55 protein-coding genes (1 of these 55 only partly in view) are annotated in these 54576 nt (G+C 68.6%); 14 read left to right on the forward strand and 41 right to left on the reverse strand.

The features are described 5' to 3' along the window. Window positions 1–189 precede the first annotated feature (189 nt). Together ACU0DV_RS23750 and ACU0DV_RS23755 are read left to right on the forward strand one after the other, a co-directional pair. Complete coding sequence (locus ACU0DV_RS23750; protein ID WP_446240687.1) at window positions 190–2376, forward strand: AAA family ATPase; 2187 nt, start codon at window positions 190–192, stop codon at window positions 2374–2376. 43 nt (window positions 2377–2419) lie between these two features. Further along, on the forward strand, window positions 2420–3196 hold the full coding sequence (locus ACU0DV_RS23755) for a hydroxypyruvate isomerase family protein (protein ID WP_446240686.1): 777 nt from the start codon (window positions 2420–2422) through the stop codon (window positions 3194–3196). A gap of 23 nt (window positions 3197–3219) precedes the next feature. Here ACU0DV_RS23755 and ACU0DV_RS23760 read toward each other — a convergent pair whose 3' ends face one another. After that, complete coding sequence (locus tag ACU0DV_RS23760; protein ID WP_283980920.1) at window positions 3220–3891, reverse strand: response regulator; 672 nt, start codon at window positions 3889–3891, stop codon at window positions 3220–3222. A 191-nt stretch (window positions 3892–4082) separates the two neighbouring features. Here ACU0DV_RS23760 and ACU0DV_RS23765 point away from each other — a divergent pair, with 191 nt between their 5' ends. Continuing rightward, on the forward strand, window positions 4083–4802 hold the full coding sequence (locus ACU0DV_RS23765) for a sensor histidine kinase (protein ID WP_446240685.1): 720 nt from the start codon (window positions 4083–4085) through the stop codon (window positions 4800–4802). 54 nt (window positions 4803–4856) lie between these two features. Beyond that, window positions 4857–5864, forward strand: a complete 1008-nt coding sequence (locus tag ACU0DV_RS23770) for an Ldh family oxidoreductase (RefSeq protein ID WP_283980923.1) — start codon at window positions 4857–4859, stop codon at window positions 5862–5864. A 23-nt stretch (window positions 5865–5887) separates the two neighbouring features. On the opposite strand, the gene ACU0DV_RS23775 is transcribed toward ACU0DV_RS23770, so the two are convergent. The 5 genes from ACU0DV_RS23775 to ACU0DV_RS23795 form a co-directional block, all read right to left on the reverse strand. Next, window positions 5888–6274 carry a hypothetical protein gene (locus ACU0DV_RS23775; protein ID WP_446240684.1) on the reverse strand — a complete coding sequence of 129 codons (387 nt, stop codon included), beginning with the start codon at window positions 6272–6274 and terminating at the stop codon, window positions 5888–5890. A gap of 33 nt (window positions 6275–6307) precedes the next feature. Further along, on the reverse strand, window positions 6308–7534 hold the full coding sequence (locus ACU0DV_RS23780) for a S8 family peptidase (RefSeq protein ID WP_446240683.1): 1227 nt from the start codon (window positions 7532–7534) through the stop codon (window positions 6308–6310). A gap of 178 nt (window positions 7535–7712) precedes the next feature. Continuing rightward, a complete protein-coding gene (ggpS, locus tag ACU0DV_RS23785; protein WP_446240682.1) occupies window positions 7713–9218 on the reverse strand; it encodes a glucosylglycerol-phosphate synthase in 1506 nt (501 codons plus the stop codon). 3 nt (window positions 9219–9221) lie between these two features. Continuing rightward, on the reverse strand, window positions 9222–10004 hold the full coding sequence (locus tag ACU0DV_RS23790; RefSeq protein WP_446240681.1) for an HAD-IIB family hydrolase: 783 nt from the start codon (window positions 10002–10004) through the stop codon (window positions 9222–9224). Window position 10005: 1 nt separating this feature from the next. Further along, window positions 10006–11073 (reverse strand): NAD(P)H-dependent glycerol-3-phosphate dehydrogenase, encoded by a 1068-nt coding sequence (locus ACU0DV_RS23795; RefSeq protein ID WP_100929571.1) that lies wholly within the window; start codon window positions 11071–11073, stop codon window positions 10006–10008. 435 nt (window positions 11074–11508) lie between these two features. On the opposite strand from ACU0DV_RS23795, the gene ACU0DV_RS23800 reads away from it, so the two are divergent. The 3 genes from ACU0DV_RS23800 to ACU0DV_RS23810 are packed head-to-tail and all read left to right on the forward strand — an operon-like array spanning window position 11509 to window position 14755. After that, window positions 11509–11967, forward strand: a complete 459-nt coding sequence (locus ACU0DV_RS23800; RefSeq protein WP_283980928.1) for a (2Fe-2S)-binding protein — start codon at window positions 11509–11511, stop codon at window positions 11965–11967. Between the two features lie 4 nt (window positions 11968–11971). After that, on the forward strand, window positions 11972–14140 hold the full coding sequence (locus ACU0DV_RS23805; protein WP_446240680.1) for a molybdopterin cofactor-binding domain-containing protein: 2169 nt from the start codon (window positions 11972–11974) through the stop codon (window positions 14138–14140). Window positions 14141–14143: 3 nt separating this feature from the next. Then, entirely contained in the window at window positions 14144–14755 is a 612-nt protein-coding gene (locus ACU0DV_RS23810; protein WP_283980930.1) for an Isoquinoline 1-oxidoreductase subunit, read from the forward strand. A gap of 221 nt (window positions 14756–14976) precedes the next feature. On the opposite strand, the gene ACU0DV_RS23815 is transcribed toward ACU0DV_RS23810, so the two are convergent. Next, window positions 14977–16143 carry an alpha-D-ribose 1-methylphosphonate 5-triphosphate diphosphatase gene (locus ACU0DV_RS23815; protein WP_446240690.1) on the reverse strand — a complete coding sequence of 389 codons (1167 nt, stop codon included), beginning with the start codon at window positions 16141–16143 and terminating at the stop codon, window positions 14977–14979. Window positions 16144–16168: 25 nt separating this feature from the next. On the opposite strand from ACU0DV_RS23815, the gene ACU0DV_RS23820 reads away from it, so the two are divergent. Then, window positions 16169–16849 (forward strand): DUF1045 domain-containing protein, encoded by a 681-nt coding sequence (locus tag ACU0DV_RS23820; protein WP_446240679.1) that lies wholly within the window; start codon window positions 16169–16171, stop codon window positions 16847–16849. On the opposite strand, the gene phnN is transcribed toward ACU0DV_RS23820, so the two are convergent. The 9 genes from phnN to phnG form a co-directional block, all read right to left on the reverse strand. Further along, entirely contained in the window at window positions 16831–17373 is a 543-nt protein-coding gene (gene phnN, locus ACU0DV_RS23825; protein WP_446240678.1) for a phosphonate metabolism protein/1,5-bisphosphokinase (PRPP-forming) PhnN, read from the reverse strand. The two genes, ACU0DV_RS23820 and phnN, sit on opposite strands and share 19 nt — an antisense overlap. Before the next feature lie 115 nt (window positions 17374–17488). Next, complete coding sequence (gene phnL / locus ACU0DV_RS23830) at window positions 17489–18172, reverse strand: phosphonate C-P lyase system protein PhnL (protein ID WP_446240677.1); 684 nt, start codon at window positions 18170–18172, stop codon at window positions 17489–17491. Window positions 18173–18254: 82 nt separating this feature from the next. Further along, window positions 18255–19022: a phosphonate C-P lyase system protein PhnK gene (phnK, locus tag ACU0DV_RS23835; RefSeq protein WP_370323459.1), complete on the reverse strand. Its 768-nt coding sequence runs from the start codon at window positions 19020–19022 to the stop codon at window positions 18255–18257. A gap of 235 nt (window positions 19023–19257) precedes the next feature. Beyond that, window positions 19258–19833 carry a GNAT family N-acetyltransferase gene (locus tag ACU0DV_RS23840; protein ID WP_283980935.1) on the reverse strand — a complete coding sequence of 192 codons (576 nt, stop codon included), beginning with the start codon at window positions 19831–19833 and terminating at the stop codon, window positions 19258–19260. Further along, window positions 19830–20699, reverse strand: coding sequence for an alpha-D-ribose 1-methylphosphonate 5-phosphate C-P-lyase PhnJ (locus ACU0DV_RS23845; protein WP_446240676.1), 870 nt, complete (start codon window positions 20697–20699; stop codon window positions 19830–19832). The genes ACU0DV_RS23840 and ACU0DV_RS23845 overlap by 4 nt, the downstream gene beginning before the upstream one ends. After that, a complete protein-coding gene (locus tag ACU0DV_RS23850; protein ID WP_446240675.1) occupies window positions 20696–21025 on the reverse strand; it encodes an endonuclease domain-containing protein in 330 nt (109 codons plus the stop codon). Before ACU0DV_RS23850 ends, ACU0DV_RS23845 begins: the two co-directional genes overlap by 4 nt. Window positions 21026–21372: 347 nt before the next feature. After that, entirely contained in the window at window positions 21373–22485 is a 1113-nt protein-coding gene (locus ACU0DV_RS23855) for a carbon-phosphorus lyase complex subunit PhnI (protein ID WP_446240674.1), read from the reverse strand. Continuing rightward, window positions 22485–23066, reverse strand: a complete 582-nt coding sequence (gene phnH / locus ACU0DV_RS23860; RefSeq protein WP_446240673.1) for a phosphonate C-P lyase system protein PhnH — start codon at window positions 23064–23066, stop codon at window positions 22485–22487. The genes ACU0DV_RS23855 and phnH overlap by 1 nt, the downstream gene beginning before the upstream one ends. Beyond that, window positions 23066–23530, reverse strand: coding sequence for a phosphonate C-P lyase system protein PhnG (gene phnG / locus ACU0DV_RS23865; RefSeq protein WP_446240672.1), 465 nt, complete (start codon window positions 23528–23530; stop codon window positions 23066–23068). Before phnG ends, phnH begins: the two co-directional genes overlap by 1 nt. 82 nt (window positions 23531–23612) lie before the next feature. Between phnG and phnF the strand changes: the two genes are divergently transcribed. Further along, on the forward strand, window positions 23613–24347 hold the full coding sequence (gene phnF, locus ACU0DV_RS23870) for a phosphonate metabolism transcriptional regulator PhnF (RefSeq protein ID WP_446240671.1): 735 nt from the start codon (window positions 23613–23615) through the stop codon (window positions 24345–24347). A 197-nt stretch (window positions 24348–24544) separates the two neighbouring features. Here phnF and ACU0DV_RS23875 read toward each other — a convergent pair whose 3' ends face one another. The 12 genes from ACU0DV_RS23875 to ACU0DV_RS23930 form a co-directional block, all read right to left on the reverse strand. Further along, window positions 24545–25162 carry a chloramphenicol acetyltransferase gene (locus ACU0DV_RS23875; RefSeq protein ID WP_446240670.1) on the reverse strand — a complete coding sequence of 206 codons (618 nt, stop codon included), beginning with the start codon at window positions 25160–25162 and terminating at the stop codon, window positions 24545–24547. Window positions 25163–25197: 35 nt separating this feature from the next. Further along, complete coding sequence (locus tag ACU0DV_RS23880; protein ID WP_446240669.1) at window positions 25198–25839, reverse strand: SDR family NAD(P)-dependent oxidoreductase; 642 nt, start codon at window positions 25837–25839, stop codon at window positions 25198–25200. Then, window positions 25839–27158: a phosphonate ABC transporter, permease protein PhnE gene (phnE, locus tag ACU0DV_RS23885; protein WP_446240668.1), complete on the reverse strand. Its 1320-nt coding sequence runs from the start codon at window positions 27156–27158 to the stop codon at window positions 25839–25841. The genes ACU0DV_RS23880 and phnE (ACU0DV_RS23885) overlap by 1 nt, the downstream gene beginning before the upstream one ends. Beyond that, complete coding sequence (gene phnE, locus ACU0DV_RS23890; protein WP_446240667.1) at window positions 27155–28015, reverse strand: phosphonate ABC transporter, permease protein PhnE; 861 nt, start codon at window positions 28013–28015, stop codon at window positions 27155–27157. Before phnE (ACU0DV_RS23890) ends, phnE (ACU0DV_RS23885) begins: the two co-directional genes overlap by 4 nt. 120 nt (window positions 28016–28135) lie before the next feature. After that, window positions 28136–29041, reverse strand: a complete 906-nt coding sequence (gene phnD / locus ACU0DV_RS23895) for a phosphonate ABC transporter substrate-binding protein (protein ID WP_370316149.1) — start codon at window positions 29039–29041, stop codon at window positions 28136–28138. 33 nt (window positions 29042–29074) lie between these two features. Then, window positions 29075–29896: a phosphonate ABC transporter ATP-binding protein gene (phnC, locus tag ACU0DV_RS23900; RefSeq protein WP_446240666.1), complete on the reverse strand. Its 822-nt coding sequence runs from the start codon at window positions 29894–29896 to the stop codon at window positions 29075–29077. Between the two features lie 144 nt (window positions 29897–30040). Then, window positions 30041–30367: a hypothetical protein gene (locus ACU0DV_RS23905; RefSeq protein ID WP_254698151.1), complete on the reverse strand. Its 327-nt coding sequence runs from the start codon at window positions 30365–30367 to the stop codon at window positions 30041–30043. Between the two features lie 102 nt (window positions 30368–30469). Beyond that, window positions 30470–31498: an endonuclease/exonuclease/phosphatase family protein gene (locus ACU0DV_RS23910; protein ID WP_446240665.1), complete on the reverse strand. Its 1029-nt coding sequence runs from the start codon at window positions 31496–31498 to the stop codon at window positions 30470–30472. Continuing rightward, window positions 31495–32538 (reverse strand): sn-glycerol-3-phosphate ABC transporter ATP-binding protein UgpC, encoded by a 1044-nt coding sequence (gene ugpC, locus ACU0DV_RS23915; protein WP_100929549.1) that lies wholly within the window; start codon window positions 32536–32538, stop codon window positions 31495–31497. Before ugpC ends, ACU0DV_RS23910 begins: the two co-directional genes overlap by 4 nt. A gap of 102 nt (window positions 32539–32640) precedes the next feature. Next, complete coding sequence (locus ACU0DV_RS23920; RefSeq protein WP_446240664.1) at window positions 32641–33552, reverse strand: ABC transporter permease subunit; 912 nt, start codon at window positions 33550–33552, stop codon at window positions 32641–32643. Window positions 33553–33560: 8 nt separating this feature from the next. After that, the gene (locus ACU0DV_RS23925) at window positions 33561–34442 is read right to left on the reverse strand and encodes an ABC transporter permease subunit (protein WP_100929547.1); all 882 of its coding nucleotides are present in this window, start codon (window positions 34440–34442) and stop codon (window positions 33561–33563) included. A 66-nt stretch (window positions 34443–34508) separates the two neighbouring features. Then, a complete protein-coding gene (locus ACU0DV_RS23930) occupies window positions 34509–35813 on the reverse strand; it encodes an extracellular solute-binding protein (RefSeq protein WP_446240663.1) in 1305 nt (434 codons plus the stop codon). Window positions 35814–36159: 346 nt separating this feature from the next. Here ACU0DV_RS23930 and ACU0DV_RS23935 point away from each other — a divergent pair, with 346 nt between their 5' ends. From ACU0DV_RS23935 to ACU0DV_RS23945, 3 genes are read left to right on the forward strand one after another with little or no spacing between them, the layout of a single operon-like run. Beyond that, on the forward strand, window positions 36160–36996 hold the full coding sequence (locus tag ACU0DV_RS23935; protein WP_446240662.1) for a UDP-2,3-diacylglucosamine diphosphatase: 837 nt from the start codon (window positions 36160–36162) through the stop codon (window positions 36994–36996). Further along, window positions 36993–38216 (forward strand): DUF3419 family protein, encoded by a 1224-nt coding sequence (locus ACU0DV_RS23940; protein WP_446240661.1) that lies wholly within the window; start codon window positions 36993–36995, stop codon window positions 38214–38216. Before ACU0DV_RS23935 ends, ACU0DV_RS23940 begins: the two co-directional genes overlap by 4 nt. After that, entirely contained in the window at window positions 38213–38845 is a 633-nt protein-coding gene (locus tag ACU0DV_RS23945; RefSeq protein ID WP_446240660.1) for a class I SAM-dependent methyltransferase, read from the forward strand. Before ACU0DV_RS23940 ends, ACU0DV_RS23945 begins: the two co-directional genes overlap by 4 nt. Before the next feature lie 56 nt (window positions 38846–38901). On the opposite strand, the gene ACU0DV_RS23950 is transcribed toward ACU0DV_RS23945, so the two are convergent. From ACU0DV_RS23950 to ACU0DV_RS23985, 8 genes are read right to left on the reverse strand one after another with little or no spacing between them, the layout of a single operon-like run. After that, window positions 38902–40197 carry a TRAP transporter large permease gene (locus tag ACU0DV_RS23950; protein WP_283980958.1) on the reverse strand — a complete coding sequence of 432 codons (1296 nt, stop codon included), beginning with the start codon at window positions 40195–40197 and terminating at the stop codon, window positions 38902–38904. Continuing rightward, the gene (locus ACU0DV_RS23955) at window positions 40194–40682 is read right to left on the reverse strand and encodes a TRAP transporter small permease (protein WP_283980960.1); all 489 of its coding nucleotides are present in this window, start codon (window positions 40680–40682) and stop codon (window positions 40194–40196) included. The genes ACU0DV_RS23950 and ACU0DV_RS23955 overlap by 4 nt, the downstream gene beginning before the upstream one ends. A 51-nt stretch (window positions 40683–40733) precedes the next feature. Next, window positions 40734–41729: a TRAP transporter substrate-binding protein gene (locus ACU0DV_RS23960; protein ID WP_100929540.1), complete on the reverse strand. Its 996-nt coding sequence runs from the start codon at window positions 41727–41729 to the stop codon at window positions 40734–40736. Between the two features lie 21 nt (window positions 41730–41750). After that, window positions 41751–42944 (reverse strand): CaiB/BaiF CoA transferase family protein, encoded by a 1194-nt coding sequence (locus ACU0DV_RS23965; protein ID WP_446240659.1) that lies wholly within the window; start codon window positions 42942–42944, stop codon window positions 41751–41753. After that, complete coding sequence (locus ACU0DV_RS23970) at window positions 42941–43927, reverse strand: CoA transferase (RefSeq protein WP_446240658.1); 987 nt, start codon at window positions 43925–43927, stop codon at window positions 42941–42943. The genes ACU0DV_RS23965 and ACU0DV_RS23970 overlap by 4 nt, the downstream gene beginning before the upstream one ends. Continuing rightward, window positions 43924–45108, reverse strand: a complete 1185-nt coding sequence (locus tag ACU0DV_RS23975) for a CaiB/BaiF CoA transferase family protein (protein WP_446240657.1) — start codon at window positions 45106–45108, stop codon at window positions 43924–43926. The genes ACU0DV_RS23970 and ACU0DV_RS23975 overlap by 4 nt, the downstream gene beginning before the upstream one ends. After that, a complete protein-coding gene (locus ACU0DV_RS23980; RefSeq protein WP_446240656.1) occupies window positions 45105–46352 on the reverse strand; it encodes a 2-hydroxyacyl-CoA dehydratase in 1248 nt (415 codons plus the stop codon). The genes ACU0DV_RS23975 and ACU0DV_RS23980 overlap by 4 nt, the downstream gene beginning before the upstream one ends. Continuing rightward, complete coding sequence (locus ACU0DV_RS23985; RefSeq protein WP_446240655.1) at window positions 46349–47410, reverse strand: 2-hydroxyacyl-CoA dehydratase family protein; 1062 nt, start codon at window positions 47408–47410, stop codon at window positions 46349–46351. The genes ACU0DV_RS23980 and ACU0DV_RS23985 overlap by 4 nt, the downstream gene beginning before the upstream one ends. Before the next feature lie 132 nt (window positions 47411–47542). Here ACU0DV_RS23985 and ACU0DV_RS23990 point away from each other — a divergent pair, with 132 nt between their 5' ends. Together ACU0DV_RS23990 and ACU0DV_RS23995 are read left to right on the forward strand one after the other, a co-directional pair. After that, entirely contained in the window at window positions 47543–48034 is a 492-nt protein-coding gene (locus ACU0DV_RS23990) for a MarR family winged helix-turn-helix transcriptional regulator (protein WP_283980969.1), read from the forward strand. 87 nt (window positions 48035–48121) lie between these two features. Next, window positions 48122–49294: a CaiB/BaiF CoA transferase family protein gene (locus ACU0DV_RS23995; protein ID WP_446240653.1), complete on the forward strand. Its 1173-nt coding sequence runs from the start codon at window positions 48122–48124 to the stop codon at window positions 49292–49294. On the opposite strand, the gene ACU0DV_RS24000 is transcribed toward ACU0DV_RS23995, so the two are convergent. From ACU0DV_RS24000 to ACU0DV_RS24020, 5 genes are all read right to left on the reverse strand, one after another. Next, window positions 49295–49945, reverse strand: a complete 651-nt coding sequence (locus ACU0DV_RS24000) for a flavin reductase family protein (protein WP_370316131.1) — start codon at window positions 49943–49945, stop codon at window positions 49295–49297. Window positions 49946–50069: 124 nt separating this feature from the next. Beyond that, entirely contained in the window at window positions 50070–51554 is a 1485-nt protein-coding gene (glpK, locus tag ACU0DV_RS24005) for a glycerol kinase GlpK (protein ID WP_100929531.1), read from the reverse strand. Window positions 51555–51658: 104 nt separating this feature from the next. Continuing rightward, window positions 51659–53371 (reverse strand): ABC transporter substrate-binding protein, encoded by a 1713-nt coding sequence (locus ACU0DV_RS24010; RefSeq protein ID WP_100929530.1) that lies wholly within the window; start codon window positions 53369–53371, stop codon window positions 51659–51661. Between the two features lie 97 nt (window positions 53372–53468). Continuing rightward, entirely contained in the window at window positions 53469–53744 is a 276-nt protein-coding gene (locus ACU0DV_RS24015) for a DUF2160 domain-containing protein (RefSeq protein WP_370316128.1), read from the reverse strand. A gap of 23 nt (window positions 53745–53767) precedes the next feature. Beyond that, on the reverse strand, window positions 53768–54576 hold the 3' portion of the coding sequence (locus tag ACU0DV_RS24020) for a carbohydrate ABC transporter permease (RefSeq protein ID WP_198521734.1). It continues 82 nt past the right edge of the window; only the last 809 of its 891 coding nucleotides appear in the window; the start codon falls outside the window, past its right edge — the gene reads right to left on this strand; it ends in the stop codon at window positions 53768–53770.

The raw sequence follows: 54576 nt of genomic DNA on the forward strand, positions 1-54576 counted from the left end.
CCCCCCGCCCCCCCCCCCCCCCCCCCCCCCCCCCCCCCCCCCCCCCCCCCCCCCCCCCCCCCCCCCCCCCCCCCCCCCCCCCCCCCCCCCCCCCCCCCCCCCCCCCCCCCCCCCCCCCCCCCCCCGGTCGCCTCGCGTCAGCGAGGCGAAACACTCCTGTCTACATTGGAGTATCAGGATGGCTTGCCCATGCCTGAGCAGGTCAGGGATCATCTGATCCGCGGTGCGGACCTGCTCGCGCGGCGGCCACATTTCCGTCTGGTGGGGAGGGCGAAGGAGCTCTCCCAGATATCGGGTATGCTCATGCGGCACACCGCCTCCAACGTGCTGCTCGTCGGCCCGGGCGGGGTCGGGGCGACCTCGATCTGCATCGGGCTGGAGGCGGCGAAGGCCGATGCCTCCCTGCCCTTCGACGTGCTGGCCAGGCGGTTGTTCTGGCTCGACACCGACGGGCTGTTTTCCTCCGGCACCCATGCGCGCATCTCCGAAGGGTTCGAGAAGCTGCGCCGCACCTTGTTGCGTACCGCGAACTCCGTCCTGCTGATCGACGATTTCCGCGACTTCATCGAGGCCGCCCGCAACAACGGCACCACCCATCTGATCAACGCGGTCATGCGCGACGTGCTGACGGGGCGCTACCAATGCATCCTCGAAGCCCGCGACGAGGACCTCGAGATCGTGCTCAAGTGCCATTCCAACATGCGTGAGGTATTCACCATGCTGGAGATCCGCGAGCCCGGTCCCGACGCGCTGGCCGAGATCGCCCGGGTCGGCGCCGCGCGGCTCACCACCCATCACGGCGTGCCCGTCACGGAAGAGGCCATCGCCGCCGCGATCGAACTGACCTCCAAGTACCACGTCGGCGACCTGTCGCTGTCGCGCGCGCAGCCGGAGCGGACGCTGAACCTGATCGACCGGGCGCTGACCTCCTACCGGCAAGCGGTGCACCGGCGCCCGCCGCACCTTGTCCGGCTGCGGGCCACGCTGGCAGAGATCGAGGCGCTGCCCGAAGCGGCCCGCTCGCCCGACATTGCCCGCCAGCACGGCGAACTCAGGGACATGCTGGCCACCGCCGAAGCCGACTGGGCCGCCAAGGTCGACCGGCTCACCTCCCTGCGCAATGCGCAGCGCAGCGGGGAGGAACTGCTGCTCGCCCTCGAAGAGCAACTGGAGGCGGAACGGCAGAAGGAAAAGCCGGAGACCGCGCAGGCAGACGCCGCGCCCTCCTTCTCCGCCCGGCTTTCCGGCGGCGCGGGTTTCGGCTCGCGCGAGGAAAACCGCATCCTGCAGGAGATCCGGCAGGCCTCTGCCGGCATCGCCGACAACAGGCGAGCCTTCGACGCCCTGCAGGACGAGATGAACGCCGGTCTCGCGCTCGACGCCGCGGCGGTCACGCTGGAATTCTCCGCCATTTCCGGCATCCCCGCCGAAAAACTGAACCAGGACGAACGCGAAAAGCTCCTGACCCTCGACCGGGCGCTGAAGGCGCGGGTCTACGGCCAGGACCACGCCGTCGAAAAGCTGGTCGGTGCTGTGCTGATGGCCAATGCCGGGCTCAAGGAGCCGGACAAGCCGCAGGGGTCCTTCATGTTCTGCGGGCCGTCCGGCGTCGGCAAGACGGAGATCGCCAAGGCGCTCGCCATGGCGCTCAAGGACAGCGAGAAGGCGATGCTGCGCTTCGACATGTCTGAATACATGGAGAAGCACGCGATGGCCAAGCTCATCGGCGCGCCGCCGGGCTACGAGGGGTACGAGGCGGGCGGCATCCTCACCAATTCCGTGCGCCGCAACCCGCATTCGATCATCCTCTTCGACGAGATCGAGAAGGCGCATCCGGACGTGTTCAACGTCTTCCTGCAGGTGCTGGACGACGGGCGCCTTACCGACAACCGCGGGCTGACCGTCAGCTTTGCCGACACGCTGATCCTGATGACCACGAACATCGGGCAGGCGCATTTCCTCAACACCGACCTGGGCTTTGCCGCCGCCATGGAAGAGACCATGCGCGATCTCGAGGGCACCTTCCGCCCGGAATTCCTGAACCGTTTCAACGGGCGGCAGAACATCATCGGGTTCCGGACCCTGCCCTTGGAGCTGATCGAGAAGATCGCCAACCGCGAGCTGCAGAAGGTCAATGCGCGCATCCGGGCCGCCGGGCACGCGGTGACGATCACCATGGCGCCGGAGCAGGTCGCAGCGCTTTGTGCCGACCGCTACGATCCGGTGCACGGCGCGCGCGGCATCCCCGGCTTCTTCGCGGCAGAGGTCTATCCCTCCATCGCGCGCACCATCCTGTCGGCACCGGACACGGCCGGCACGCTCGACGTGCGTTACCACGCCGACGACGGCGGCCGGGTGGAGATCGTGCCGGCATGACGTGCGCACTGCTGGACAATGCCGCCGCAAAGGGGCGCCGGGCATGAGCGGGCGCCTGACATTCTCCGCCAACCTCGGGTTCCTCTGGACCGACAGGCCCTTGCCCGATGCGATCCGGGCGGCGGGGGCGGCGGGCTTCGACGCGGTCGAATGCCACTGGCCCTACGACATTCCCGCAGTATCCGTGCTGGACGCGCTGGCGGACACCGGCCTGCCGCTTCTCAGCGTGAACACGCGGCGGGGATCGCAGCCGGGCGACTTCGGCCTGTCGGCCCTTCCCGGGCGCGAGGCAGAGGCCCATGCCGCCATCGCGGAGGCGGTGAACGGCGCCGTGGCCCTTGGCGCACGCATGGTGCATGTCATGGCAGGCAAGGCGCGCGGTCCGAAGGCCCGTGCCGCCTATCACAACGCGCTGCGCCATGCCTGCGCGCTGGCCGCGCCGCACGGGCTGACGATCCTGATCGAACCCATCAACCAGAAGGACGCGCCAGGGTACTTCCTGCGCGACACCGCCCACGCACGGCGCATCATCGAGACGCTGGGACTGCCGAACCTGAAACTGATGTTCGACTGCTACCACGTCCAGCGCGCCGAGGGGGACGTGATCCACCACCTGCGCGACCTCCTTCCGGTAATCGGCCACATCCAGTTTGCGGGCGCGCCGGACCGCGGGCCGCCGGACGAGGGAGAGCTCAACTACACCGCCGTGTTCGAGGAAATCGCCGCGCTGGGATGGACGCCCCCGCTGGGCGCCGAATACCGCCCCGGTCCCGACACCGACGCCACGCTCGGCTGGCTGGCCAGGGCGCGCGGCATCTGAGCCCCGGGCAATCCGGAACGGGGTCAGCGAAATCTCAGCGGTTCATCGGAATCGAAGAGGTAGGAGACATTCCAGTTTTCCGGCTCCGTAAATCCCTTGCTGGCCAGCATATCGATAATCCGCTTGTCGATTGTATCGACAAATCGACCGAATTCCATTTCATCCCGAATGACTTTCGCCACGTCCCGTGAAATCTGCACCCGCTGCTGTGCCAGCAATTCGCCGATCCAGTGGCGAGACGCCTCGGAAAACACCTTGGCAGAGGCGATCATCAGTTCCCGCAGCTTATCGGGATCCAGCGCGTCCTTGCTGAGACAGTCCATCGACCCCTTCTTCATCGAGGCGACGGCCACGTCGGTGCGCATCTCCGACGAGATCATCACCACCGCCGCGCCGAAGTTCATGGGGTGGTTGTTCACCAGCCTCTGCGCGTGCAGCCCGTTGCCCTTCGGCAGGAGATAGTCAATGAAAATAACGTCGTAGGACCGCTCATCCAGCGCCTTCTCGAACTCGTCCATGCCCGTGGTCAGGCGCGTGTTCACGGGCAGCCCGGTCTTTCCGCAGGCGCGCTTGATCCGGTTCAGATCGAAGGTGCTGTCGTCGAGAACCAGCACTTCGAACACGCCGCGCTGCACTGCGCCATCCCGCCGGCCGCCGGCTGCCAGCACGCCGTCCGCTCTATCCGTTTCCGCCATCCGTCTTCTCCCAAGCTTCAGGGTCACCTGATGTACGAAAGAATAGCCGGGAGAAATCTTAACCCTGAATGAAGCCCCCAAATTTATTAACGTGAAATTTCGCAAAACTATCGGAGGGAAGCGTTTGGCGATCGTCCGGCCGACTGTTACCAATGCTCGTGCAACCATAAACCCCTGGACAGAGCGGTAAAATGAAGGATCTTACGGAAACGGGCGAAACGGAAAGGGATTTCGAATCCTACCTCTATATCGTTACGCACGATCTGAAGACCTATTCCCGCGCAATGCGCGTCATCCCCGAATGGATCGAGGAGGATCTGGGCGCCGCCGGTCACGCCGTCCCGGCGGAGGTCCGCGAACACGTCACCATGCTGCGCGACTACGCCCGTGGGCTCGACCTCATGCTCGACGGGCTGACGGAACTGTCGCGCGTCGGGCGGCTGGCCGACACACCGGACCGCCACCCCCTGCCGGAGGCGCTGCGCGACGCCTGGTGCCGCGTGCCCGGACGCGACGGGTTCGACCTCGACCTGTCGCAGGCGGCGGGCGCGGTCGTGGCCCCGGGCAACGACCTCGACCGCATGCTGTTTGCCGTGCTCTCCAACTGCGTCCGCCACCACGATGCCGCGCAAGGCCACGTCACGGTCCGCACCCGGTGCGACGGCGCCCGCCTCTTCCTGACCGTGACGGACGACGGGCCGGGCGTCGACCCGGACTACCGCCGGAAGGTCTTCGAACCGCTCTTCACCCTGCGCGCCAAGGACGAGGTCGGCACGGCGGGCATGGGCCTCGCCGTGGCAGAGAAGGTGGCGAAGACGCTCGGCGGCAGCATCGCCATCGTAGACACCCCCGCGCGGCGCGGTTGCACGGTGGAAATCGGCCTGCCGCTGGCCCCCGCCCCAATCGTTTGAGAACTGCCCGCACTTGATGTACCCCGAAGGGGCCGTGACCCTCAGGACCACATCATGCCCCAGATCCGCCTGACCCCCGAAGAGATCCACAGCCTCGCCTACGACACGCTGACCCGGACCGGCTATGGCGACGCCCACGCGCAGGCCATCGCCGCGTTCCTGACAACCTGCCAGATGGACGACTGCGGCTCTCACGGGCTGTTCCGCCTGTTCATGTGCGTCGAGACGATGCGCCGGGGCACCGTCGACGGCACGGCAGAGCCGGAGATCGTCACCGACGACAGCGCCGTGGTGCGGGCCGACGCGCGCGGCGGCATCTCGCTTCTGGCGACGCAGGGCGGCCTGCCGCTCCTGACCGAACGCGCGCGCCGCTTCGGTGTCGCGGCCATGGCCGTCAACCGCTGCTACCACTTCTCCGCCCTCTGGCCGGAGGTCGAACACCTTGCCCGCGAAGGGCTTTCCGCGCTGTCGATGGTGCCCAGCCACGCCTGGGTCGCGCCCGCGGGCGGCACGCGCGGCGCGCTCGGCACCAACCCCATCGCCTTCGCATGGCCGCGCGGCGACACCGATCCGCTGGTCTTCGACCTCGCCACCTCCGCCTTCGCGCGCGGCGAGATCGAGCTTTACCGCCGCGAGGGCAAACCCCTGCCCGAAGGCGTGGCGCTGGACGCGGACGGCAAGCCCACCACCGATCCGGAGGCCGCGATGCAGGGCGCCATGTGCACCTTCGGCGGCCACAAGGGCTCTGCCCTGTCGCTGATGGTCGAACTGATGGCCGGGCCGCTGATCGGCGACATGACCAGCCTCGAAAGCATGGCCTACGCCGAGGGCCGCCCCGAGGCGCCCTACCACGGCCAGATCATCGTGGCCTTCGACCCGGCGCGCCTGTCGGGCGGCCGCGCCGACGCGGGCCAGTCGTCGGCAGAGGCGCTGTTTGCCGAGATCGCCGGGCAAGGCGCCCGCCTGCCCGCCGAACGCCGCTATGCCGCCCGCGCCCGCAACAAGGCGCGCGGCTACGTGGAAATCGCGCAGTCGCTCTACGACGATCTGAAGGCGCTCTGACCGCCGGGCCCGGAGGCCGGCGCCTATTCCTCCGACGGGCGCCGCGGCCGCACCAGATCGACGGCGCGGTCGAACTCCGCGTCCTCGACCTCCTCGGCCTCCAGCGCGCGGCTCAGCGCGTCCGGTGCGCCTTCGACCACCACCGCCTGCACGCCGCGCGCGACCGAGGTCTTCAGCCCAAGCGCCTGCAGCTTGCCCACCAGCGCGTCGAGACCGGGGGCGCCCTGCGCATCCTCGAAATCGATCAGCGCCTTGCGGTAGGCGGTGCGGTCCGGGAAAGCGTCCGGCGCGGGCGCCGCGGCGCCCCGGCTGCGGGAAGGCCGCGCGGTCTGCAGGATCATCCGCTCCATCCCGCCCGAGGGCTTGGCGCCCAGTTCCGCCTGCAGCTTCTTCAGGCTTTCCTCATCCATCCAGACCGCCCTTCCCTGCAAGTGTGCGCCGACTCATGACACAGCCTGCCACAGGTGCGGCGGCAGTTGCAGCATCCCGCCGCCCTGCCGCAGTGCATCCACGCCCGACAGCGGCTGCAACACGCCGATGATCTCCTCCGTCAGGTCCGAGAGCGTGATCGTCGGGAACCGCTCCACGATCAGCGCGGCAATGCCCGAGACCAGCGGCGTTGCCATCGAACTGCCGTCCCAGGCTTCGTAGCCGCCGCCCATCACGCAGGAGGTCACCTCCGCCCCCGGCGCCACCAGGTCCGGCACATCGTAGCTTTGCGCGTCGGCGACCATGCTCCCCCCCGAAGAGAAGCTCGCCACCCGGCCATGGCGGTTGGCCGCGCCCACCGACAGCACCTCCGCGTAGTTGCCGGGGCTGCGGCTGGTGTTCGGCCCTTCGTTGCCCACCGCGATCACCGGCAGGATGCCCATGCGCTTCAGCAGCACGACGGAGGATTTCATCGCCCCGTGGAAGCCCGGAATGCCCGCCGACATGTTGAGGATCGCGATTTCCGGCCGCCGCGCCACGAAGTCGATGGCAAAGATGAAGTCGGAGATATTGCCAAGCGCGTTCGGGATCATGACGTAGTTCATCAGGTCCGCCTCCGGCGCGACGCCGACACGCGACCCGGCCACCAGCCCCGCGACATGGGTGCCGTGGCCCTCCGTGTCCTCGCTCTGGATCGCGACGGGCGTGTTGGTGGTGCGGTCCAGCCGGAAGGCCGAGGCAACGCGCCCGGCGATTTCCTCCACTTCCTCCACCCCGGTGTCGAGGATCGCGACCCCCACGCCCTTCCCCGTGCCGCCGAAGCCTGCCGCCCGGGCCGCGGCCACCGCCACCGCGTCGAGGTGCCAGAGGTCCAGCCCCGCCTCCACCGAATGGCTCGCCGTGGCACGCACCGGCGGGATCAGCGACAGCGGCAGGTCCTCCACCACCTCGTAGTTCGGCAGGTCCGTCTTCAGCCGCTCCAGCTCTTCCGGATCGTCCATGTCGAAGACCATCACCCCGGTGACGGAGGTCGTCTCCTCCGGGTGCGCCACGATCTCGGCCGAGCGCATCCGCGCGCGCGCGGCGGGTTCCGGTCCCCGGGTCTGCGCGCCAAGGCGGCGGCGCGCCTCGATGACGCGGGCGACCTGCGCGGCGCGCGCTTCGGGCGCCATGGTCACATCGGCCATGCTGAGCGAGGCGATGACAGGGTCGTTCTTCGGCAGGGCAAGAAATCGGGCCACGGGACAAATCCCCCTCTGTGCTGAAAATGGGGCCACGGCAGGCGCCGCCCGACGGGCCGCTGACAATCAAAGAATGAGTAATGCTACCACAATCCCCGCATTGCGGGTAGCGGGATATGAAAAAGCGGACGGGCCCGCGCCCGTCCGCCATGCTGTTCCATCAAGCGATGTTGGTGGCTCAGGCCACCTCCGCCGCGCTCGAGGTCTTTTCCTTGGGCGTGCTGAAGGCGCGCATCTGGTCCTCGGCCCAGAAGCGGATGTCCTGCTTCTGCACCATGGCGCGGTTGACCTTCATCCGGCCCCGGCGCTCTTCCTCCGGCATGGCCAGCGCGAACTCGATCGCCGAATCCATCGACTTGTGCGAGAACGGGTTGGTCGGCACAGCCGTCGCCAGTTCCACCGCCGCCCCGGCGAATTCCGACAGCACCAGCACGCCGTCGCCATCGGTGCGCGCCGCGCAGAATTCCTTGCAGACAAGATTCATGCCGTCCGCCAGCGGCGTGATCCACGCCACGTCCGCCGCCCGGTAAAAGGCCACCAGATCGGTGAACGGCACCGGGTTCGAGATCAGCAAGAGAGGCTGCCAGTCGAAGTTGCCGTACCGCCCGTTGATCCGCCCGGCGATCGACTCCAGGTCCTCCTGGATCTGCCGGTAGGCCGTCATGTTGACGTTCGCACTGACCGAGACGTGCATCAGCTGCACCTTGCCGCGCAGGTCGGGACGGTTCTCCAGCATCCGCTCGAAGGACTCGAGCTGCTCGATCCCGCCCTTGGTGTAATCCGTCCGGCCCACCGACAGGATCAGCTTGCGGTCCTTCAGGCCCTCGCGGATCTCGCCGACCCGCTTCTCCGTCGCCTCGTTGTTCGCCAGCGTCTCGATGTACCCCACGTCGACGCCCACCGGGCTCGCCTGCAGCAGCACCGTGCGCCCGTCATAGGCGACTTCGGTGATGACCGACTGCTCCGACAGGGCGGAGGTCTGGGCGTTCAGCTCGTCCTTCACCTTCTCGCGCTTCTGGGTGTCGACCTCCAGCAGCGACCGCGCGGCGGAGACGAAGTTGTTCACGTAACGCGGGATGTGGAAGCCCACCACGTCGCAGGCCAGCAGCGACTCGAGGATCTCGCGCCGCCACGGCAGCACGTTGAAGATGTCGGCGGGCGGGAACGGCGTGTGGTGGAAGAAGCTGATCTTCACGTCCGGACGCAGCGTCCGCAGGTAACCGGGCACCAGCCACAGGTTGTAGTCGTGCACCCAGACCACGGCGCCCTGCGCGGCCTCGGCGGCGGCGGCCTCCGCGAAGGCCCAGTTCACCTCCCGGAAGGTCGACCAGTCGACGGGGTCGTAGTTGTAGCGTTCCTTGAAGCCGTGCAGGATCGGCCAGAAGGCTTCCTTGGAAGAGACGTGGTAGAACGACGTCACCTGCTCCGGCGTCAGCGGCAGGCGGGACACGGAATACTTGCCGTGCTGGTCCTCGATCTCCACCACCCTTTCGAATCCAGGATTGGCGGGGTCCGCGGCGTTCTTCCACGCCACCCACGCGCCCTTGTCGAAGCGGCCGAAGAAGCTCTTGAGCGTCGGCACGATTCCGTTGGGACTCTTGTTCTCGTGGAACTCGATCTTCCCGTCGACCTCCACTTCCTCGTAGGGCTGACGGTGATAGACGATCACCAGATCGGATGGCATGGTTCAGGCTCCTTTCGGGGTGTCATGCAACTGAAGCGCGGCGATGGCCTCGATGATGCCCGCCGCACCGTGCGCTTGCGCATGGTAGACGGTCTTGCAGCCATCGAGCCGCGCCTTCAGGTCGGTTTCGGAATTGCCCACGGCGACGGCCGGCAGGCCGCTCTCCAGCATGGACAGGTCGTTGAGCGTGTCCCCGGCGCACAGCACGCGCGCCTCCGGGATGCCCAAGTGGTCGACAAGCCGCCGGATCGACGGCCCCTTCGAAACTCCCTTGGGCAACACGTCGAAATAGCGGTTGTCGGAAATCAGCCAGTCCAGCCCCATCTCCGCCACGCGCTCCTTGGCGTTGGCGTCGAAATCGGCGGGGTCGAGGTCGTAGCTGACACGGTAGCGGAACGCGGTCGGCTGAAGCGTCAGGCCGGGATGGCCGTGCAGCGTCGTGCGGACCAGCTCCCCCTTGTCGCCCCAGCGTTCGGCGATGTCCTCTTCCAGCTTGGCGATGGGCGTCACGTGCCCGTCCGCCGTGACCTCGGCGATGGTGGTGCCCACGTCGCCCACCACGAACTCCGGCCAGGGCAGGCCCTTCTCGCGGCACATCTCCATGATGAATTCCGGGTCGCGCCCGGTGACGAAGATCAGCCCGACGCTGGCGCGGTTGGCCTCGATCCAGCCGTAAAGGCGGTCCCGCTCGGCATCCGTGCCGCCCAGGAAGGTGCCGTCCAGGTCGGTGGCGAGGGTCATCCGGCGCGCGGCGATGTCCGGGCGCGATGTGGCATGTACGTTCATGTCAGCTTTCTCCGAATTGCAGCGGCACGTCGGGTTGCGGGTGGGCCAGCGAGAGGTCCAGTGCCTGCGGCTCCGCCTCGATCGGGCGCGCCCAGAGCGTGCTGAACGCCTCCTGCAGGTCGGCGCCCTCGTGCAGCACGGCGTTGACGGTCTCGCAGATCGGCATGGGCACACCCACGCGCTGCGCCAGTTCGATGACCGAGACCGCGTTGATCTCGCCCTCGACCACCACCGGGCGCCCTTCGAAGCACGACACCCGCGGGATGCCCTGCCCAAGCTGGTAGCCCAGCGACATATTCCGCGACGTGGTCGACGAACAGGTCAGCGTCAGGTCGCCCGCACCCGACAGGCCGGTGACCGTCTCGCGCCGCCCGCCAAGTGCCTGCGCCAGCCGCTTCATCTCGTCGATGCCGCGGGTGATCAGCGCGGCGCGGGTGTTCTCGGCAAAGCCTGCGCCCGACATCATCCCGCAGGCGATGGCGATCACGTTCTTTACCGCGCCGCCCACTTCGACGCCCACGAGGTCGTCCGACACGTAGGGCCGGAACCCGTTGCCCGACAGCGACAGCGCCAGCCGTGCCGCGGGGCTCGACTTCGGCGCCAGCCGGTCGGCATAGCGGAAATGGAAGGCCACGGTGGCAGCGGTCGGGTGATCCAGCGCCGCTTCGCGTGCAAAGGTCGGGCCGGAGACGGCGCCCACCGGATGCCCCGGCAGCTCGTCCGACACGACTTCGGACAACAGAAGGCCCGTGCCGCGCTCCACGCCCTTGCAAGCCAGCGCCACCGGGATGCCCTCCGGCAGATGCGGCGCGATGGCCCGGCACATGGGCCGCAGGGTCGAGGACGGCGTGACCATCAGCACGGCCTCCGCGCCTTCCAGCGCCTCGGCCAGGTCGGCGGTGGCGGTCAGCCCGGCGGGGAGCGGCACATCCGGCAGGTATTCGGCATTCTCGGCGCCCGCGTTGATCGCGTCCGCCTGATCGGGACGGCGCGCCCAAAGCTTCACCTGACGACCGTTGCGCGCCAGCACGCAGGCCAGCGCGGTGCCCCAGCTGCCGGCGCCAAGCACGGCGACGCGGTCATAGGGGGCGGCGGGTTGGTAAGACGAATCCTTAATGGGGAGCTCCTTTCAGGATACCCTGTTTACGTTTCGTTCATCCATGTACCGGGCGCGTCACCAGCCGTTCGGGGCGGCATCGCGGGGGTCGGCACAACGCAGGCCAACCCGGACCCTCGGGCACGGACATCCCGTCCAGCGCCACGTCATCAACCTAGGGCGGATATTTGCCGAAACCAACGGCTTTCCGCCGCATCGCAGCAAAGTCGTTATCCGATAAGGAAAATTTGTTGATCAAATAGGCAGACCCCGTGCCCGTCCCACCCCCGGCCATCCGCCCGGATAAAAAACGGAGCACCCCTCCATTTTTTTCGTTGCAGCCATGGACGCGCCCCTGCCATGCTCTATTTCCCGGCACAGCGAATTCCCACACGGAGGGCCAGCCAAATGATCTCTTTCGAACTCAACGGCGAGGAGGTGACCGTCGATGTCGCCCCGGACACGCCCCTGCTCTGGGTGCTGCGTGACGAGCTGAAGCTCACCGGCACCAAGTTCGGCTGCGGCGTCGCGCAATGCGGCGCCTGCACGGTGATGCTGAACGGCATGACCCGGCGCTCCTGCGTGACCCCGATCTCCATGGTCGACGGCAGCTTCGTCACCACCATCGAGGGCATGGAAGGCCCCGAGGTCGAGGCGGTTCAGGCGGCATGGGCGGGTCTCGACGTGCCGCAATGCGGCTGGTGCCAGTCCGGCCAGGTCATGAGCGCCACCGCGCTCCTGCTGGAAAACCCCGCACCCACCGACGAAGACATCGACAACGCCATGGCCGGGAACGTCTGCCGCTGCGCCACCTACGTGCGCATCCGCAAGGCGATCCACGACGCCGCCGACGCGCTGGAGGGCTGATCCCATGAACAAGCAACTGTCCCGCAGGGGCTTTCTCGCCTCATCCGCCGGCCTCGTGATCGGGCTCACGCTGCCCATGGCCGGCCGCGCCCAGTCCGGTGCCGCCCTCGCCTTCGAAGGCGACGGCACGGAGGGCACCTTCGCCCCCAACGCCTTTGTCCGCGTGGCGCCCGACGACACCGTCACCGTGATGATCAAGCACATCGAGTTCGGCCAGGGCCCCAACACCGGCCTCGCCACCCTCGTCGCCGAGGAGCTGGACGCCGACTGGTCGCAGATGCGCGCCGAAAGCGCCCCCGCGAACACCGAACTCTACAAGAACCTCGCCTTCGGCATGCAGGGCACCGGCGGCTCCACCGCCATGGCCAACAGCTACATGCAGATGCGCAAGGCCGGTGCCGCCGCCCGCGCCATGCTGGTCGCCGCCGCCGCCGAGGAATGGGGCGTCCCCGCCAGCGAGATCACCGTCGAGAACGGCATCGTCAGCCACCCCGACGGCCAGTCTTCCGGCTTCGGCGCGCTGGCCGAAAAGGCCGCCATGCAGACCGTGCCCGAGGATCCGCCGGTGAAGTCCGCCGACCGGTTCCGCCTGATCGGCTCCGACCTGCCCAAGCTCGACACCGCGGCAAAGTCGAACGGCACCGCGACCTTCACCATGGACCTCTACCGCGACGGGATGCTGACCGTGGTCGTCGCCCACCCGCCGAAGTTCGGCGCGACCGTGGCCTCCTACGATGACGCGGAGGCGCTGAAGGTCCCGGGCGTCGAGGCGGTGCACCAGATCCCGCAGGGCGTGGCCGTCTACGCGACCTCGACCTACGCCGCGATCAAGGGCCGCAACGCGCTGACCGTCGAATGGGACGAAAGCGCGGCCGAGACCCGCTCCACCGACGAGATGTACGAGGCGTTCTCCGCCGCGGCTGCCGAGGGCGGGCGCGATGCGGAGGTCAACGGCGACGGTGCCGCGGGCATCGACGGCGCCGCGCAAGTCATCGAGGCAGAGTTCCGCTTCCCCTACCTCGCCCACGCGCCGATGGAGCCGCTCGACGGCGTCCTGGAGGTGCGCGAGGACGGCGCGGAGGCCTGGATGGGCTCGCAGTTCCCCACCCTCGACCTGCCCGCCATCGCCGGTCCGCTCGGGCTCGACCCGGCGAACGTGAAGATCAACGTGATGCTTGCGGGCGGCAGCTTCGGGCGGCGCGCGCAGGACACCTCGCACTTCGCCTCCGAACTGGCCGAGATCGGCAAGGCCGCCGGTCCCGGCACCTACAAGCTGGTCTGGACCCGCGAGGACGACATCCACGGCGGCTATTACCGCCCCCTGACGGTGCACCGCTTCCGTGCCGGTCTGGACGACGGCGGCGCGCTCCTCGGCTGGGAAAACGTGGTGGCCAACCAGTCCATCATGGCGGGCGGCCCCATGGCGCAGATGATGCAGGACGGCATGGACCCGACGTCCTACGAAGGGTCGTCGAACCTGCCTTATGACTTCGGGCATTCCCGCGTCGGCTGGGCCGTGCAGGAAAACCCGGTCAGCGTGCTCTGGTGGCGCTCGGTCGGGCACAGCCACACCGGCTATGCGGTCGAGGTCTTCCTCGACATGGTGCTCGAAGCGCAGGGCAAGGACCCGCTGCAGGGCCGTCTCGACCTGCTGAAGGCCGATGGCGACCGCTTCCGCGGCGTGCTCGAAAAGGTCGGCGAGATGGCCGGCTGGGACGGCACCACGGTGCGCGACGGCAAGGGCTACGGCATCGCCGTGGTGAAAAGCTTCAACACCTATGTCGCCGAGATCGCCGAGGTTTCGGACGCGGGCGGCTTCCCGAAGGTGCACCGCGTCTGGTGTGCCGTGGACTGCGGCGTCGCGGTGAACCCCAACGTGATCCGCGCGCAGATGGAAGGCGGCATCGGCTACGGCCTCGGCTCCGTCCTCTTCGACGAGATCACGCTGGGCGACGGCGGCGAAGTCCAGCAGTCGAACTTCGACACCTACCGCATGCTGCGCATCCACGAGATGCCGGAAGTGGAGGTGGAGATCATCCAGTCCGACGCCGATCCGACCGGCGTGGGCGAACCCGGCCTGCCGCCCATCGGCCCGGCCGTTGCCAACGCATGGCGCGCCCTGACGGGCAAGACCGTCACCCGCCTGCCTTTCACCGCAAGCATGGAGGCCTGACCCATGAAAAAGACCCTTCTGATGGCGGCGCTCCTTGGCGTCGCCCCGGCCCTCATGGGCCCCGCCTTCGCCGAAACCGTCAACGGGCTGCGCACCGTGGACGAGTTCGACAGCATCACGGACGAGACGGAACGCTCCGTCTCGCTGTTCGAAGAGATGCTGGTGGTGATCGAAAGCCCGCGCTGCCTGAACTGCCACCCGGTGGACAACACCCCGCGGCAGGGCGACGAGATGAAGATCCACATGCCGCCGGTGGTGCGCGGCGATGCGGACTTCGGCGCGCCGGGCATGCGCTGCAACACCTGCCACGGCGAGGAGAACTACGCTTTCGAGACCGGCACCGGCTCCATCCCCGGCCACAGCCCGTGGCAGCTCGCGCCGCTGGAAATGGGCTGGATCGGCAAATCGGCGGCAGAAATCTGCGCCCAGCTCAAGGACCCGGAAACCAACGGCGGCAAGTCGCTGGCGGAACTGCACGAGCACAACGCCGAGGACGGCCTCGTCGGCTGGGGCTGGGAACCGGGCGAAGGCCGCACCCCCGCCCCGGGCAACCAGGAGATCTTCGGCCAGCTCACCGAAGCCTGGATCGAAACCGGCGCCGCCTGCCCGAGCTGACCTTTCCGACAACGACCATCAGGCCGCCCCCACGGGCGGCCTGATCCGTTTCCGGCCCCCACACTCCGGCCAATTCCCCGGACGTGGCCCAAGGGGCACGCACCAGGCGCACCGCGCTCTCCGGCGCAGCCGACCTGCCCGCCGCCCGGCCCGGGCTTCGGCCAGGTTTGCGCAGGCCACGACCCCGCCCGTAACCGGCTGCCGCACAGCGCACCCGCGCCTCACCCCACCTGACGCCCGCGCGACCAGACCCCGCGCAGCACGGGCGCATCGCCGAAGGTCTCGACCCGCAGCAGGTCGGCCCGCAGCCCCTCCGCCAGCGTGCCCCGGTCCGTCAGGCCGGTCGCCCGCGCCGGGGCAGAGGTCACCGTCCGCACCGCGCGCGGCAGGTCGTCCCACAGCGCCCCCAGCCGCCACGCCGACAGCAACAGCGCCGAGGGCACGTAATCCGACGACAGGATGTCCAGAAGGTCGAACTCCGCCAGCGCCAGCGCCGAGACGTTGCCCGAATGCGACCCGCCCCGGATCACGTTCGGCGCACCCATCATGATCGCGATGCCCCGCTCGCGGCAGGCCTCTGCCGCCTCCACCGTGGTCGGGAACTCGGCAAAGCCCACGCCCAGCGCCCCGCTCCGTGCCACCTGCTCCTCGGTCGTGTCGTCGTGGCTGGCCAGCACGGCACCGATCCGCCGCGCCTCCTCCACCGCGCCCGCCTCGTGCCGCGTGCCGTACTCCGCCTGCAGCCCCTTCAGGTGCGCCACATGCGCGTCGAACTCCGCGTCCGACATGTTGCGCTTCTTGGCGACGTACTGCTTCATCTTCGACAGGTCGCGGAACTGCCGCTGCCCCGGCGTGTGGTCCATCAGGCTGACGATGCCCACCCGGTCCTCCGGCCCGAAGGCCGCCAGCTCCTCCAGCAGCGTCTCCGAACAGATCTCCGCCCGCAGGTGCAGGAAGTGGCTGATCCGCATCGCCCCCGACGCCCGGAGCGCCATCATCTCCGACGCCAGCCCCCGCGCGTATTCCGCGTAGCGGCCCTTGCCCGAATGGATCGACCCGACCCGCATCGCGTCGAAGACCGTGGTGATCCCGCAGGACGCCAGCTCCCCGTCATGCGCCAGCAGGGCCGAGACATGCGGCCAGTCGACCCCGGGGCGCGGCTGGATGTGCCGTTCGAGGTTGTCGGTGTGCAGCTCCACCAGCCCCGGCAGCACGTAATCGCCGCCGCAGTCGATCGCGCCCGCCGGCACGTCTCCGCCGGAGCGGACCTCCGCGATCACCCCGTCCTCAACGCAAAGCTTGCCCGTGACCACCCGCTCGTCCAGAACGAGGCGCGCATTGGCAAGGCAGAAAGAGGCTGACACGCGCCTGTCATCACCGCGTGTCATGTCGCTCGAAAAGACCGGAGAATTCATGTCAGACCATTCCCGTTATGCTGTGTATTTCATGCCGCCCGAAGGCGTGTTGCAGACGTTCGGCGCGCGCTGGCTGGGCTGGGACGCCGTCACCGGGACAGAGGTGGCGCAGACCGCCCTGCCCGAAAACCTGCCCCCCATCGAACAGATCACCGGGGCGCCCCGCAAGTACGGCTTCCACGGCACGCTGAAGCCGCCCTTCCGCCTTCAGGGCAGCCTGCCCGATCTCGAAGCGGCGGTAGCGGCCCTGGCCAGCCGCACTGCCCCGGCGCGCAGCGCGGGCCTTGCGCTCACCCGGCTTGGCCGCTGGTTCGCGCTGACCCCCACGGGCGACATCTCCGGCATCGGCCGGATCGCCGCCGCCTGCGTCACCGACCTCGACACCTTCCGCACGCCCGCCTCCGAAGCCGAGCTCGACCGCCGCCGCAAGGCCGGGCTGACCGAGCGGCAGGAACACCACCTGCGCAAGTGGGGCTATCCCTACGTGCTCGACCAGTTCCGCTTCCACCTGACGCTGACCGGCAAGGTGGACAAGGACCGGCTCGACGCGGTGGAGGCCGCCATCAGGGACGCCCTCCCGCCGCTCCCGGAACCCTTCGTCATGGCCGACATCTGCCTCTGCGGCGAACGTCCCGATGGCCGCTTCGAACTGATCCACCGTTACGCCCTTACCGGGTGAAGCCGCGCCAGCGCCTCGGCGACGGTCCGCTCCAGCGGGCCGTCGTTCGACACGTCGAGCCGCGCCATGCCCTCGGGCAGCGCATAGCCCGCCCGCGCCAGCCGCCGCGCGATCTCCGGCGCGCTCTCCCGCCCCCGACCCGCCAGCCGCGCGGCCAGCGTTTCCGGCGTGGCGGTCAGGTTCAGCACCACGAAGCCGGGAAACATCCCCTGCGCCTCCGGCAGCACCGCGCGCGACAGGTTCGCCATGACCTCCGCCCCGCTCCGGACCGCCGCCAGCACCCCCGCGGGGATGCCGTAGGACAGCCCGTGCGCCTGCCACGACAGGCAGAAGGCGCCCCCGGCCTGCATCTCCGCGAACCGCTGCCGGGACACCGCGTCGAACACCTCGCCGCCCGCCTCCGCATCGCGGGTGATGACCCGGCGCACCACCCCGATGGAGGGCGCGGCAGCCGCGATCCCCTGCATCACGCTGTCCTTGCCGACACCCGAAGGCCCGACCACCGCGATCAGCCGCCCGCTCATGCCACACCCCCGCCGGACACTCCGGCAGGCCCGTGACCGGACCACGGCCCTGAGCGCGGGCCGCTGCGCCCGCAGGGGCGCAGTCGGGGCGTCCGGAAGGGGGCGGTCAGACCGCTCATGCCGCCATCCCCGGCGTGAACCGCGCCACGTCGATCTCGCGGTCGCAGACCCGCGCCCGCGCCGCCTCGTCGTGGAAGATCCCGACGATGGCCGCGCCCCGCGCCTTCGCCGCCTCGATCAGCTCCAGCACCACCGCCCGGTTCACCGCGTCGAGGCTGGCGGTCGGCTCGTCCAGCAGCAGCGCCGGATAGGCATGGGCAAAGCCGCGCGCGATGTTCACCCGCTGCTGCTCGCCGCCCGAAAACGTCGTGGGCGAGAGCGGCCACAGCGTCTCCGGGATGTTGAGCCGCGCCAGCAACTCCGCCGCCCGGGCGCGCGCCGCCGTCTCGTCCACGCCCACGGCGCGCAGCGGCTCCGCCACCACGTCGAGCGTCGGCACCCGCGGCACCACCCGCAGGAACTGGCTGACATAGCCCAGCGTCTCGCGCCGGAGCCGGATGATCTCGCGCGGGGCGGCCTGCGCCACGTCCACGTCACCCACCACGATCCGGCCCGAGGCCGCAAGGTAGTTGCCGTAGATCATCCGCATCAGCGTCGACTTTCCCGCGCCCGACGCGCCGGTCAGCGCCACGCATTCGCCTGGGGCGACGCGCAGGTGCGCGCCCTCCATCACCCGGATCACCGCCCCGCCCTGGTTGTGCAGGGTGAAGGTCTTGGCCACGTCCTCGATCTCGATCATCGTCTCACCCTGCCTTTAGGATTAACCCGTTGTTAATAAATGAGGTTTCGCGGCGAAACCTCCACCGGTCCCGGTCCATGCCTCAGACCTGCAACACGCTTGAGACCAGAAGCTGCGTGTACCCGTGCTGCGGGTCGTCCAGCACCTGGTCGGTCAGCCCCTGCTCCACCACCCGGCCCGACTTCATCACCATCAGACGGTCGGCCAGAAGCCGCACCACGGCCAGGTCGTGGGTCACGATGATGGCACTCAGCCCCATGTCCCGCACCAGCCCGCGCAGAAGGTCCAGCAGCCGGGCCTGCACACTCACGTCGAGGCCGCCCGTGGGCTCGTCCATGAACACCAGCCGCGGCCCGGTCACGAGGTTCCGCGCGATCTGCAGCCGCTGCTGCATCCCGCCCGAGAAGGTCGTGGGCCGGTCGTCCACCCGGCCCGGGTCGATCTCCACCCGGCCCAGCCAGTCGCAGGCGGCGCCCCGGATCTCGCCGTAGTTGCGAGCGCCCACGGCCATCAGCCGCTCGCCCACGTTGCCCCCGGCGCTGACCCCCATCCGCAGCCCGTCGCGGGCATGCTGGTGGACAAAGGCCCAGTCGGTCCGCCCCAGCATCCGCCTCTCCGGCTCGGACATGGTGACGGTGTCGCGCGGCCCCATGGCGGTGTCGAAGACCACCCGCCCGGCATCCGGCGTCAGGTGCCCGGCCATGCAGTTCAGCAGGGTCGACTTGCCCGACCCGCTCTCGCCCACGATGCCCATGACCTCGCCGGGATAGAGCTCGAAGCTCACATCCCCGCAGCCCAGGTGCGCCCCGTATCGCTTCGTCAGCCCCTCGACGGACAGAAGTGGTGTCATGCTCGTTCTCCCTGCCCCGGACGCCCTGTGGCAATCGCTGCCACCGGGCTCCTGGCATCCATCAAATTCACCCGGCCCGGACGCACCGTCCGGCCCGCAAGCCCGGCTTGGGCCGCGATCCGGCCCCCATCCCCGGCCCCTGCCCCTGCCCCTGCCCCTGCCCCTGCCCGGAACGGTTCACCCAGCCGGTATCCCAGGCCAGAGCGACGCCCCCGCAGCCCGGCAACGGCGGGCATCATGCCCCCTCTCCCGGCCCGGAGGATTTCGCCGCGAAACCGGGCGCAGCAAAGGCGTCCCCCGGGGCCCCGGCGGTGGGGCGCGGGGCGATCAGGCGGCCCATCAGCAGCGAATCCACGTAGACCCCGTCGCGCAGAAGCGAGGCGCGGCGGATGCCCTCGTCCTCGAACCCGAACGCCCGGTAGAGCGCGATGGCCCCGTGGTTGTCGAGGTTGACCTCCAGCTCCGTCCGGATCAGCCCCAGCCAGTTGTCGGCCAGGTCGAGGATCGCGGTCATCAGCGCCCGCCCGACCCCCTGCCGGTGGTGCAGGTCGTGGACGGTGATCGCCAGCGACCCGGAATGCGACCGGCGGTCCGGGCCGCGCGTCAGGGTCGCCCAGCCGATCGCCGTGCCGTCCTTCTCCGCCACGAGGCTGTGGACCCCTTCGGTCCTTGCCCGCACCCGTTCGGCCACCCAGTCGGTCTTCTGATAGGGCAGCCGCCCGGTGCCCCATTGCACGGCGGGGCGCAGGATCATCTCGTGCAGGGCGGGAATGTCGCGCTCTTCGGGGGCGCGCAGGATCAGTTCGCTCATGCCGCGGCCTCCCCGCGGAAGCCCTGCGCCTGCCGGGTTTCGCAGTGGTCGGTGTCCGAACAGACGAACATCCGCCCGCCCCGGTCGTCGACGATCACCTCGTCGAGATAGCTGTCCTCCGCCCCGCAGAGCGCGCAGGGGTGGTCCGCCTTCGAGGCCTCGAAGGGGTGGTCCTCGAAATCGAGGCTGACAACCCGTGTATAGGGCGGCAGGGCATAGATCCGCTGCTCTCGCCCGGCACCGAACAGCTGGATCGCGGGGCACCCGTCCAGCTTCGGGTTGTCGAAGCGCGGGATCGGCGAGGGGTCCATGACATAGCGGCCCTCGACCTGCACCGGGTAGGCATAGGCGGTGGCGATGTGGCCGTGGCGGCTGATGTCCTCGTAGAGCTTGACGTGCATCAGCCCGTAGTCCTGCAGGGCGTGCATCTTGCGGGTCTCGGTCTCGCGCGGCTCGAGGAAGCGCAGGGGCTCCGGGATCGGCACCTGGTAGACGAGGATCTGGTCCTCGGTCAGCGGCTGTTCGGGGATGCGGTGGCGGGTCTGGATCACCGTGGCCTCCGCTGTCCGGGTGGTCGTCTCCACCCCAGCGGTGCGTTCGAAGAAGGTCCGGATGGAGACCGCGTTGGTGGTGTCGTCGGCCCCCTGGTCGATGACCTTGAAGCGGTCTTCGGACGTCATCACCGCTGCCGAGACCTGCACCCCGCCGGTGCCCCAGCCGTAGGGCATGGGCATCTCGCGCGAGGCGAAGGGCACCTGGTAACCGGGGATCGCCAGCCCCTTCAGGATGGCGCGGCGGATCATCCGCTTGGTCTGTTCGTCGAGGTAGGCGAAGTTGTAGGCGAGGTCGCCGGTGTCGGGGGTCATGACCGAAGGGCCTCCGCTATGGCGCGCAGGACGGCGTCCGTCCGCGTCAGGATGTCGGTGTCGGTGAAGCCGAGGACCCGGTAGCCGCGGGCCTTCAGACAGGCCGCGCGGGCCGGGTCGCGGGGGTGGCCCGTCTCGATCGCGAGGCGGTGCGCCGGGATGAGGAAATCCACGATCAGCGGGCCGACGGGCGCCTGGCGGCGCACCGAAAGACCCATGAAGCGGTGGGCGCGCAGGCACTGCCAGAGCCGCCTCTGCGCCTCCGTCATCTCGCGGCGCCGGCGCCGGGCCTCCGCCTTCTGGGCGTCGTTGTGAAAGCCGGTCATCTGGTCCCCGACCGCCGGTGTTCCGGGGGGCGTCAAGATCAGGTGAACGGGGCGTGCGGTCGCTGCCGGGCCTGCCTGCCCTGTCCCTGCCCCCTCCCTGGCCCTCCCCCGCAGCGGGGGAGGGAAAGCCCTGCGGCATCGGGCGGACTCTGGACCTTGATAGGTTAATCCCGGCTTAACCGTCTTGCGCGACAGGTCCCCTCCCCCGTCCCGGGGGAGGGTTAGGGAGGGGGGGAGGCTCAGGGAGGGGGTCAGGTCAAGGCTGGGGAACGGGTGGGGCACACACGGGCGGGCGACGCCCATGACGACAGGCGTGGGCCGTCCGCGGGCCGCTGTCAGGACCACGCTCATTCCGCTGCCTCCTGCGTGGCGGGGCGGTCCTGCGCTGCCTCTGCCTCGCGGCGCAGCTTGCGGACCAGTTCCAGCTCCGACTGGAAGTCGACGTAATGCGGCAGCTTGATGTGTTCGAGGAAGCCCGTCGCCTGCACGTTGTCGCCGTGGTAGAGCACGAATTCCGCGTCCTGCGCCGGTGCGCCGCTGTCGTCCTCGCCCAGTTCCTGCCAGCGCAGCGCCCGGTCGACCAGCGCCATGGCGATGGCCTTGCGCTCGGTCTGGCCGAAGACCAGCCCGTATCCGCGGGTGAACTGCGGCGGCTCGGTCTTCGAGCCCTTGAACTGGTTCACCGTCTCGCATTCGGTCAGGACGACCTCGCCGATCTCGACCGAGAAGCCGAGCTCGGGGATCTCCATCTCCACCGGCACCGCGCCGATCCGCAGTTCGCCCACGAAGGCGTGGTTGCGGGCGTAGCCGCGCTGGGTCGAATAGGCCATCCCGAGGGTGAAGCCTTCGTCCGCCCGGGTCAGCGCCTGCAGGCGGAGCGCCCGTTCGGCGGGCAGTTCCAGCGGGTCGCGGGTCAGGTCCGGGGGCGTGGTGTCCTCTGCCGGGGCCTCCTCGATCAGGCCCTCGCGGTTGAGGAAGCCGGTGACATGCGGCACGGCCTCGCCCATCGCCTCGCGTTCCGGCGCGGGGTCGGGGGTGGCCTCCGCCGCGCTTTCGGCGGCGAGTTTGAAGTCCAGCAGGCGGTGCGTGTAGTCGAAGGTCGGCCCCAGCACCTGCCCGCCGGGGAGGTCCTTGAAGGTGGCCGAGATGCGCCGGTCGCAGGCCATGGCGGCGGTGTCGAGCGGCGCGCTGCTGCCGAGGCGCGGCAGGGTCGTGCGGTAGGCACGGATCAGGAAGACCGCCTCGATCAGGTCGCCGCGCGCCTGCTTGATCGCCAGCGCCGCGAGGTCGGGATCGTAGAGCGAGCCTTCGGCCATCACCCGGTTGACCGCCAGCGCCATCTGTTCGCGGATCTGCGGCACGGTGAGTTCGGGGATCGCGGGATCGCCGCGGCGCTCCTCGGCCAGCCAGGCGTGGGCGTTGCCGATGGCGCGTTCGCCCCCTTTGACAGCGACATACATCAGCGGTCCTCCGTTGCGGGAAACTGCACCCGGGTGGTGCGGGGCACGGCGGCGACCTGCGCGCCGCAGGTGAGGATCAGGTCCAGGCCCAGCGGGAATAGCGTCCGGTTCCGGGAATAAAGGCCGCTTTCGGGAAGGGAGAGGGTGGCGGTGTCCCTGATGCCGGGGCCAGAAAGGCGCGCGCCTTCCGCCGTCAGCCTGTCGGTTTCGACGATCAGCGTGGCGGAGCGGTCGGGGTATTCCGGCGTGCCCACGGGGTATCGGTCGTGGTCGAGGTCCTCCCAGCGGCCCAGGGCAAAGGTGCAGTCCGCCGCACCGCTGATCGGCGCGCCGATGTGGAAGGCGATCCACTGGCGGACGGCGGGGCAGTCTGTCGCCCCGGCCAGGTGCAGGGGTGTGTCGGCGTCGCAGAGCGTGAGCAGCACGGCACCGGCGGCGGGCGAGAGCGGCGCGGGCGGTGTCGCGCCGTCGAGCCGGTGGATGGTGCCGGGGCGGGCCATGGCGGTCATCACGGCGCGGAAGGCGCGGGCGGAATCCATTGCAGGGTCGGCGAACCCGCCTTCGAGGGCGTCGGTCGTCATCAGTCGTCTCCCCGGACCATGGTGAAGAAATCCACCTTCGTCGCTGCGGCCTTGCGGGCGCGGGTGTCCCGGCGCCGGGCGGCCTCGGCGGCGAGCGGGTCCAGCACTTCGGCCCGGACCCGTTCGGCGGCGCCGGTCTGCATCAGCGCGTCGATCAGGGCGGCGGCTTCCGCATGGGGTTTGTCGCGGCCCTGCACGTAGGCGTGGCCCACGGTGCCGTCCGCAAGGCGCAGCCCGCAGCGGGTCACGGTCATCTCGCCGAGGTTGAAGGGCGCGCCGGTGCCCCCGGCCCGGCCCTGCACCATGACGCTGCCGGTCTCCGGGCGGCGCAGCCAGTCGGCGGCAGGGCGCGGTCCCAGCGCATCCAGCAGTTCGGCGGGACGGCCGCTTGGCGCGCGGGCCAGGAGGCCCATCCACGCGCGCCGGTCCGCGGCGCCGCCGGTGTCGTCTTGCAGGTCTTTCATCTCGACAAATCCCGCCATATCTATACAACTAGACTTATTATCGCAGATGCCGCCCCCGGGCGCGAGTCGGAAAGTGTGAAATTTGAGTAACGGAGCATCGAGACGGACGCCGCACCGGACTCCCCTGTGGGCGGAAATCGCCCGCGCGCTGCGCGACGAGATCGCCGAGGGACGCTATGGACCGGGCGACAAGCTGCCCACCGAGGCGCAGATGGCGGAGCGTTTCGGCGTGAACCGGCACACGGTGCGGCACGGGGTGGCCTCGCTGGTGGAGGCGGGCGTGCTCCGGTCGCGCCGGGGATCGGGGGTCTTCGTGGCGGCGGCGCCGACCGATTATCCCATCGGGGCGCGCGTGCGCTTCACCGAGAACCTGCGCCGCGCGGGCCGCATGCCCGGGCGCGAGATCCTCGGGCAGGAGGTGCGTGCCGCCAGTGCCGGCGAGGCCGAGGTGCTGGACGTGGCAGAGGGCGCGCGGGTGCTGGCGAGCCATTCGCTCTCTTTCGCGGACCGGCAGCCGGTGGCGCTGGCGGAGTCGATCTACCCGCTCGACCGGCTGCCCGGGCTGCAGGAGGCCTTGGCGGAGGGCAAGGGCGTGACCCATGCGTTGCGCGCGGCGGGCGTGGCGGATTACACCCGCGCCTCGACCCGGATCACCGCCGTGGCGGCGACAGCGGTGCAGGCGCTGCACCTGCACCTGGCGGAGGGCGCGCCGGTCCTGAAGACCACCAGCCTTAACGTCGACCCGGAGGGGGTGCCCATCGAGTTCGGGCGGACGTGGTGGGCGGGCGACAGGATCACCCTGACGCTGGAGGACTGACGGGGCGGAGCTGTCGGGTCGATCCCGCAGGCATGCGGCGTCCTGCGGTCGTCCGGGGTGTCGGCGGTTTCGGGAAGGTGGGCGGAGGGGCCGAGGTCAGCCATGCCCTCCCTCCCCGCCGGCCCGCCGCGTGGTGCGGGGGTGAAGGACGTGGCGCGGCGTGTCGGCGGTTTCGGTGTGGGCAGAAGGACCGGGCGTCAGCCCGCGTACTTGTCGAGGAAGGCTTCGGCGGTCAGGGTGCGGAAGTCGTCGAGCGTCTGGCGCAGGCGGTCGTGCGGCCAGTCCCACCAGGCCAGCGCGATCAGCCGCTCGGCGATGGCGTCGGGCTGGCGCAGGCGGAGGACCCTGGCCGGGGTGCCCGCGACGATGGTGTAGGGCGCCACGTCCTTCGTCACCACGGCGCCGGAGGCCACCACCGCGCCGTGGCCCAGCGTGACCTCCGGCTTGATCATGGCGCCGTGGCCGATCCAGGTGTCATGGCCGATGACCGCCCGGCGGGAGCGGCGGTGGTCGAAGAAGGCGGCGTCCGGTTCCGCGTCGTCCCAGTAGTCGTCGGAGCGGTAGAGGAAGTGGTGGCAGGCGGCGGTGTCCAGCGGGTGATCCGTGGCGCCGATCCGGGTGAATGCGGCGATGTTGGCGAACTTGCCGACGGTCGCGTTGGCGATATCGGCGTAGCGGTCGCAGTAGCTGTAGTCGCCGAGATGGCTGTAGGCGATGCGGCTGCCGCGCCCGACCTCCGTGTAGCGGCCGAAGGTGCTTTCGGTGATCGAGCAGTCGGGCTGGACGACGGGGGCGTCCGGGGACAGGCGGGCCATGGGCGGTCCTTTTGCGTGGGTCACGGGCTGGCCGCTCAGAACGGGCGTTCCTCGCCGGTGAAGCGGAAGAAGCGGCCGGTGTCCGCGAGCGTCAGCCGGTCGGCGAGGTCGAGGATGCCCTGAGCCACCACCTCCGGCGTTTCGGGCGCGTCGGTGCCGCCCATGTCGGTCTGCACCCAGCCCGGATCGACGAGAACGCAGGCGATGCCCTCTGGCGCGAGGTCGGTCGCGAGGCCCTGCATGACCTTGTTCACCGCCGCCTTCGAGGCGCGGTAGGCGATGCGGTCGGACTTCGCGTAGCCCATGAAGGCCATCTGCGAGGAGACGGTGAGGATGCGCGCGCCCTGCCCCGCCCTGAGGGACGGCAGGAGCGCCTGCGCCACGGCGAGCGGCGCCAGCGTGTTCACCGCCAGCGTCGCGGCAAAGCCGTCGAAGTCCATGTCGAGGGGCGACTGCCGGTCGGGGCCGATCACGCCCGCGTTGTTGATGAGGATGTCGACGGGGCCGATATCCGCAAGCTGGCCCGCGATGGTCGCGGGCTCGTCGAGGCGCAGCGGCACGGTGCCGTCCCGCCCGTCGCGGGTGGTGCCCGTGACGGTGTGGCCGCGCGCCCGCGCCTCGGCCATGAGGGCCGCACCGATGCCGCGGTTCACGCCGGTGACGAAGACGCGCGCCATCAGTGGCCGTCCCTGCGCCCGATCAGGCGGGCGCGCAGCTTGCCGGAGATCCAGTCCATCATCATGACCACCAGAATGATCAGGATGATGTAATAGGCAACCTCTTCCCAGTCCTTCTGGGTCTGGATCGCCTGCGTCAGCAGCAGGCCGATGCCGCCGCCGGTGATCGCGCCGATGATCGTGGCGGAGCGGGTGTTGGATTCGAGGAAGTAGAGCACCTGGCTGAGCAGCACCGGCACGATCTGCGGGATCACCCCGAAGCGGATGCGCTGCACCGGGTTGGCGCCGGTGGAGGCGATGCCCTCGATCTGTTTCGGGTCTGTGTTCTCCAGCGCCTCGGAGAAGATCTTGCCGAAGGTGCCGGTGTCGGTGACGAGGATCGCCAGCGCGCCGGTCATCGGGCCGGGGCCGAAGGCGCGGGCGAGCACGACGGTCCAGATCAGCGCATCGACGCCGCGCACGAAGTCGAAGACCCGGCGCATGGCGAAACGGACGGCCATGAGCGGCGCGAAGCGTTTCGCGGCGAGGAAGGCCAGCGGCAGCGCCACGATGGCCGCGCCGAAGGTGCCGAGGAAGGCCATGAGGATGGTCTCTCCGATGGCCCAGGCGACGTCGGCGTGGCGCCACATCGGGTTATCCCAGAAGTCCTGCCATGCGCCCGCGAGGTTCGGACGGGCCGGGTCGATGCGGTCGCCGAAGAGGATCCCGGGCAGGCCATGGCCGTGATAGGGGCTGTCGAAGGTGTAGAAGAACAGCTCCCACCCCGGGAAGTAGTTGAAGATCTCGGTCTTCGAGCGGGTGATGGTGATCCGGCCCTCGTCGGTGGTGATCGCCACGCGGTTGCGCGCGGCGTTGATCCAGTCGGGAAGGTCCGCGGGCAGATTGGTGACGACGGCGCGCCCGTCGAAGCGCGCCTCGATCGTGCCGAAGCCGGGGATGACAACTTCGGTCGCGTTTTCGGGCAGGAGCCGGACGATGTGGCCGTGCCCGAGGTCGACGGTGGTGACGGTATCGCCCGTGACCCAGTCGGGGCGGGTGCCTTCGGGATAGGCGCCCTTGCGCTCCCCCTCGACGGCGTAGTCGATCTGACCGGAGCGGTGGTCGCGGGTGACATGCACCTTGTAGGACCACGAGTCGGAGGCCAGCGTCACCGCATTGTCCCAGCGCGCGCGCTGCGCAAGGCCGGCGATGTCGAAGGCCACGGCGATGTAGACGAGGTAGGCCAGCACCAGCGCGGGCAGCGCGAAGGCGGTCAGGCGCTTGCGCAGGAACAGCCGGTCGGCGCCGGCCTGCATCGCGGAGACATCGGCGAGGCTCATGCGTGGGCTCCTTCGGTGAGGCGGTTGCGCAGGCGGCTGGAGAGCTGGTCGAAGAGCACGATGGCACCGAAGAGCAGGATGAAGATGGCCGCTGCCTCGTCGAAGCGGCCCGGCCCCCAGGCCATGGAGTTCCTGAGTTCATAGCCCAGCCCCCCTGCCCCCACGAAGCCGAGGATGGCGGAGGCGCGGATGTTGATCTCGAACCGCAGGAGCCCGTAGCTGAGCAGGTTCGGCGCGACCTGCGGCAGGACGCCAAGCCACATGCGCTGCGTCCAGGAGGCGCCGACGGAGGAGAGGCCCTCGACCGGCTTCAGATCGGCGTTCTCGGCCACCTCGGAGAAGAGCTTGCCCAGGGCGCCGGTGGAATGCACGGCGATGGCGATCATCGCGGGCACCGGGCCGCCGCCGAGGACGAAGATCAGCACCAGCGCGATGACGATCTCGGGGACGGCGCGCATCACGTCCATCAGGCGGCGGAACAGCGGGACGAGGCGCGGCCAGCGGGCGAGGCCGCGGGTCGAGAGCAGCGCGAAGACGGTCCCGAAGGCGGCGCCCAGCAGGGTGGAGACGGCGGCGATGTTCACCGTCTCGACCAGCGCGGGGAAGTACTTCACCACGAGCGGCGGCAGGTCGGCGCGCTTTTCCCAGGCCTCCGACAGGACGGCGGCGGGGTAGTCGCCCAGCTGCGACAGCCCGTCCCAGAAGCCGCCCGCGTTGCGGTCGTCGGCGACGACGAAGCCGGAGACCATGAGCAGGACGAAGATCATGAGGGTCAGCCCGCCGTAGAGGCGCTTGCGGCGGACCTGCTCCATGTAGCCGGACCGGATCTGGCCGACGGTAAGGGTGGCGTCTGTCATGGGGTTCCGTTCAGGGATGGCCCCGGGCGCGTGGCCCGGGGCGCGGTCTGCAGGATGCGGGACAAGGGCGCGCCGGTACGGGCTGACGCGCCATTGCCGCCGGGGCGGTCGCGGAAGCGATCAGCCGCCGATCTCTGCCTTGCGGGCGTCGATCACGGACTGGTAGGTCTCGTGCTCGACCGGGATGAAGCCCAGCGTGTCGCCGGCGGCCACGCCGTAGGCGCAGTCGGCGTCACGCTCATAAAGACCGTCGACCAGCGCGGTCATGCGGGTCTTCACGTCTTCGGGCAGGTCCTTGCGCAGCACGACCGGGCCCTCGGGGATGACCTTGGACTTCCAGATCTCGACCAGCTCGTTCATGTCGACGAGGCCCGCGTCAACGGCCTTGCGCAGCGCGCCGGAGTTATAGCCGTCTTCCCAGTTGCCCTGTGCGTCGGCCCAGGTCACGCCGGCGTCGATGTCGCCGTTGAACACCGCGACGATGGTCTGTTCGTGGCCGCCGGTGAACTTCACTTCGCCGAAGTAGTCACCGGATTCCATCGACGCGCCGGTGGCCTGCGGGATCTCGATGGAGGGGATCAGGTAGCCGGAGGTGGAGTTCGGGTCGCCGAAGCCGAAGACCTTGCCCTTCACGTCTTCCAGCTTGGTGATGCCGCTGTCCTTGCGGGCAAAACCGATGGAGTGGTAGCCGATGGAGCCGTCGAGGTTCTGCTTGACCAGCACCGGCTCGACCGCGTCAGGGTCCTGCAGGTAGACGGCGGCGTAACCCGACGCGCCCAGCCATGCCATGTCGAGCGTGCCGCCGAGCAGGCCCTGGATAACGCCGTTGTAGTCGGCGGGGGCGAAGAGCTTGACCTCGACGCCCAGTTCCTCGGACGCGTAGTTCTGCAGGCAGGCGTAGGAGTTCATGCGGTCCTGGGCGTTCTCGCCGCCAAGGATGCCGATGCGGAACTCGGTGATGTCCTGCGCCTGTGCCGCGCCGGTCAGCGCGGTGGTGGCGAGGGCGATGGCGATCAGCTTTTTCATCAGTTTCTCCGTCGATGAAGGTGTGGTCGGTGGTCAGACGAGCGCGTCGGCCCTGGCGATGGCCGCCAGTTCGTGGTCGAGCGTCTCGATTTCGGTGGAGGTGGCGGCCTCGGAAAAACCCGCGCCCGCGCCGTAGATCTCGCGGGCCATGCCGGTGGTCAGCTGCGCGGGCGTGCCGTCGAAGACGATGCGCCCGTCGCGCATCCCGATCACCCGGTCGCAGTAGCGGCGCGCGGTGTCGAGCGTGTGGAGGTTGGCGATGACCGTGCGGCCGTCTTCCTCGTGGATGGTGCGCAGCGCCTGCATGACGATCTGCGCGTTCATCGGGTCGAGGGAGGCGATGGGTTCGTCGGCGAGGATCACCGCCGGGTCCTGCATCAGGGCGCGGGCGATGGCGACGCGCTGCTGCTGGCCGCCGGAGAGCGCCTCGGCCCGCTTGGGCGCCTCGGCGGCGATGCCCAGGCGGTCGAGGATCTCGATGGCGCGGTGGATGTCGGCACGCGGATATAGGTTGAAGACCGTCGACAGGGTGGAGCGGCGGTTGAGCGTGCCGTGCAGCACGTTCGACACCACGTCCATGCGCGGCACGAGGTTGAACTGCTGGAAGATCATCGCGCAGCGGCTTTGCCATGTGCGTCGCGCGGCACCGGTCAGGGCGGTGATCTCGCGGCCCTCGAAGCGGATCGCACCTTCGGAGGCATCCGTGAGGCGGTTGACCATGCGCAGCAGCGTCGACTTGCCCGCGCCCGAGCGCCCGATGATGCCGATCATCGCCGGTTCCGGCACGGTGAAACTGGCACGGTCCACGGCCGTCCTGTCGCCGAAACGTCTGGTCAGATTGTCGACTTCGAGCATCGGGTCCCCCGGTTGTTACCGGGCGGTCCTACGGGCCGGGCGCGTCAGTTTCTTGACGCTTCGGATTCAGCTTTGCGACGGTCGCGCGAAGGTTCCGTGACAGCGGTTGCCGTTTGCCGGGTCGCGCGGTTCAGGAGGGCCGGTTCAGGAGGGCGCTTCGCCCTGCGCCATCTGCCAGGCGTCGCCCATGGCCACGATGCAGGATGTGCCGGAGGCGTAGCGGATGACCATGGTCCAGGTGCCCTCTGCCCCGGTCCAGACTTCCAGCACCTCTTCGGGATTGCGCAGGCCGGAGGCGGCCTTGGTGATGTTGCGGTGGCTGGCGAGACGCTTTTCCATCTGCGGCGTGGGGGCGCAGATGATGTCGGCGATGGGGCTTTGCGCCGCGGCTGGGGCGGCGGACAGCAGGAGCAGGACCCCGGCGGCGGCCCGGGCCAGAATCGGTCGGAAGGGGGCTGGTGCGGCTCTCATGCACCGGAGTGTAACGTATTTATGACGTATAGCTAGCGTGTATACAAAAAACGTGCGGCGCGCCATTGGGCGCGCCGCTGGTTTGCCTGTTCGGCGGGCGTCTCAGAGCGGTGTGACACCGGCTCGGCACCAGACCGCGTCGTGGTCCGAAAGCGGGCGGCCGTTTGCGTCGAGCGACGGGATCACCGCCCGGTCCAGCGGGGTCAGGCCGCGCCCGGCGAACCAGTCGAGTTTCATCACGCGGGTCGGGTGCGGGGTGATGAGGCTGGGGCGCGTGGTCATGCCCTCGGCGGTGAAGGTCCAGGAATAGCCGCGCTCTTCCGCCATGGGGAACAGCGCCTCGCCGCGCCAGTCGAAGTCGGGCGGGACATGGTTGCCGGTGTTGAGGTCGCCGCCGATCAGGACGGGCATCGCGGGTGCGAAGGCGTCGATGCCGTCGAGCAGGATCTGCATCTGGCGCGCGCGGTGGTCGGAGCCGGAATTGCTTTCGAGGTGGGTGGAGACGACGCAGAGCGGCCCCGCGTCGGTCGGCACCACGGCGGCAAGCGCCATCCGGCCGCCAAGACGCGGCTGCTCGGGATCGGCGCCTGCCGCCTCCGAGAACCAGTGGCCGTGATCGTCGAGCCGGATCAGCGTGACGCTTTCGAACGGGACCTTCGACAGGATCGCGTTGCCGTGCCAGCCGAGCGCGTTGAAGTCGTCGGTGCAGAACACCCGTTCGGTCGGCCCGCCGAGGTCGAGCTCGTGGAACTCCACCCCGTAGGCGTAGGCCATGCCCATCGCCTTGGCCATGACCGCGGTCGTGTGGCGCTGGCCGGTACGGGCCATGCCGTGATCGACCTCTGACAGAAGCACGATGTCCGGGGCGCGGGGTGCGAGGTGGGCGGCGCTGTCCTCGGGGAAGAGGCAGCGTTCGACGTTCCATGCCACGACCGAGAGGGTCGCCGGAAACTGCGAGGCAGAGGCGGTGCCGCCGGTCTGGACCATCGACATGGCGGGGACCTCTGCCATGAGGGCGCGGTGCGCCTCGGCGGTGCGGGGCGCGGTCAGGAGGCGGTGCCGTTCGTCCACGGTGACAGGCGGCAGGGTGTCGGTGACGGTGATGGCGGGGCGGGTGGTGGCGAGGGTCACAGGCGTTGTCCGGTTTCCATGTCGAAGAGGGCGAGCGCCGCTTGCGGCAACTCGATGGGGTGGCGGCCCGTGGCGTGGGCGCTGTCCTTCAGGACGTGCGCGGTGAAGGGCTGGCCCGCCACCTCGCCGTGCAGCAGGCGGTGGGCGCCCAGTTCCTCGACCAGCGCCACGTCGAAGGCCATGGCCCCCTGCCCCACGCGCACGTCTTCCGGCCGGATGCCCAGCGTGATCGCGCCGGTGCGGCCGTTCGGGGCGGCCATGACCGGCGTGCCGTCGGGCAGCCGCACCGCGCCGTCGCCGAAGCGCGCCTCCACCAGGTTCATCGGCGGGGCGCCCATGAAGGAGGCGACGAAGGTGGAGGCGGGGCTGTGGTAGATCTCGGACGGGGTGCCGATCTGCTCGATCACACCGCCGTTCAGCACCACGATGCGGTCGGCCATGGTCATCGCCTCGACCTGGTCGTGGGTCACGTAGATCGAGGTCACGCCGAGCCGGCGCTGCAGGGCCTTGATCTCGATCCGCATCTGGTTGCGCAGCTTGGCGTCTAGGTTCGAGAGCGGTTCGTCGAAGAGGAAGAGCGCCGGATCGCGGACGATGGCGCGGCCCATGGCGACGCGCTGGCGCTGGCCGCCCGAGAGTTGCGAGGGCTTGCGGTCGAGGTAGTCGGTGAGGTTCAGCATCTTCGCGGCCTCCTCGACCTTGGCATCGATCTGTGCCTTCGGCGTCTTCCGGTTCTTCAGCCCGTAACCGATGTTCCGGCGGACGGTCATGTGCGGGTAGAGCGCGTAGTTCTGGAAGACCATCGCGATGTCGCGGTCGGCGGGGTCTGTGTCGTTGACCATGCGTTCGCCGATGTGGAGCGTGCCGCCGGTGATGTCCTCCAGCCCCGCGATCATCCGCAGGAGCGTGGACTTGCCGCAGCCGGAGGGGCCGACGAGCACGAGGAACTCGCCGTCGGCGATGGTGAAGCTGGTGGGCTTCACCGCCTCGAACCCGTTGGGATAGACCTTGCGGACGTCTTGCAGCGTGACCGTTGCCATTCCTTTTTTCCTTTGTCGTGTGCCCTGATGCGGCGTTGCGCGCGGGCGTGCGGGGGTCCTGTCGCGGCGGCCCGGTGGGACGCCGCCGCGCGGAGGCGGGGGTTACTTGTCGGAGTCGGTGAGGCCCTTCACGAACCAGCGCTGGAAGAAGACGACCACCAGCACCGGCGGCAGGACCGCGAGGATCGCCAGAAGGTTCGACCGCCCGTATTCCGGGATGTGGTTGCCTTCGAGGCTTTGGGTGATCTGCTTGATGCCCTGGACGAGGGTGAACTTGTCTTCCTCGGTCGAGACCATGGTGGGCCAGAGGTACTGGTTCCAGCCGTAGACGAACATGATGATGAACATCGCGGCGATCATCGTCTGCGAGAGCGGCACGAGGATGTCGATGAAGAACTTCACCGGCCCTGCCCCGTCGATCTTTGCCGCCTCGACCAGCTCTTCGGGCACGGACATGAAGAACTGCCGGAAGAAGAAGGTCGCGGTGGCCGAGGCGATCAGGGGCACGATCAGCCCGGTCCAGGTGTTCAGGAGGCCCAGCTTCTGGGTGATCTCGTAGGAAGGGACGATGCGCACCTCCAGCGGCAGGAGCAGCGTGGTGAAGATCAGCCAGAAGGCCAGCGTGGCAAAGCGCAGGCGGAAGTAGACGATGGCATAGGCGGCCATCATGGCGATGACGATCTTGCCGACGGCGAAGCCCAGTCCGAGGATCATCGAGTTGCGGAACATGTTGATGCCGGTCGTCTCGCCCGAGAAACTCATCGACTGGAAGAGCGCCTTTTGCAGGTTCGGCCAGAAGCGGTCGCCGATTTCCAGCGAGGGGCCGTGCTGCATCACCTGCGCGTCGGGGATCGTGGTCATCTGCAGCATGGTCAGCAGCGGCACGATCATCAGCGCGGCCCCGGCGATCAGGATCGCGTGGTCGGCGACGGCACCCCAGCGCAGGGGCTTGCGGACGGGGCGTTCCGCGGCGCGGGCCGCGGTGCGTCCGGTGGTCTGGGAAATCTCTGCCATGGCGGTCCTCAGGTGTAGTGGATGCGCCGCTCGACGAGGCGGAACTGCATGATGGTGAGCGCCAGCACCAGCACCATGAGCACGACCGACTGCGCCGAGGAGCCTCCGATGTCCTGCCCGCGGAACCCGTCGAGGTAGACCTGGTAGACCAGCGTCACCGGCTGGTCGCCGGGGTTGTTGCGCAGGATGGTGTCGATCAGGCCGAAGGTGTCGAAAAGCGCGTAGGTGATGTTGATGATCAGCAGGAAGAAACCCGTGGGTGCGAGCAGGGGGAAGGTCACCGTCCAGAAGCGCGAGATGCCGGAGCGGTTGTCGATCAGAGCCGCCTCGCGCACGGCGCGCGGGATGGACTGGAGCCCGGAGAGGAAGAAGATGAAGTTCACCGGGATCTGCTTCCAGACGGAGGCCACGACCATGGCGAAGGCGGTGTCGAAGTAGTCGAGGCGGACCTTCATCTGCCAGCCGAACTGGGCGAAGAAATCGACCATCGGACCCCAGCGCTGGTTGAAGAGGATCAGGGCGAGGAAGCCCGCGACCGGCGGCGCCACGGCGTAGACCCACATCAGGAGCGTGCGGTAGGTCTTTGCCCCGCGCAGCACGCTGTCGGCCTTGACCGCCAGCAGCAGTGCGATGGCCAGGGAGAAGAAGGTGACGCAGAGCGAGAAGACCACCGTGAAGCCCGCGTTCTTCAGGTACTGGCTGGATGTCCAGAGCCGGGCGTAGTTCTGCAGCCCCACGAAGGTTTCGCCGAAGCCGAAGGGGTCTTCGAGGAAGAACGACGAGCGCAGCGCCTGCCACGCAGGCCAGTAGAAGAACAGGCAGATGATCGAGAGCTGCGGCAGGAGCAGCAGGATCGGGAGCCACGGGTTGTCGAAAGAGGCGCGCTTCATCGCAGGTCCTTCAAAGGGGAGCGGCGGCCACCCGGGGCGGCCGCCGTCGTGTCATCGCGGAAAGGCTCAGTTCGTGGTCTGGGCGAAGCGGCCCAGCAGCTCGTTGCCTTCGGCTTCGATGGTCGAAAGCGCGTCCTCGATAGAGGTTTCGCCGTTCAGGAACTTTGCCAGCTCGCGGTTCTCGATGTCGCGGATCTGGACGTAGAAACCCATGCGGTAGCCGTGGGTGTTCTCGCCCGACTGGAGCATGAGCTGCTTGATGCCGGTCTCGGCCGCCGGGAAGCGCTCGTAGTGGCCGTCTTCCTTCGCCATTTCGTAGGCGGCCTCGGTGATCGGCACGTAGCCGGTTTCACGGTGCCACATGTACTGGACCTCGGGGGAGGTCAGGTATTCGAAGAAGGCGGCGGAGGCGGCGTTTTCCTCGTCCGACTTGCCGGACATGGCGAACAGCGACGCGCCGCCGATGAAGGACTGGTAGCCCTCTTCGGTGATCGAGGCCCAGTGCGGCAGGTAGGTGGAGGCCCATTCGAACGGCAGGTCGAGCGCGGTCAGGCCGCCGAAGTCACCCGAGGAGCCGATGTACATGGCGGCGGACTGGTCGAGGAAATGCGCCTTGTTGTCGTCCCAGGAGGTGCCGTGAAACCCGAAGAGGCCCGCGTCCAGCCATTCCTTCACCTTGGTGAAGTGCATCGCCATTTCGGGAGAGTTGATCAGGATCTCGGTGCCCTCTGCGCCGTCGTAGCCGTTGTTGTTGGTGGCAAACGGCAGGTTGTGGCGGGAGTGGAAGTTCTCGACGAATTCCCACGGCAGGTGCGTCTGCACGAGCGGGGTGTAGCCTGCTTCCTTCAGCTTCGGCGCGATGGCTTCGAAGTCCTCGTAGGTGGCGGGGGCCTCGACACCGGCGGCGGCCAGAGCGTCGGCGTTGTAGTAGAGCACCGGCGAGGAGGAGTTGAACGGCATGCCGATCATCTTGCCGTCGCTGTCGGCGTAGAAGTAGCGCACGCCCGCGATGTAGTCCTCGATGTCGAAGTCGACGCCGTTCTGTTCGAGCAGGTCCTGAACCGGGATCGTCGCGCCCTTGGCGCCGATCACGGTGGCGGCGCCCGCGTCGAAGACCTGAACGATGTTCGGCTGCTCGCCCGCGCGGAAGGCGGCGATGGCGGCGGTCAGGGTTTCCTCGTAGGTGCCCTTGAAGACCGGGGTGATCTCGTAGTCGGACTGGCTTTCGTTGAAGCCGGCGGCGATCTGGTTGACCACGTCGCCGAGGTGGCCGCCCATGCCGTGCCACCAGGTGATCTGGGTTTCGGCCATCGCCGTGGAGGCCGTCAGCGCAAAGGTCGCCGCGGCGGTGAAGGTCATGACGTGTTTCATCGACTGTCTCCGGTCGTTTGTGCCCAGCCGGTGCAGGGCAACAGGAATGCCGGGGCGGACCCGGGATGGGTCCGTCCTGACGGCAAGGAATTCGGGATGTCCCCATCCATCTCTTGGCCCCCGTCCGGCTGTCGGGCCGGGGACACGCGGCCACCGGCTATTTCCCTTTCATGACAGGCAGATGACCGATTGCTGAAAGTTCGGTTACAGCCGCTTTCACCGGAGGGGCGGCACCCTCGCGCCGCACGGGAAAGGGTCACGCGACCGATACAAAACGGTCACCGCGGTGATACATCCGCGGCGTATCCGCCTCTGGAACACGAGAACCAGAAGCGCGGACGAAACGGTGACCGATCGCACGATCTTCCTGTCGGATGTCCACCTCGGCACACGCGGCTGCCGGGCGCGGCTGCTGGCGGAGTTCCTGGCGAAGCACGAAGCCGAGACGCTCTACCTTGTCGGGGACATCGTCGACGGCTGGCGGCTGAAGAAGGGCTGGCACTGGCCGGAGGATCACAACGCGGTCATCCAGGCGATCCTCGAAAAGGCGCGGGGCGGTACGCGGGTGATCTTCATCCCCGGCAACCACGACGAGGTGTTCCGCGACTACATCGGGCTGCACCTTGGCGGGATCGAGCTGAAGCGGCGCGACAGTTTCTTGGCGGCGGACGGGCGGCGTTACCTCGTGACCCACGGCGACGAGTTCGACGCGGTGGTGGCGAACGCCAAGTGGCTCGCGTATCTCGGCGACAGCGCCTATGCCGCGCTGATCTGGCTGAACCCGAAGATCAACATGGTCCGCAGGCTTTGGTCGCACCGCTACTGGTCACTGTCGAAATGGTCGAAGCAGCAGGTCAAGCAGGCGGTCAACTACATCTGCAAGTTCGAGGAGGTGCTGGCGCTGGACGCCCGTCAGAAGGGGTTCGACGGGGTGATCTGCGGCCACATCCACCATGCCTCGATCCGCGAGATCGGCGGCATCCGCTACATCAACACCGGCGACTGGGTGGAAAGCTGCACCGCGGTCATCGAGAACGCGGCGGGCGAGATGCGGCTGGTCGACTGGGAAGCCCGCAAGAACCGGCAGTTCCTGCTCGAACGGCGCGCCCGCAAGCGCGCCCGGATCGCCGCGCAGGCGGCCGGGGTCGAGCGGACCGCACAGCTTGAACAGGAAGCGCAATGAGCGACACCACGCAGGCTCTCATCGGAGAGGCCGTCTACCAGAGCCGCAGATGGTCCTTCGACACGGTGTCGGACCGGGTCTTTGCCCGGCTGTTCCGGGGCCTCGTTTATCCGCAGATCTGGGAGGACCCGGTCTGCGACATGGCGGCGCTTGGCCTGACGGCGCAGGACGACATCGTCTGCATCGCCTCGGGCGGCTGCAACGTGATGTCCTATCTGACTGCCTCGCCCGCCTCGGTCACGGCGGTGGACCTGTCGCCCTGGCATGTGGAGCTGAACCGGCTGAAGCTGCTGGCGGCGCAGGTGCTGCCCGACCACACGGCCTTCTACGATCTCTTCGGCCACGCCGACCGGCCCGGAAACGAGGCGCTCTTCGACCGCTACATCCTGCGCAGGCTCGACCCGGAGGCGCGGGCCTTCTGGCAGGGGCGCCACGGGATCGTCCGGCGCAAGGCGCTGTTTTCGCGCGGGTTCCATCGCTACGGCGTGCTGGGCAGCTTCCTTGGCGCGGTGCACCTTGTCACCCGCTTGGCGGGCGTGCGGTGGGACGGGCTGCTGACGGCCACGACGCTGGAGGAACAGCGCGCCTTCTTTGACGCCGAGATCGCGCCGCTTTACGACACGCGGCTGGTCAGGTTCGCCGCGCGGCGCCGGGCGTCGCTGTTCGGCCTCGGCATACCGCCCGCGCAATACGACAAGCTGGCAGCGGACGCGGGCGGCGACGTGATCCCGGTGCTGCGGGAGCGGACGCGCAAGCTGTTCTGCGACTTCCCCATCGGCGAGAACTACTTTGCCTGGCAGGCGGCGACGCGCGCCTACAAGCCCGAAGGCGACGGGCCGGTGCCGCCCTACCTCGAACCGCAGCACTTCGAGGCGCTGCGCGCCGCGGCCCCCCGTGTGGCGGTCTGGAACCGCTCGATCACCGACGTGCTGGCAGAGGCGCCCGCCGGGTCGAAGTCGGTCTACGTGCTGCTGGATGCGCAGGACTGGATGAGCGACGCGCAGCTGACCGCGCTGTGGGAAGAGATCACCCGCACCGCCCGGCCCGGTGCCCGTGTGCTGTTCCGGACCGGCGGCGCGGCGGACATCCTGCCCGGGCGCGTGCCTCAGGCCCTGCTGGCACAGTGGGGGTATGACGAAGCGGCCTCTGCCACCGCCTTTGCCACCGACCGTTCGGCGATCTACGGCGGCGTGCACCTCTACCGGAAGGTCGCTGCATGACGATGACATCGGATCACGGGCGGCTGATGGACGATGTCTATCGCTACCAGCGGCTCTTTTATGACGTGACACGCAAGTACTACCTGCTGGGCCGCGACGAGCTGATCGAGCGGATGGACGTCCGCCCCGGCCAGTCGGTGCTGGAGATCGCCTGCGGCACGGGGCGCAACCTTGCCGCAGTGCGGGCGAGGCACCCGGAGGCGCGGCTCTACGGGCTGGATATCTCGGAGCAGATGCTGATCTCTGCCCGGCGCAAGCTGGGTGCGGGCGTGGTGCTGGCGCAGGCGGATGCCTGCGATTTCGATGCCGAGGATCTGTTCGGCACCGCCCGCTTCGATCACATCGTCTGTTCCTACTGCCTGTCTATGATCCCCGACTGGCAGGGCGCGATGGACGAGGCTCTGCGCCACCTCGCCCCCGGCGGGCAGTTGCACATCGTCGACTTCGGCGATCAGGGCGGCCTGCCACGCTGGTTCGGCAAAGGCCTGCGGGCATGGCTGGCGCGGTTCCACGTTGCGCCGCGCGACCGGCTGACCGACGCGCTCGACAACCTCGGCGGGCGCGTGGCGGGGGTGGAGCACCGGGGCCTCTACCGGCGCTACGCGGTGCACGCGCGGGTGAAGGGCTGAGGGCCGGGGCCGCTACTGTTTGATCGGCGCGCGCCGTAGGGGCTCGGCGCCCTCCCTCAGAGCGAGGGCAGCCAGAGCACCAGCGCCGGTATGGCCAGCAGCAGCGCCACGTGCAGCAGGTCGGCCAGCACGAAGGGCGCCGTGCCGCGGAAGATCGTGGTCAGCGGAATGTCCCGCGCCACGCTGCTGAGGACGTAGACGTTCATGCCCACCGGCGGCGTGATCAGCGCGATCTCGGTCATGCGCACGACCAGCACGCCGAACAGCACCGCGTCGTAGCCGAGGCCGGTGACCAGCGGGAAGAACAGCGGCACGGTCAGCGTCATCATCGCCGAGGCGTCGAGGATCATGCCGAGGAACAGGTAGAGCACGAGGATGATCAGCAGGACCGCCAGCGGCGGCAGGTCCACCGCGCTCACCCAGCCGACGAGGTTCAGCGGGATGGTCGTCACGGTGACGAAGGCGTTGAAGACCAGCGCGCCGAAGAGGATGCCGAAGATCATGCCGGTGGTGCGCAGCGTGTCGTAGACGGCGGTGCGCAGGGCCGCGACGCTCAGTTTCCCGCGGAGGCCCGCGATCACCAATGCGCCGAAGGCCCCCATGGCGCCGGCCTCCGTGGGGGTGAACCAGCCCCAGATGATGCCGCCCATGACGAAGACGAACAGCACGATCACGTCGCCCGTGCGGCGGAACCCCTGCCAGCGGGCGGCCCAGTCGTAGCGCGGCCCGGCGGGTCCGGCCTCGGGGTTCAGGCGGCAGCGGACGGCGATCACCGTCATGTAGAAGAGCGCCAAGAGCACGCCCGGCACGATGCCCGCCGCGAACATGTCGCCGATCGAGGTCTCGGTCAGGATGCCGTAGATGATGAACATGCCGGAGGGCGGGATGAGCGACCCGATGGTGCCCCCCGCCGCGACGGAGCCGGAGGCCAGAGACAGCGAATAGCCGTGGCGCCGCATCTCGGGCAGGGCGACAAGGCCCATGGTCGCGGTGGTCGCCAGCGACGAGGCGTTGACCGATGCGAAGCCCGCCGAGGCGCCGACCGTCGCCATGGCCAGCCCGCCCCGCCGGTGTCCCAGCATCCGCGCGGCAAAGTCGTAGAGGTCCTGCCCGATGCCCGAGGCAAACAGCACATGCGCCATGAACAGGAACAGCGGCACTGTGCCGATGGCGTAGTTGGTGGCGAGGTCGAAGGCGATGACGCCGACCTTGATGATCGCCGCGTGGAAGCTGATGAGCAGGCCGAAGCCCAGCACGCCGACCAGACCCATGGCAAAGCCGATGGGCATGCCGAAGGCGATGGCGAGGAACATCGCCGCGATGCCGATGACGCCTGCAAGGACCGGGGTCATTCCTTCGGCTCCCGGCCCGCGATGAACTGGAGGCCGCGCAGCAGGCAGACCGCGATCATCAGCGTGATCGCCGCCACCATGAGCCAGCGGAACGGGGCCACGGGAATGTCGAGAAGCGGCGTCGTCTCGCCCTGGCGGCCGCGGCGCAGCGCCTCTTCGATCCCGGCGTAAAGGACGAAGCCCCAGAAGGCGGTGCCGGCCAGCAGCATCAGCCCCTGCGACAGGCCCGCGACACGGGGCCGGAAGCTCTTGACCAGCAGCTCGACCTTGGTGTGTGCGCCATCCCACGCCGCATAGGCCAGCGCGCAGGAGACCGTGGGGATCAGCAGAAGCTCCGCCAGCACGTAGGTGCCCGGAAAGGCCACGCCCACGGCGCGGAAGGTCACGGTGACGACCGTCAGCGCCATGAGCGCGAGGAGCGACAGCACGCCGAGGGCTGCCGCCCCGCGCACGATCCCGCCCAGAAGTTGTTCGACCAGCCGCATGGCGTGCTCCCCGGGGACTTGCGGGGGCGCGGGTGGCGCGCCCCCGGATTATTACTGCGTGTGCGCCGCGCGGATGGTGTCCAGCACCTCGGTGCCCGGCTTGCCCATGGCGTCGAGGTCCTCCGCCACCTCCCTGATGACCGGGGCGAAGGATTCGGAATATTCGGCCACAACCTCGGGTGCCACGGCATTGAACTTCACACCCTGTTCCTCGCCATAGGCGCGGCCCGCGTCCTCGGCCTCCTGCGCGAGCTCAAGGGTGCGCAGGCTCAGCCATTCTGTGTTGTCGTCGAAGACCTGCCGGATGTCCTCCGGAAGCCTCGACCACACGTCGCCGTTGATCCCGCGCGAGGGATAGGCGCCGCGCGAATGCGGCAGTTCGGAGTAGTAGCCGACCACCTCGGCAAAGCTGAGCGATTTCAGCGCCTCGTAGGGGGCGATCACCCCGTCGACGACGCCCTTTTCCAGCGAGGGGTAGGTTTCCGTCATCGGCATGGTCACACCCTCTGCCCCGAAGGCCGCGAGCGGGCCGATGAAGTCCACCGCCGAGCGGATGCGCAGGCCCTGAAGGTCATCGAGCGTCTCCACCGGCTTGTCGCGCAGGAGGACGTGCATCGGCGTGCCGACGTTGTAGCCGACGACGTGCACGCCATCGAGCTCCTCGTCGAAGACCGGGAACTGCTCGACAAGCTCCATGTAGACGTCGAGAACCTTCTTCGGGTCGGTGTAGCCGTAGAACATCCCCGGCACGAGCCGGTTCATGTCATAGCCCGACCGCGCGTAGATCGGCGCGATATAGGCGATGTCGGCCACGCCTGCGGCCAGCTCGTCCACGCCCTCGCGCGAGGTGATGAGTGTCCGGCCCCAGTAGGGCGTGATGTCGACGCGGCCGCCGGACTGTTCCTCGATCCGCGCGATCCACTCCGCGTCGGCGGCGCCGTAGGGATGCGCCTCGGTGTAGGGCGAGGCATAGGTCAGGTTGAAATCCGCGGCCCACGCGGGCAGCGCGGCAAGGCACAGTGCGATGACCGCCGTTGTTCTGAGCATGGTGTATCCTCCCTTGATGGTTCAGTGGGTCGCCGGGGTTGATGGCCCGGTCTGGTGCGCGGACGATGCCGCCAGCGCGTTTATCTGTGTGTCCGACAAGCCTGCGGCGCGCAGGACCTCGGCGGTATGGGTGCCCGGCAGGACCGCCGGATGCGGGGTCTCGAACGGGCCGAGGCGGACCGGCGGGCCGGCCTGCGTCAGGGCGCCGCCCGGCGCGTCCAGCGCGACGACCATGCCGCGTGCGCGGAAATGCGGTTCGTTCAGGGCCTCGGCCAGCGAATTGACCGGGGCGAACTGGGTTCCGGCCTTTTCCAGATGGTCGAGCCAGTGGGCGCGGGGCCGGGACGCGAAGATCGCCTGAAGGCCTTCGCGGATCTCGGCCCGGCGGGACGGGTCCATCTGCCATGCCGCGAACTCCGGTCGGCCCATGGCGGTGCAGAAGGCCTGCCAGTAGCGCGGTTCCATGTCCGTCGTCACGAGCCACGCGCCGTCGGCACAGCGCCAGAGGCCGAGGTCCGCCCGGCGCGCGCCCCTTGCGGGGAGGTCGGCGGGATCCTCGTAACGGGCGATGAGATTGGCCAGAAGCACCAGCGCACAGTCGGTCATGGCGACGTCCACATGCTGTCCCTGCCCCGTGGCACGGGCCTGCATCACGGCGGCGAGCGTGGCAAAGGCGGCATGGGCGCCGGTCGCCACGTCGGCGGCGGCAAAGCCCGGAAGGCCGGGGGCATCGGGGTCCTCTCCGGTGCGGCTGAGGACGCCGGCCAGCGCCAGTGCGACCGGATCGTGCCCCGGCTTGTCGCGCAGCGGGCCGGTCTGGCCGCAGAGCGTCAGAGAGGTGTAGACCAGCGCCGGGTTGCCTTCGGACAGCACATCGTACCCGAGGCCGAGGCTGCTCAGCACGCCGGGCCGGTAATCCTCCACCACCACGTCGACCGTCGCGGCGAGGCGGCGCAGGGCAGCCTGCGCGTCGGGGTCGCCGATGTCGAGGCAGACGGATTTCTTGCCCCGCGCCAGCATGTCCCGCGCCCGTTGCCGCGCGCGTCCGGCCTGATTCAGCCTGTCCCAGCCGAAGACCTTCGCCTGCTTGGCCAGCTCGCGGGGATGTTCGACGCGGATCACCTCGGCCCCCTGATCGGCGAGAAGCCACGTGCAGTAGGGCCCGGGCAGCAGCCGGGAGAAGTCGAGCACGCGGAGACCGGCCAGCGCGCTCATGTGCCCCTCCCCGGGTGCACGGCGAACAGCGGTCCCGGCACGCCGTCGGCGTCGAAGACCCAGCGCGCCTTCATCTGCGGGCTGTCCGGGACCTCCGACAGGCGGATGATCGGCGAAAGGCCCCAGCCGTGTTCGAGCGACCAGTCGCCAAGGGTCTTGCGATCGTGGCGGGCAAAGAAGGCCTCGACGATGGATTGCCAGCGCTCGATGGTCTCTTGCTCCGTATCGGCCACGAGGATCGCGTCCCAGTCGATCTCGGCCAGTTCGCCCGCCGCCCCTTCGGCCTGCATGACCCGGACGAGCGCCCGCATCATGCCGGGGTTGTCGATCATCGACCAGGTGACGAAGCCGTCCGCGCAGGGCCAGACCTGACGCACGCCGGACTTGCCCCGGACCAGCATGTTGCCGCGCCGCGTGCCGATGCGGCCGGTGTGTTCGTACATCACCGCCTCGCGGTAGTTGGCGAGTGCGGTGGCCTGCAGGGCAGAGAGCGTGATGCGCTGGCCTTCGCCGGTCTGCCGACGCGCCCGGAGGCCCATCAGCGCCGCCGTCGCCGCCTGTATGGCGGTCAGGGCATAGGCCTGTTCGCCGGGCAGGCGCAGCGGCGGGCGGTCGGGGGTGCCCGTGACGTGCATCAGCCCCGACTGCGCCATCAGCGTCAGGTCCGTCACCGGGCGCGGATTGTCAGGGAAGCCTGTGATGACCACGTGCACCAGCTCCCTTTGTTTTGCGGCAAGGGCGTCCACGTCGTCGCGCGGGCCGGAGCGACGGTCGTCGAGCAGGATATCGGCCTCTGCCAGAAGCTCTGCCAGCGGCGCGTCGCTGCGGGTCATGCCCTTGTGCCACGCCTTTTCGCGCGGCCCGGTCAGGGGCGCGGCCCCGGCCAGCACCACTTCGGCACCCAGACGCGCCAGCATGCTGCCGCCGAAATCGGCAAGGTGGTCTGCAAGGACCACGACGCGGAGACCGTCGAGCAGCGTCATGCCAGTGCCCCCTCTGCGATGAGGCTGTCGATCTCGTCAGGCGTCAGGCCGATCTCGGCGAAGACCTCGGCGTTGTCGGCGCCAAGGCAGGGCGATGGGCCGACCCGGCCCGGGGTGGCGCTGAACCGGTAGGGCGGTGCGGGCATCTTCGCCGTGCCGATCACCGGGTGGTCCACCGACACGAAATGCCCCGCCGCGTTCAGCGCAGGATGTTCCGATAGGCCCCTGCCGTCCAGCACGAGGGCCGCGGGCACGCCGGCCTTCACCAGCGCCGCCTCCAGCGCGGCCCCGTCCATGGGGCGGGTGAGATCGGTCAGCGAGCCCTCCAGCGCGGCGCGGTCGGCGCGGCGTGCCTCTGCCGTGGGCCAGCGGTCATGAAGGTCCGGTGCGTCCAGAACCGTGCAGAGCGCCTGCCACTGGGCGTCGGTCTCACAGGAGATGGCGATCCAGCCGTCCGGGGCACAGGGGAAGACGCCATGCGGAGCCATTTCCGGATCGGCGTTGGCGGGCTTGTCGTCCGGCATTCCGGCAAAGAGGTCGCCCGCGACCTGCACCATCGCCTCGATCTGGCTGACGTCGACATGCACCCCCTGCCCCGTCCGGTCGCGATGTTCCAGTGCGGAGAGGATCGCAACGGTCAGCATCATGGGCGCCACCACGTCGCCATAGGCGAAGGGCGGCATGTGCGGCTCCGACCCCGGCCAGCCGGTCATGTCGCAATGCCCCGACCACGCCGCGGCGGAGTTGCCGTACCCCCGGAACCCGACCATCGGCCCGGTCCGCCCGGCGACCGACACGCTGGCGAGGATGATCCCGGGCCGCAACTGTTGCAAAGTTTCCCAGTCGAGGCCGATGCGGTCCATGTAGCCGGGGCCGAAATTCTCGACCACCACGTCCGCCCAGGCCACCAGCCGCTTCGCCACCTCGACCCCGCGGGGATCGGACAGGTTGATCGTGACGCTTTTCTTGGAGGTGTTGGTCTGGGCGAAGAAGACCGACGCGTCGGGCGATTTTCGGTCCCCGCCTGCGAAGGGCGGAGAGCGGCGGCCAAGGTCGAGGCGGCGGGCGGATTCCACCTTCACCACGGTGGCGCCGTTGTCGGCCAGGTCCTTCGTCGACCGCGGACCGGCGCCCACCCATGAGAAATCCGCCACCTTCAGCCCGTCGAGCGCACCCATCATCCAGCCTCCACCTCGTCCAGCTCTGCGCGCACCCGCGCCTCCATCGCCGCGCGGTCCCAGTCGCGCGGGTCAACCATGTCGGAGTGTATCTCGACCACGCGCACACCGGCAGCCTTCAGCGCCTCGCGCGCGAAATACGATCCGTAGCCCGAGAACCGGTCGTGTTCCGGCACCAGCATCACCGCCACGTCGATCCGCCAGCGCCGCGCCTCCTTCACCAGCCATTCGTTGACCCAGGGCGGCTGGTGCAACTGTTCGTTCATCGCCGAGACCCGCGCGGCGAGCGCCCTCAGCGGGTCGCCATGGTCGGCACGGATGTAGCCGTCCGCCGCGAACGGCAGGTACATCGACCAGCAGAAGACCGCGCCGTGGGTTTCTTCGAAGGCGGTGTAGAAGGACGTGTCGAACCACAGGCCCGCGCCGATCCACATCATGCGAATGCGTTCGCCGTCGCAGACCGCCTCACCCCGGTCGATCCGCCCGGCCACCTCGTCGCGGAAGGCGCGGACATGGTCGAGCGCCCGGTCGGAACCACGGTGCCACTGGGGGATCATGACGTTGGGCATCTGTTCGGCGATCCCCACGGGGCACTTTTCGGCACCGGCGATCATGTCGGCGACGGTGTCGAGCATACGCTCCTGTTCGTCGATCCGGGCCATGTAGGCGGCGAAACCGTCGCGGTCGAAGTCCCGGCCCGACAGGCGTTCGAGGGCGGCGATCAGGATCTCCATCTCGGCCACCATGAGGTCGAGACGGGCCGATCCGTAGAGGTCTTCCCACCCCTCGCGGGCGCGCACCCACCAGTCGGGCGCGGGGTCCGGCGTGGCCGGGGCCGAGAGCAGGTGCAGCTCTGCCCCGGTCAGCTCCGCCCAGCGTTGGAAGATGCGCGGGTGTTCGTCCGAACTGGCCCGCGCGCAGAGGATCGCGGGCGCGGGCAGACCGCCCCATGGCTGCCGGTCGAAATCGCCTTCCATCTGCGCGATCAGCGGCAGACTGGAATAGCGCGGCAGATGGGCATGGAACCCGAGCGCCACCATCCGGTCGAGGTAATGCGGCGCCAGTTGCTTGGCCGAGATCACCGCCGACCACCACTGGTTGGTGACCATGGGCACGTCCATGAAGTGGAACAGCTCGTGCGGGGTGTCGGCGTTGACGAAGGCAAAGGCCGCGCCGTCGGCGATCTGCCGGCGCAGGCCCTTCAGCCAGTCTCGCTGCCACGCGGTCGCCTCGGCGGCACAGGTCATCCCAGGGCCTCCGCGATGCGGCGGCGGGTCCTGTCCTGCCATGCGTTGTCCGGGCGGAACGGGCGGAAGCCCAGGTCGAGGAAGCGCGCGCCTTGTGCCTCTGCCGCGCGGCGCAGGCCCGGCAGTTCCCAGCCGAAGGAATCGTCGGAGGCGTCGGTGCTTGCGATCACGAGGTCGGCACCCGCGATACCGTTGTGCAGCGCGCGGGTGAAGCGGGCGGGCGGCGCGGCGCGGGTTGCCAGCGGGTCCGACACGATCCGGTGCAGCAGGTCGGCGGCGTCCACCGGCTGAGGCGCGGCGCGGCCGTAGTCCTGAAGATCGGCGCGCACCTGCCCGACCTCCGCGCAGAGGGTATGCAGCACGGGGATGTCGCAGGCGCTGCCGGTCAGCACGATGGACGGGCCACTCCCCCGCGGCATGTCCCTTATCAGCGCCGCGTGCTGCGACGGCGTCAGCCAGCGCCCGGCGTTGCGCGCGACGAAGGCATCGGGGCCGCCGGGCGGCAAGGCGGCCAGGGCATCGGCCCTTCGGGTTTCCTCCGCGACGGCCCCGGCCAGACGGTCGGGGTCGAGTTGTGTGCCCAGCGTCTCTTCGAGGTGTGCCCTGAGGCGGTCGAGTTCGTGGCGGTTGAAGGCCGCGACGGGCGCGCTGTCTGTGTGCAGCGCGTTCCACAGGTGCATTCGGGGGCCGCCCTGCGTCAGACGCCCCTGCCGCCGCAGCTCTGTCGCGTATTGATAGGCGGTGAGGCCTGCCACGTCGTCGCGGGCGAAGATCAGCGTGGCGTAACGGTCGAAGGCGCCCGCAGCGAAGCGGTGAAGGAACCGGGTCGCGAACGGATCGAGGAAGTCTTCGGTCACCGACCGCACCAGATCGCTTGTCGGACCCCCGGCCGCATCCGCCAGCGGTGGCGCCTTCACGTCCACCGCGAGACCGCCCAGGGCCGCGACCAGCGGCAATGGCACGCCCTCGCCGAAGACACCGACCAGCGCCGCGCCGTCCGGGCGCACGCCATCGGCGCGCAGGTCGAAAGCTCTCTGCAAGGTCGCGTCAACCGGCATGTCGCCCTCCCCTGCGAACATGGCCCAACTTGGTTCATCTTGGAAACCTTTTGCCGGATCTGTCAACACCCATGTTTGACAATCCACCACGCTACGGCTTAGCGAATGAAAAAGCGGGGGATCACGCCGAAGATGACACAGCGACCTGGAAATGACGGCGGTCCCGACCTCGGCCACCTGGCCACGGACATCTCCTTTGTCACCCGGCTTCTGCGGACGCGGATCCTCGAACGCAACGAGTCGTTCTTCGCCACGCACGCGGTGGCAGGCGGCGAGGTCGCGGTGCTTAATCTCATCGGGCTCAATCCGGGGCTGACGCAGAAGGACCTTGCCAAAGCCGTCGTACTCAGAAAATCCGCCCTTACAAAACTGGTGAACGAGATCGAACGCACCGGCCTGATCGAGCGCCGTAAGGAAGGCGCTGACAAGCGGCTGAACGCGCTCTACCTGACGGAGGCGGGCGAGGCACGGCTGGCGCGCATGCGGCCCGACATGGCCCGGCTGCAGGAGGAATTCCTGGCGCCGCTGTCCCCGGCAGAACGCGCGATGCTGTTCGAACTTCTGTGGCGCCTGATCGGAAGCGCGGTGACCGAAGACGGGGACACGGACCCTCACGCCTCTTGACAGAAGCCGCCTGACTGTTTCTTTTGGAAACCAAATACGCGGATGACCGTACAGGTCTGCGTGTGTGGAAACGTCGGGGAGGGACACATGGCGAAACCGCTCGAAGGCATTCGCATCGCGGACTTCAGCCATGTCATCGCGGGGCCGCTGGCGACCCAGTTCCTCAACCTGCTGGGCGCGGAGGTCATCAAGGTCGAACCGCCGGCGGGCGATCCGATGCGGTTCTACACGCGAGACCCGGCACGGCGCGGCATGGCAGAGCCCTTCGTCGGCGCCAACGCGGGCAAGAAATCCATCGTTCTGGACCTCAAGTCCGACGAGGGCCTGTCGGCCGCACGGGCGCTGGTGGCCAGCGCCGACGTGGTGGTCGAGAACTTCCGCCCCGGCGTGGCGGAACGGCTGGGGCTTGGCGCCGAGACGCTGACCGGCGCACACCCTTCGTTGATCTACTGCTCCGTCTCCGGGTTCGGTCAGGACGGGCCGCTGCGCGATTTCCCGGCCATCGACCAGGTGATCCAGAGCGTTTCGGGCCTGATGCTGTTGTCGGGCCACGAGGGCGAGGCGGCGGAGCGCGTGGGCTTTCCCATCGTCGACACCTATTCCGCCCTGCTGTCGGCCTTTGCGATCCTCTCGGCGGTGCTGCAGCGGGAACGCGATCCGGCGCGCCGGGGGCAAGTGATCGATGTGTCGATGCTGGACGCGACGATGGTGATGATGAGTTCCGTGGTCGTCCCGATGATGATGAGCGGGCAGACCCCGGTACGCGCGGGCAATCGCGGCTTCTCCGGCGCGCCGACCGCCGACACCTTCCCCACCGCGGAGGGTGAGATCACGATCGGCGCGGTGCAGCAGGTGCAGGTGGAGCGGCTGTTCCGGGTGCTGGGCTGCATGTCGCTGCTGGACGATGCTCGGTTCGCGACCCCGGAAAATCGCATGACACATGACATCGAGTTGCGCGCGCTGCTGGTGGCGCGTTTCGGCGAGCGCACCGCCACCGAATGGGAGGCCGACCTCGCGGCGGCGGGGGTGCCCGCCGGGAAGGTCCGGCCATTGGGCGAAGCGATGGAGATGGAGCAGTTGCGCGACCGCGACCTGTTCCTCGACCTCGACGACGGGTCGCGCGTGCTGAACGCCGGTTTCCGCTTCCGGCGCGACGGGCCCGGGGTCAGCGCCCCTGCCCCGTCGCTCGGCGCCGATACGGAGGAGGTGCTGGCCGCGCTCCGGACCGGGTCAGGGCAGACGAAACGCCGGTTGTGGTGATCAGCTTTCCACGGTTCTGGACGTGGCCATGAACTGTTCGACTGAGGGTGTCACCCGCTCGAACTGGTCCAGTTGCCTTGCGTAGAGGTGGCCACCAAGCCGCCCCACCGCGTCGATGCCGATCTGGTCGACGTACAGCGTTTCGGGATCGACGAGGGTTTCGCGCACGAACATCCGCTTGACCTCTCCCAGCACGATGACCCGCGCGGGCGTGACCGGCACGGTCTGCACGAGGTGGCATTCGAAGGCCGCGGGCGCGGCGGTGATGCGCGGGCTGCGCACGGTCTCGCCCGGAACGGTTGTCAGTCCCGCGACCGACAGCTCGTCCACGTCCGCCGGGAACTTGATCGAACAGATCTCCATCTGGTCCACCAGCGCGTGGTCGGAGATGTGGACCGTGAATTCCTTCGTGGCGAGAATGTTGGCGGCGGTGTCCTTCGGCGTGCCGTCCGGCTTGTATTCGATCCCGATGGCCATGATCGCGGGATCGTGGGTCAGGATGTTGAAGAAGCTGAACGACCCGGCGTTGGGAATGCCGTCTTCGGACAGGGTGGTGATCAGGGCGATGGGCCGCGGGATGACCGTCCCGATCAGGAGCTTGTAGCGCTCCTTTGGGGTCAGTTCCGCGAAGTCGAAAGCGTGGCTGTTCATCGAGTGTCCTTCCGGCAGGCGCCTTACGGTCTGGCATCCGGCGCGGGCCGGGTCCAGTCACCGTGCCCCTGCACCGCTCTTCGGACCGTGCAAACGCCTGCGGAAGAAGCAAAGGGCCGGGTTGTCAGACGCTGATCGTCGCCTCGACCGCGCGGCGCCAGGCGGCGTATCTGGCGGTGCGCGTTTCCTCGGTGATCGCCGGGGTGAAGCTGCGCTCCAGCGCCCAGCCTTTCGCGAAAGCCTCCCTGTCCGGGTAGACCCCGGCCTTCTGCCCGGCCAGCCAGGCCGCGCCAAGCGCGGTCGTCTCCAGCACCTTGGGCCGGTCCACCCGCGCGCCGATGATGTCGGAGAGGAACTGCATGGCGAAGTCCGACGCGCTCATTCCGCCGTCCACCCGCAGCGTGGCCGAACCGGTCCCGTCCGTGCCCATGTCGGCCTGCATCGCGGTCAGCAGGTCGCGCGTCTGGTAGCCCACGCTTTCGAGCGCGGCGCGGGCGAACTCGGCGGGGCCGGAATTGCGGGTCAGCCCGAAGACCGCACCGCGGCAATCGGCATTCCAGTAGGGCGCGCCGAGTCCGGTGAAGGCCGGGACAAGCACGAGGTCCTGCGCCGGATCGGCCTGTTCGGCCAGGGCCTGCGTCTCGGCGGCGCCGCGGATGATCTTCAGCCCGTCGCGCAGCCATTGCACCACCGCGCCCGCAACGAAGATCGACCCTTCGAGCGCGTATGTCGGCTTGCCGTCAAGCTGGTAGGCGATGGTGGTCAGGAGGCGGTTCTGCGACCGGACGGGGGTGTCGCCGGTGTTCAGGAGCGCAAAGCAGCCGGTGCCGTAGGTCGATTTCAGCATGCCGGGCCCGAAACACGCCTGCCCGACCGTCGCCGCCTGCTGGTCCCCGGCGATGCCGAGGATCGGGATCGGACGGCCGAACAGGTCCGGCCGTGTCTCGCCGAAGTCGGACGCGCAGTCGCGCACTTCTGGCAGCATATCCATGGGGATGCCCAGCCGGTCGCAGATGGTCCGCGACCAGCGGCCCTTGCGGATGTCATAGAGCATGGTGCGCGCGGCGTTGGTGGCGTCGGTGAGATGCACCTTGCCGCCGGTCAGGTTCCACAAGAGCCATGTGTCGACCGTGCCGAAGACAAGCTCCCCCGCCTCGGCCCGTGCCCGGACGCCGTCGACGTTGTCCAGCAGCCAGGCCAGTTTCGTGCCGGAGAAATAGGGATCGAGCAGCAGCCCGGTGCGGTCGGTGACGACCTCTTCGAAACCTTCCGCCTTCAGCGTCCGGCACATGCCGGAGGTGCGGCGGTCCTGCCAGACGATGGCGTTGTGAACAGGTTTGCCGGTCTTGCGGTCCCAGACCAGCGTGGTTTCGCGCTGGTTGGTGATGCCGATGGCGGCGATGTCGGTGGTGCCGGCCTTCTCGATGGCGGCGCGGCAGGTGGCGGCGGTGGTGGCCCAGAGGTCCGTCGCATCGTGCTCCACCCAGCCGCTGGCGGGGAAATGCTGGGGAAACTCTTCCTGCGCGGAGGCGACCGCCGTCATGGATGCGTCGAAAACGATGGCGCGGGTCGAGGTGGTGCCCTGGTCGATGGCCAGAATATGAGTCATGACCGCCTCTCCTCAAAGCGATGTCGGGGCGCCGTTGCGGCACGTCATGCGGGGGAATACGGGAAGACCGGGGCCCGATCAGGGGCCCCGGTCGATGAGACGGCTTACTGCCAGGACTGGATCAGCTCGTCGTAGCTGACGGTCTTGGGCTCTTCGTCTTCGTTTTCGAGCTTCGGATAGGGCGCGCCCGGCTGTTCGAACCAGTACTCGGCTTCACGCTCCTCGTTCAGCTTCGGACCGATATCGCCCTGGATGCCGGCACGCTCCAGACGCTCGAGCACACGCTCCTGGTCGGCGCAGAGCGCGTCGAGGGCTTCCTGCGGGGTCTTGGCGCCGGACATGGCGTCACCGATGTTCTGCCACCAGAGCTGTGCCAGCTTCGGGTAGTCGGGCACGTTGGTGCCGGTCGGCGACCATGCCGTCCGTGCGGGAGAGCGGTAGAATTCCACCAGGCCGCCCAGCTTGTCGGCGCGCTCGGTGAAGCTCTCGTGCTGCACGGTGGACTCGCGGATGAAGGTCAGGCCCACGTGGGACTTCTTCACGTCCACGGTCTTGGAGGTGACGAACTGCGCGTAGAGCCATGCGGCCTTGGCGCGATCCTCCGGGGTGGACTTCATCAGCGTCCAGGAACCGGCGTCCTGATAGCCGACCTTCTGGCCTTCCTTCCAGTAGACGCCGTGCGGGGACGGTGCCATGCGCCACTTGGGCGTGCCGTCCTCGTTCATCACCGGCAGACCCGGCTTCACGGTGTCCGCGGTGAAGGCGGTGTACCAGAACATCTGCTGGGCGATGTTGCCCTGCGCCGGGATCGGGCCTGCCTCCGAGAAGGTCATGCCTGCGGCAGCCGGCGGCGTGTAGTTCTCCAGCCACTCGATCGCCTTGGTGACGGCGTAGACCGCCGCGGGCGAGTTGGTCGCACCGCCGCGCGCCACGCAGGACCCCACCGGCTGGGACTGCTCGTTCACGCGGATGCCCCATTCGTCGACCGGAAGGCCGTTGGGTTCACCCACGTCGCCCATGCCGGCCATGGACATCCACGCATCGGTGTAACGCCAGCCGAGCGAGGGGTCCTTCTTGCCGTAGTCCATGTTGCCGAAGATCTCGCCCTCGACACCCATGTGGCTGAGGTCGCGGCCGGTGAAGAACTCCGCGATGTCCTCGTAGGCCGACCAGTTGACCGGAACGCCCAGCTCGTAGCCGTACTTCTCCATGAAGTCGGCCTTGTTCTTCTCGTCGTTGAACCAGTCGTAGCGGAACCAGTAAAGGTTCGCGAACTGCTGGGTCGGAAGCTGGTAGACCTTGCCGTCCGGGCCGGTGGTGAAGCTGAGGCCGATGAAGTCCTCGAGGTCGAGACCGGGGTTGGTCACGTCCGCGCCTTCGTTGGCGATCCAGTCGGTCAGGTTGCGCACCTGCTGGTAGCGCCAGTGGGTGCCGATCAGGTCGGAGTCGTTGATGTAGGCGTCGTAGATGTTCTCGCCCGACTGCATCTGGGTCTGCAGCTTCTCGACCACGTCGCCTTCGCCGATCAGGTCGTGGGTGACGTTGATGCCGGTGATCGCGGTGAAGGCCGGGGCAAGCACCTGGCTTTCATACTCGTGCGTGGTGATGGTCTCGGACACCACCTTGATGTCCATGCCCTGGAAGGGCTGGGCCGCGTCGACGAAGAACTGCATCTCCGCCTCCTGCTCCTCGCGGGTGAGCGACGACATGTCGCCGATCTCCTCGTCGAGGAACGCGCGCGCGGCGTCCATGTCGGCAAAGGCCGGACCCGCAAGGATCAGCAGCGCTGCAGTGGTTGATTTCAACTTGTAGTTCATGTTCGGTTTCCTCCCATATCAGAACCGTTTTTATTCCGAGGATCTTGTGTTCCGTCGTGGCCGGGTCTCCTCGTGCCCCGGTCACTCAGGCCTGTGTCTACACCCAGCGGAAGACCGCGGCGGCGTAGACGAGACAGACGATGAGGGCGTAAGGCTGCGTGTCCGGCCCCACGAGGCCGAGCCACGCGAGATTGATGAAGGCCGAGCCGAGCAGCGTGATGAAGAGCCGGTCGCCGCGCGTCGTCTCGATCCTGAGGACGCCCATGCGGGGCCGTTCGGGAAACCTGATCGCCAGAAAGGTGAAGACGATCAGCAGCGACGCGATGACCATGAAGAAGATCGCCGTCGGCCAGGTCCATGCCATCCAGTCCATTGGAATACCTCCCTCTTTCAGGCTTACACACGGCCCAGGGCAAAGCCCTTGGCGATGTAGTTGCGGACGAAGTAGATCACGAGCGCGCCGGGCACGATGGTCAGGATGCCCGCTGCGGCGAGCACGCCCCAGTCGATGCCCGATGCGCCCTGGGTACGGGTCATGATCGCGGCGATGGGTTTTGCGTCGACCGTGGTCAGCGTGCGCGACAGCAGCAGTTCCACCCACGAGAACATGAAGCAGAAGAAGGCCGCGACGCCGATGCCGGAGGCAATGAGCGGCGTGAAGATCTTCACGAAGAAGGCGCCGAACGAGTAGCCGTCGATATAGGCGGTCTCGTCGATCTCCTTCGGGACGCCGCGCATGAAGCCTTCGAGGATCCAGACCGCCAGCGGCACGTTGAACAGGCAGTGCGCCAGCGCCACCGCGATATGGGTGTCGAAGAGGCCCACCGACGAATAGAGCTGGAAGAACGGCAGCGCGAAGACAGCCGGAGGCGCCATGCGGTTGGTGAGCAGCCAGAAGAACAGGTGCTTGTCGCCCATGAAGTGATAGCGCGAGAAGGCATAGGCCGCGGGCAGCGCCACCGCGAGGCTGATGACCGTGTTCATCACCACGTAGATCAGCGAGTTCACGTAGCCCATGTACCACGCCGGATCGGTGAGGATCGTGCGGTAGTTGTCGAGCGTCAGGTCCCGCGGCCAGAGCGTGAAGGAATTCAGGATCTCCGTGTTGGTCTTCAGGCTCATGTTCAGCAGCCAGTAGATCGGCAGCAGCAGGAACAGCAGGTAAAGCGTCATCACCACCGCGGAGCCGCTGGGCCGGAAGGGCT

The sequence above is a fragment of the Sagittula sp. genome, assembly GCF_052825245.1.

Coding starts and splice junctions, on each gene's coding strand:
- ACU0DV_RS23750 (WP_446240687.1), top strand. CDS start 190: ATGCCTGAGCAGGTCAGGGATCATCTGATCCGCGGTGCGGACCTGCTC.
- ACU0DV_RS23755 (WP_446240686.1), top strand. CDS start 2,420: ATGAGCGGGCGCCTGACATTCTCCGCCAACCTCGGGTTCCTCTGGACC.
- ACU0DV_RS23760 (WP_283980920.1), bottom strand. CDS start 3,891: ATGGCGGAAACGGATAGAGCGGACGGCGTGCTGGCAGCCGGCGGCCGG.
- ACU0DV_RS23765 (WP_446240685.1), top strand. CDS start 4,083: ATGAAGGATCTTACGGAAACGGGCGAAACGGAAAGGGATTTCGAATCC.
- ACU0DV_RS23770 (WP_283980923.1), top strand. CDS start 4,857: ATGCCCCAGATCCGCCTGACCCCCGAAGAGATCCACAGCCTCGCCTAC.
- ACU0DV_RS23775 (WP_446240684.1), bottom strand. CDS start 6,274: ATGGATGAGGAAAGCCTGAAGAAGCTGCAGGCGGAACTGGGCGCCAAG.
- ggpS (WP_446240682.1), bottom strand. CDS start 9,218: ATGCCATCCGATCTGGTGATCGTCTATCACCGTCAGCCCTACGAGGAA.
- ACU0DV_RS23790 (WP_446240681.1), bottom strand. CDS start 10,004: ATGAACGTACATGCCACATCGCGCCCGGACATCGCCGCGCGCCGGATG.
- ACU0DV_RS23800 (WP_283980928.1), top strand. CDS start 11,509: ATGATCTCTTTCGAACTCAACGGCGAGGAGGTGACCGTCGATGTCGCC.
- ACU0DV_RS23805 (WP_446240680.1), top strand. CDS start 11,972: ATGAACAAGCAACTGTCCCGCAGGGGCTTTCTCGCCTCATCCGCCGGC.
- ACU0DV_RS23810 (WP_283980930.1), top strand. CDS start 14,144: ATGAAAAAGACCCTTCTGATGGCGGCGCTCCTTGGCGTCGCCCCGGCC.
- ACU0DV_RS23815 (WP_446240690.1), bottom strand. CDS start 16,143: ATGACACGCGGTGATGACAGGCGCGTGTCAGCCTCTTTCTGCCTTGCC.
- ACU0DV_RS23820 (WP_446240679.1), top strand. CDS start 16,169: ATGTCAGACCATTCCCGTTATGCTGTGTATTTCATGCCGCCCGAAGGC.
- phnN (WP_446240678.1), bottom strand. CDS start 17,373: ATGAGCGGGCGGCTGATCGCGGTGGTCGGGCCTTCGGGTGTCGGCAAG.
- phnL (WP_446240677.1), bottom strand. CDS start 18,172: ATGATCGAGATCGAGGACGTGGCCAAGACCTTCACCCTGCACAACCAG.
- phnK (WP_370323459.1), bottom strand. CDS start 19,022: ATGACACCACTTCTGTCCGTCGAGGGGCTGACGAAGCGATACGGGGCG.
- ACU0DV_RS23840 (WP_283980935.1), bottom strand. CDS start 19,833: ATGAGCGAACTGATCCTGCGCGCCCCCGAAGAGCGCGACATTCCCGCC.
- ACU0DV_RS23845 (WP_446240676.1), bottom strand. CDS start 20,699: ATGACCCCCGACACCGGCGACCTCGCCTACAACTTCGCCTACCTCGAC.
- ACU0DV_RS23850 (WP_446240675.1), bottom strand. CDS start 21,025: ATGACCGGCTTTCACAACGACGCCCAGAAGGCGGAGGCCCGGCGCCGG.
- ACU0DV_RS23855 (WP_446240674.1), bottom strand. CDS start 22,485: ATGTATGTCGCTGTCAAAGGGGGCGAACGCGCCATCGGCAACGCCCAC.
- phnH (WP_446240673.1), bottom strand. CDS start 23,066: ATGACGACCGACGCCCTCGAAGGCGGGTTCGCCGACCCTGCAATGGAT.
- phnG (WP_446240672.1), bottom strand. CDS start 23,530: ATGAAAGACCTGCAAGACGACACCGGCGGCGCCGCGGACCGGCGCGCG.
- ACU0DV_RS23875 (WP_446240670.1), bottom strand. CDS start 25,162: ATGGCCCGCCTGTCCCCGGACGCCCCCGTCGTCCAGCCCGACTGCTCG.
- ACU0DV_RS23880 (WP_446240669.1), bottom strand. CDS start 25,839: ATGGCGCGCGTCTTCGTCACCGGCGTGAACCGCGGCATCGGTGCGGCC.
- phnE (WP_446240668.1), bottom strand. CDS start 27,158: ATGAGCCTCGCCGATGTCTCCGCGATGCAGGCCGGCGCCGACCGGCTG.
- phnE (WP_446240667.1), bottom strand. CDS start 28,015: ATGACAGACGCCACCCTTACCGTCGGCCAGATCCGGTCCGGCTACATG.
- phnD (WP_370316149.1), bottom strand. CDS start 29,041: ATGAAAAAGCTGATCGCCATCGCCCTCGCCACCACCGCGCTGACCGGC.
- phnC (WP_446240666.1), bottom strand. CDS start 29,896: ATGCTCGAAGTCGACAATCTGACCAGACGTTTCGGCGACAGGACGGCC.
- ACU0DV_RS23905 (WP_254698151.1), bottom strand. CDS start 30,367: ATGAGAGCCGCACCAGCCCCCTTCCGACCGATTCTGGCCCGGGCCGCC.
- ugpC (WP_100929549.1), bottom strand. CDS start 32,538: ATGGCAACGGTCACGCTGCAAGACGTCCGCAAGGTCTATCCCAACGGG.
- ACU0DV_RS23920 (WP_446240664.1), bottom strand. CDS start 33,552: ATGGCAGAGATTTCCCAGACCACCGGACGCACCGCGGCCCGCGCCGCG.
- ACU0DV_RS23925 (WP_100929547.1), bottom strand. CDS start 34,442: ATGAAGCGCGCCTCTTTCGACAACCCGTGGCTCCCGATCCTGCTGCTC.
- ACU0DV_RS23930 (WP_446240663.1), bottom strand. CDS start 35,813: ATGAAACACGTCATGACCTTCACCGCCGCGGCGACCTTTGCGCTGACG.
- ACU0DV_RS23940 (WP_446240661.1), top strand. CDS start 36,993: ATGAGCGACACCACGCAGGCTCTCATCGGAGAGGCCGTCTACCAGAGC.
- ACU0DV_RS23945 (WP_446240660.1), top strand. CDS start 38,213: ATGACGATGACATCGGATCACGGGCGGCTGATGGACGATGTCTATCGC.
- ACU0DV_RS23950 (WP_283980958.1), bottom strand. CDS start 40,197: ATGACCCCGGTCCTTGCAGGCGTCATCGGCATCGCGGCGATGTTCCTC.
- ACU0DV_RS23955 (WP_283980960.1), bottom strand. CDS start 40,682: ATGCGGCTGGTCGAACAACTTCTGGGCGGGATCGTGCGCGGGGCGGCA.
- ACU0DV_RS23960 (WP_100929540.1), bottom strand. CDS start 41,729: ATGCTCAGAACAACGGCGGTCATCGCACTGTGCCTTGCCGCGCTGCCC.
- ACU0DV_RS23965 (WP_446240659.1), bottom strand. CDS start 42,944: ATGAGCGCGCTGGCCGGTCTCCGCGTGCTCGACTTCTCCCGGCTGCTG.
- ACU0DV_RS23970 (WP_446240658.1), bottom strand. CDS start 43,927: ATGACGCTGCTCGACGGTCTCCGCGTCGTGGTCCTTGCAGACCACCTT.
- ACU0DV_RS23975 (WP_446240657.1), bottom strand. CDS start 45,108: ATGATGGGTGCGCTCGACGGGCTGAAGGTGGCGGATTTCTCATGGGTG.
- ACU0DV_RS23980 (WP_446240656.1), bottom strand. CDS start 46,352: ATGACCTGTGCCGCCGAGGCGACCGCGTGGCAGCGAGACTGGCTGAAG.
- ACU0DV_RS23985 (WP_446240655.1), bottom strand. CDS start 47,410: ATGCCGGTTGACGCGACCTTGCAGAGAGCTTTCGACCTGCGCGCCGAT.
- ACU0DV_RS23990 (WP_283980969.1), top strand. CDS start 47,543: ATGACACAGCGACCTGGAAATGACGGCGGTCCCGACCTCGGCCACCTG.
- ACU0DV_RS23995 (WP_446240653.1), top strand. CDS start 48,122: ATGGCGAAACCGCTCGAAGGCATTCGCATCGCGGACTTCAGCCATGTC.
- ACU0DV_RS24000 (WP_370316131.1), bottom strand. CDS start 49,945: ATGAACAGCCACGCTTTCGACTTCGCGGAACTGACCCCAAAGGAGCGC.
- glpK (WP_100929531.1), bottom strand. CDS start 51,554: ATGACTCATATTCTGGCCATCGACCAGGGCACCACCTCGACCCGCGCC.
- ACU0DV_RS24010 (WP_100929530.1), bottom strand. CDS start 53,371: ATGAACTACAAGTTGAAATCAACCACTGCAGCGCTGCTGATCCTTGCG.
- ACU0DV_RS24015 (WP_370316128.1), bottom strand. CDS start 53,744: ATGGACTGGATGGCATGGACCTGGCCGACGGCGATCTTCTTCATGGTC.